This is a genomic window from Micromonospora sp. NPDC047812 (assembly GCF_040704175.1).
Lineage (GTDB): Bacteria > Actinomycetota > Actinomycetes > Mycobacteriales > Micromonosporaceae > Micromonospora.
Window position 1 is genome coordinate 114,697 of record NZ_JBEYRY010000001.1, and the last position, 57,671, is coordinate 172,367.

Consider the following 57,671-nt stretch of genomic DNA (forward strand, 5'->3'; position numbering starts at 1 on the left):
GAAGCAGTGAAGTCTTGGCCCCGTCGTCTAGCGGCCCAGGACGCCGCCCTCTCAAGGCGGTAGCGCCGGTTCGAATCCGGTCGGGGCTACATCTCGAACGGCCCGTCCCACCCCGGTGGGACGGGCCGTTTCGCATCCCGCCCTCCCCCCACCCCACCTTCGAGCGGTGATCATGAGGTTGGCGGCGAAGATGATCTCTAACCCTGCCGCCAACCTCATGATCACCGACGCGAGTCGTCCGGGCCGGGCTGACGGGGGCGGGCCGGGTGTCCGGGCCGAGGCCGGCTGTCCGGGCTGCCCAGGCCGGCGGTCGCCCCTGGCGCCGTGGCGCTTTGAATCGGGCGATCAAGAAGTTTGCGTCCAGATTCGGCACCGGACCAGACGCAAACTTCTTGATCATTCGACAGTTCCGCGCCGGCCTGGACAGCCAGGTGCCGGTGCATCCGGGCGGGTCGCCGGGGCCCGGCAGGAACGGGTCGGGCCGGGGCCGGGTCGGGCCGGGATGGCGTAGGCAGTGGGGTCAGAGGCCGGAGAGGCGTTGGCCGGCTCGGACCACGGCCATCGCGTGGCGTTCGCCGGGGCGGCGTCCGAGGCGCTCGATGGGGCCGGAGATGCTGATCGCGGCGATGACCCGACCGGTGCGGTCGCGGATCGGCGCCGAGACGCTCGCCACACCGGCCTCGCGCTCGGCGACGCTCTGCGCCCAGCCCCGGCGGCGTACCTCGGCCAGGGTGCGGCCGGTGAACTTCGATCGGGGCAGCAGCGGCATCACCGCCTCCGGCGGCTCCCAGGCGAGCAGGATCTGCGCCGCGGAGCCCGCCGTCATCGGCAGCACCGAGCCGACCGGCACGGTGTCCCGCAGGCCGCTGGCCCGCTCGGCGGCGGCCACGCAGATGCGCTCGTCGGCGCGGCGCAGGTAGAGCTGGGCGCTTTCGCCCGTCGCGTCCCGTAGCGCCGCCAGCAGCGGCTCCGCCGCCGTCAGGAGCACGTCCGGCGCGGCGTTGGCGAGCTCGCCCAGGCGCGGGCCGGGACGCCAGCGCCCCTGGGTGTCCCGGACCAGCATCCGGTGGATCTCCAGCGCCTGCGCCAGCCGGTGCGCGGTGGCCCGGGGCAGCTTGGTGCGTTCAACGAGTTCGGCCAGGCTGGCGCCGTCGACGCAGGCGGCCAGGATGACCACCGCCTTGTCGAGAACGCCGACACCGCTCATACTGTGTCCCACAAGCCGAAACTTACCTCCCAGAATTTAGGATGTCCAGATGGTGGGAGTCACTACTACCGAGCCGAGGACCCTGGCCGAGAAGGTCTGGGACGCGCACGTCGTGCGGTCCGCCGAGGGCGAGCCCGATCTGCTCTTCATCGACCTGCACCTGCTGCACGAGGTGACGAGCCCGCAGGCCTTCGACGGGCTGCGCCTCGCCGGGCGCCGGGTGCGCCGCACCGACCTCACGCTCGCGACGGAGGACCACAACACCCCGACGGGGTACGCCGACCCGTCGTTCCAGCAGCGGCGCGGCGACCTGCTCACCATCGCCGACCCCACCTCGCGTACGCAGATCGAGACGCTGCGCCGCAACTGCGCCGAGTTCGGTGTGCGGCTGCACCCGCTGGGCGACGAGAACCAGGGCATCGTGCACGTCATCGGCCCGCAGCTCGGCGTCACCCAGCCCGGCATGACCATCGTCTGCGGGGATTCGCACACCGCCACCCACGGCGCGTTCGGCGCGCTCGCGTTCGGCATCGGCACGAGTGAGGTCGAACACGTGCTGGCCACCCAGACGCTGCCGCAGAGCCGGCCGAAGACGATGGCGGTGAACGTGACGGGGCGGCTCGCCCCCGGGGTCACCGCCAAGGACCTGGTGCTCGCGCTGATCGCCCAGGTGGGTACGGGCGGCGGCCGTGGGCACATCGTCGAGTACCGCGGCGAGGCGATCCGGTCGCTGTCCATGGAGGGGCGGATGACGATCGCCAACATGTCCATCGAGTGGGGCGCCAAGGCCGGCATGATCGCGCCGGACGAGACCACCTTCGCGTACCTGAAGGGGCGGCCGAACGCCCCCAAGGGCGCCGACTGGGACGCGGCGGTCGCCTGGTGGCGGACCCTGCCCACGGACGAGGGCGCGACCTTCGACGCCGACGTGACCCTGGACGCCGGCGCGGTCACCCCGTTCGTGACCTGGGGCACCAACCCGGGCCAGGGCGCGCCGCTGGGCGCGGTGGTGCCCACGCCCGAGGAGTTCGTCACCGAGGCCGAGCGGACCGCCGCCCGGCGCGCGCTGGAGTACATGGACCTGCGTCCCGGCACCCCGCTGCGGGACCTCGCGGTCGACGTGGTCTTCGTCGGCTCCTGCACCAACGGCCGGCTGGAGGACCTCCGGGCCGCCGCCGACGTGCTGCGCGGGCACCGGGTCGCCGAGGGGGTGCGGATGCTGGTCGTGCCGGGTTCCGCCGCCGTCCGCGAGGCGGCCGAGGCGGAAGGGCTGGACAAGGTCTTCAGCGACGCCGGCGCCGAGTGGCGCTTCGCCGGCTGCTCCATGTGTCTGGGGATGAACCCGGACACGCTCTCGCCGGGCCAGCGCTCCGCCTCCACCTCCAACCGCAACTTCGAGGGCCGCCAGGGCCGGGGCGGACGCACCCACCTGGTCTCCCCGCCGGTCGCCGCCGCCACCGCCGTGGCGGGCCGGCTGGCCGCTCCCGCCGACCTGTAGAAGGGCACCCAGATGGAGAGGTTCACCACCCACACGGGCACCGCCGTGCCGCTGCGGCGCTCCAATGTGGACACCGATCAGATCATCCCCGCCGTGTACCTCAAGCGGGTGACCCGGACCGGTTTCGCGGACGGCTTGTTCAGCGCCTGGCGTGAGGACCCGGAATTCGTGCTCAACGATCCCGTCCATTCCGGTGCGTCGATTCTTGTGACCGGTCCGGAGTTCGGCACCGGCTCCTCCCGCGAGCACGCCGTCTGGGCGCTGCGCGACTGGGGCTTCCGTGCCGTGATCGCACCCCGCTTCGGCGACATCTTCCGGGGCAACGCCCTCAAGGAGGGTCTGCTCCCGGTCGAGCTGGAATTGAAGGCGATCGAGCAGATCTGGGACGTGGTGGAGGTCGACCCGACCACCCCGGTCACCGTGGACCTGACCGCCCGCGAGGTGCGGGTCGGCGAGGCCACCTGGTCGTTCCCGATGGACGACTTCAGCCGTTGGCGGCTGCTGGAGGGCTTGGACGACATTGGACTCACCCTCCGCCACGAGTCGGAGATCAGCGCCTTCGAGGCCACCCGGCCGCCGTTCCTGCCCTCGGTCGCATAGCCGTACGCCCGATCCCACAGCGGTTTCCGTCCCCGCCGGCCTCACCGGTGGGGGCGAATCCGTTGCGACACAAGGGCTTTTTTCGACCGAATGTTTGTGTCCCGGCAGCACAGGGCATACCGTGCGCGCAGAATGGCTCGCGTCGAGTCAGTTGCACAATCGGGAGGAAGTCGTGAACAAGGCCGAGCTCATCGAGGCGCTCGCCGTTCGCCTGGGGGACCGGAAGACGGCGACGGCCGCGCTCGACGCGGTCCTCGCTGAGGTCCAGGCGGCGGTCACCAAGGGCGAGAAGGTGGCGATCACCGGATTCGGAGCTTTCGAAAAGCGCGTCCGGGGCGCCCGAACAGCGCGCAACCCGCGGACCGGCGAGGCGGTGAAGGTCAAGAAGACATCCGTCCCGACCTTCCGGCCCGGCGCCGGATTCAAGGAGATGGTGGCCAGCGGCAAGGTGCCGAAGGCCACGGCGGCGGCGAAGAAGACCACGGCGGCCGCCGCCAAGACCACGTCCGCCGCCAAGACCACCGCGGCGGCCAAGACGACGGGTGCCAAGGCCACCGGGGCGAAGGCCACCGGGGCCAAGGCCACCGGGGCCAAGGCGGCGGGCGCGAAGGCCACCGGGGCCAAGGCGGCGGGCGCGAAGGCGACCGGGGCCAAGGCGACCGCGGCGGCCAAGAAGGCCCCCGCGGCGAAGGCGACCAAGACCACCGCGGCGAAGAAGGCCGCGACCACCAAGGCCGCCCCGGCGAAGAAGACCACCGCGGCGACCAAGGCCACGGCGGCGAAGAAGACCGCCGCGACGGCGAGCAAGAGCGCGGCGGCGAAGAAGGCGCCGGCGAAGAAGGCGCCGGCCAAGAAGGCCGCGACCAAGCGCTGAACCCAGCGGTACGGCAAGGGCGTCCACCGATGGTGGGCGCCCTTCGCCGTGTCCACCCCCACCCGTTGACCCCGACCGTGCACCGCCCGCAGAATCGCCGCACCCCTTCCGGTCGGCGAAAGGCAGCCCGGTGCGCTACCGCCACCTCACCACCGTCACCCTCGCCCTGGGCGTCGTGCTCCTGGTCGACGTGCTGCGCGTCTTCCTGCCGGCGGTCATCACGATCTTCGGTCAGGCCGCCTCGACCCCCGCCGAACTGCTGGGGGCGTTCGCGTTCGGCTGGTTCCTGCTCGCCCTGGCCGCGCCCGCGCTGATCCGTCGGGTGGGCGCCCGCCCCGTCACGCTCGTCGCCGCGGTGCTGCTGGTCGTGGCGCGGCTCGCCGTCAACGGCCAGCCGGGCGGGCGGCTCCAGCTCTGGCTCGCCACGGCCGGGCTGCTCGCCGGGCTGGTCTGGCTCGCCGGTGTCGCCGCCGGAACCGACCGCCCCGTACCCGGGCTGGCGCTCGGGCTGGCGGTCGGGGCCGTCCTGCACACGGTGCTGGACACGTACCGCTCGGCGTTCTTCGGGGACTGGCCGGCGTGGCTGGCGGCCGTCGGGGTCGCGGGCCTCTTCCTCGCGGGGCAGGCACGGCCCGCGCCGCCGGCCGGCGCGGGCGGCGTACGGAGCTGGCTGCTGGCCGGGCCGGCGCTGCTGCTCGCCGGCATGGTGGCGCTCTCCCCGGCGGTCGCCCGGACGGCGGCGTCGTACCAGTTCGGTCTGCTGCGCTCGGATCCCGCCGACGAGGTGGGCGTGGCCACGGTGCCGTTGTTCGGCCCCGCCCCGCTCGCCGTGGCGGTCGGCGGGTTCCTGCTCGCCGCGCTGGCCCCGCCCCGCCGGGGCGCCTGGCGGTGGCTCGGGCCGGCGGCCCTGGTCGGTGGGGCCGTCCTCGTCGCCCTCGGCCGCGGGGAACTGCTGCTGCCGGCCGTCCTGCTCACCGCCGTCGGTCTCGGCGCGTGCCTGGCGTCGGCCGGCGCGGCCGACGGACGGGGCAACGCCGACGGAGCCCGGACCCAGGTCTCCGACGGCGCCGGGCAGGACCCGGCCCGGGCGGCCAGCGGCGGGCAGGACGCGACCCGGGCGGACGACGGTGGACAGGACCCGGCCCGGGCGGCCGGTGGCGGCCAGGACACGGCCCGGGCGGACGACGGCGGGCCGGGCCCGGCCCGGGCGGCCGGGCGACGCGGGTACGCCGCCGTCGCCGGGATGCTCGTCTTCGCCGTCGCGGCGGTGGTCTACTACTCCGCCTACGACCTCGGCCACCCCAACGCCGGGGTGCCGGTGGCGGTGGCGGTGCTGGTCGCCGCCGTCGCGCTGGCGACCCGGCCCACCCCGGGGCCGGTCCGGTCGCCGCTGCCGCCGGTGTGGACGGCCGCCTCGGCCGCCGTACTGACGCTGCTGGCCGCGGTCGCGAGCGACGAACTGCTGTCCGCGAGCAACCGGGACGGGCCGCCGGAGACGGTGCGGGTGGCGGCGTACAACGTCCGGATGGGCTTCGGGATGGACGGCCGCTTCGACCCGGACGCGCTGGCGCGGGCCGTCGCCGGGGCCGACGTCGTGGCCCTCAGCGAGGTGGACCGGGGCTGGCTGCTCAACGGCGGCCACGACACGCTCGACCTGCTGGCGGAGCGGTTGGACATGCCGTACGTCTTCGCGCCGGCCGCCGACCCGCTCTGGGGCGACGCCGTGCTGAGCCGGTGGCCGCTGGACGCGGCGCGGACCCGGCCGCTGCCGGCGGTCGGCGCGCCCACCGGGGCGCAGGCCCTCGGCGTCACGGTCGATCTCGGCGCGGGCGTCCGTCTCGCGGTGGTCGCGACCCACCTGCAACCGCCGCCCGGCGAGGACCCGGTGGTCCAGGCCCGCGCGGTCGCCGACTTCGCCGTGCGGTACGCGGCCGGCCGGCCCCTGGTGGTCGCCGGCGACCTGAACACCGAACCGGGCGACGCGGCGTTCGCCGAGTTCGCCCGGGCCGGTCTGGTCGACGCGCTGGCCGCCGCCCGCCCGCTGCCGACCAGCCCGGCGGACGCCCCGCGCCAGCAGATCGACCACGTCTTCGTCACGCCCGACCTGGCCGCCGGCGACGCGGCGGCCCCGCGCGGGACGGCCAGCGACCACCTGCCGGTCGCGGTGACGCTGACCCTGCCGCCGGCCTGACCCGTCGCCACCGGGACGGCCGGGCATGTGCCGCAGCCGTTCGATGGCCCGGTCCCGCGCCCCCGTGGCCGACAGGGACGCCCCGGCCCTGCGGTCGCGCGGTCAGAGGCGGTCGCCGGCGAGCAGGCGGTCACCGGCGAAGGAGAGCAGCCAGCCGCCGCCCTTCGGGGTGGTGAAGTCGCCCGGCCGCCCGCTGAGCCGGGCCAGGGCGCCCGGGATCACCTTGCCCTGGCTGCACACCCCCACCGGCTCGCCGGTGGCCGCCAGCGCGGCCAGGCGGGCGGCGGCGGCCAGCGCGCACTCGTCGGGCTGCTGGCCCGGGCGCGGCTCGTCCAGGTCGCCGTCGACCTCGATCGGCAGGTCGAGCAGCGCCGCCGCCGGGTCGAGGGTCTGTACGCAGCGGCGGGCCGAGGCCGACAGCAGGCGTACCGGGCGGACCAGCGCCACCAGCGGGGCGAGCGCGTGGGCCTGTGCCCAGCCCCGGGCGTCGAGCGGCCGGCCGGTGTCCGGGCCCGACCAGGTGGCCCGCTTGCCGGCGTGGGCGTGCCGGACCAGCGCCACCGTCGCGGTGACCGTCGGCAGGGCCGCGAACGCGGCCAGCACCTCGGCGTCGTGCGGGTAGCTGACCAGCCGGATCGCCTCGTCCACGCCGAGCCAGCGCACGTCGTCGACCTCGGTGGCCGGCTGGAAGCCGCCGGTGGCCGCCGCCCGCATCGACCAGTAGTCGACCACCTTCGGGCGGCCCTCGCTGCGGTAGCGCACGGTGGGCAGCCGCACCTGCGGCACCGCCCGGACGTCGGTCTCCTCGGCCACCTCCCGCACGGCGGCGCGCAGCGGATGCTCGCCCGGCTCCAGCTTGCCCTTGGGCAGCGACCAGTCGCCGTAGCGGGGCCGGTGCACGAGGCAGACCAGCAACTCGCCGCCCGGCACGGCGTCCGTGTTCCCCGTGGCCGGCCCCTCGACCGGCCCGGGGTCGTCGGCGGGGCGCCACACCACACCGCCCGCCGCCCGGATCGGGGGCGTGGCGTCGGGGAACCCGACCGACCGGCCCCGGCCGGGGCCGGCCGCGTCCCGCTCATCCAGCATCAGGTCAGCCTATGCGGGTACCGGTCAGCCCGCCGTGCCACCGACGCGACGCAGCAGCAACTCCTGGAGATGGACCCGAGGTTCCTCCGCCGTGCCGGTACGCCGGCTCCAGGTGCCGTCCGCCGCCAGCTCGAACGCGTCCACGTCGGGGCTCATCGCGGCGGTCAGCACGTGGTCCAGCTCGGCCCGGGCGACGGGGTCGCTCACCCGCACCAGCGCCTCGACCCGGCGGTCCAGGTTGCGGTGCATGAGGTCCGCCGAGCCCATCCAGAACTCGGCGTCGCCGTTGTTGCCGAACCGGAAGATCCGGGAGTGCTCCAGGAACCGGCCCAGGATCGAGCGGACCCGGATGTTCTCCGACAGGCCGGGCACCCCCGGCCGCAGCGTGCACATGCCCCGGATCACCAGGTCCACGTGGACGCCGGCCCGGGAGGCCCGGTAGAGCGCGTCCGTGATCTCCTCGTCGACCAGCGAGTTCACCTTGATCTGCACGAGCCCGGGCATGCCCAGCCGCACGTGTGCGATCTCCCGCTCGATCCGTTCGATCAGGCCGCGGCGGATGCCCTGCGGCGCCACCAGCAGCCGGCGGTACGCGGTCTGCCGGCTGTAGCCGGTGAGGACGTTGAACAGGTCGGTCAGGTCGGCCCCGATCTCCGGGTCGGCGGTGAGCATGCCGAAGTCCTCGTAGAGCCGGGCGGTCTTCGGGTGGTAGTTGCCGGTGCCGATGTGGCAGTAGCGGCGGATCTGGTTGCCCTCCTGGCGTACCACCAGGGCGGTCTTGCAGTGCGTCTTGAGCCCGACCAGGCCGTAGACGACGTGGCAGCCGGCGCGTTCCAGCTTGCGCGCCCAGCCGATGTTGGCCACCTCGTCGAAGCGCGCCTTCAGCTCGACCAGCACCACCACCTGCTTGCCGGCGGCCGCCGCGTCGACGAGCGCGTCTACGATCGGGGAGTCGCCGCTGGTGCGGTAGAGGGTCTGCTTGATGGCCAGCACGTCCGGGTCCGCGGCGGCCTGCTCGATGAAGCGCTGCACGCTGGTGGCGAACGAGTGGTACGGGTGGTGCACCAGGATGTCGCCGTCGCGCAGGGTCGCGAAGACGCTGCGCGGCACCTCGCCCTCGGTGAGGCGGGGATGGGTGGCCGGCACGAACGGCGGATCCTTCAGGTCCGGCCGGTCGGCCTCGTCGTAGAGCTGCCAGAGCGCGGAGAGGTCGAGCAGGCCGGGCACCCGCAGCACCTCCTGGTCGTGCATGTCCAACTCGCGCACGAGCAGCTCCAGCACGTGGTCGGAGATCGAGGCGGCCACCTCCAGCCGGACGGGCGGGCCGAACCGGCGCCGGGCCAGCTCCCGTTCCAGGGCCTGGAGCAGGTCCTCGTCGCGGTCCTCGTCGACCTCCACCTCGGCGTTGCGGGTGACCCGGAACAGGTGGCACTCGACCACCTGCATGCCGGAGAAGAGCTGTCCCAGGTGCACCGAGATCAGGTCCTCCACCGGCAGCACCCGTACGCCCGGCAGGCCGCGGTGCACCCGGACGAAGCGGGGCACGTTGTTCGGCACCTTCACCCGGGCGAAGAACTCCGAGCCGCCGTCCGGGTCGCGCACCGCCACCGCCAGGTTGAGCGACCGCCCCGAGATGTACGGGAAGGGGTGCGCCGGGTCCACCGCCAGCGGGGTCAGCACCGGGAAGATCTGCTCCCGGAAGTACGCGCGCAGCCGCTCCCGTTCGGGGTCGTCCAGTTCGGCCCAGCGCAGGATCCGGATGTCCTCGGCGGCCAGCTTCGGCAGCACCTCGTCGGTGAAGCAGGCCGAGTGCCGGGCCACCAGCGTCGCGGCCTTCCCGGCGACCAGCTCCAGCTGGGTGCGCAGCGGCATCCGGTCCCCGCCGCGTACCGGCAGGCCGGCCTGGAGGCGGCGCTTCAGCCCGGCGACGCGCACCATGTAGAACTCGTCGAGGTTGCTGGCGAAGATGGCCAGGAACTTGGCCCGCTCCAGCAGCGGCGTGCGCGGGTCCTCCGCGAGCGCCAGCACCCGGGCGTTGAAGTCGAGCCAGGAGAGCTCCCGGTTGAGGAAACGGTCCTCCGGCAGCGGCTCCGCCGCGGGGGGCTCGTCCCCGAGGTCGGGCGCGGGCGGCGTCGCCGCCGCTTCGGCGGGCGGGCCGGGCGTCGGGTCCAGCACCTCCTCCAGGCCGGCGGAGGCGCTCGCCGCGTCGGTCCCGGCGGCGTCCGGCGCGGAGCCTCCGGCGGCTGCGTCGGCGTGGAACCGGCCGTCGGCGCCCCGGGACCGGGTGCCGTTGCGGGGTGTGGCCGGGTCGGTGGACGGTCGGTTGGCGGGGTGCTTGCGAGGGGTGCTCACCCGCCCATAATCACCCGGATGCGGTTAACGCAAAATGAACTTCGACCAGCCGCTCAGGCCATCGTCGGCAATGTCACCCGGACCACCGCGCCGGTGGCGTCGGTCTCGACGCGCAGCCGCTGGCCGAGGCGGAGCAGCCGCAGGCCGGAGGCGTCGAACGCCCGGGCCGGGAAGGCCAGCTCGGTGCCGTCGTCGAGGAGCAGCGTCCCGCTGCGGGTCGCCGCGTCGTAGGTGGCCACCGTGCCCTGCATGCCCCGCACGCTACACGCCCCTCAGGCCGGGCAGCCGGCGGCGGCCAACGCGGCCGTGCGGGGCCCCAGCCCGAGCCGGGCCGCCGCCGCCAGGTCGTCGGCGGTGTCGACGTCCCGACGCAGGCTCGGCCAGTCCCCGGTGAGGGCGAGCGCCCCGCTCGCGGCGTGCGCGTCGGCCGAGCCGGCCCCGAAGCGGGGATCCAGGGCCACGCCCGGCGGCGCGGCCAGCAGCACGGTGCCCTGGCCGGGGGCGTCGGCCACGTACCGGCGTACGCCCGGGGGCGCGGCCTGCGCCGCCCGCAGCGCCGCCGCCAGCTCGACCGGGCGCAGCGCGGGTAGGTCGGCGGTGAGCCCGGCCACCCAGCCGCCGCCCGCGGCCGACGCGCCGTGCCGGAAGGCGGCGTTCAGCCCGGCGCCGGGGGCGTCGGGCAGCGTCCGGGCGCCCGCGCGGCGGGCGGCCTCGGCCACCCGGGCGTCGTCGGTGACGACCAGCACCCCGGCCACCGCCGGGCAGGCCCGCACGGCGGCGACCGTGTCGGCGGCCAGGGCCAGCGCAAGTTCCTCGTGCGGTACGCCCGGCAGCGCCCCCCGCAGCCGGCTCTTCGCGGCGGCGAGGCGCTTCACGGGCACCACCACGGTCCACCTCGGCTGACTCACACCGCCATCCTGCCAGCCGTACGGCGGTACCCTCTCTGGCCGGACCCGGGTCGAGCAGGCATGATTTCCGCTGCGGGCGTCACCGGGTGCGGATCCGGTGCGGGGCGGGGCGGCACGAGGAGGCGCGGGTGACACGGCGGAGGCTGGGGTTCTGGCAATGGTTCGCCGTGGTGCTGGTCAAGCCGGTGATGACCGTCTGGACCCGGCGCACCTGGCGCGGCATGGAGCACCTGCGTCGCGACGGCGGCGTGATCATCGTGCCGAACCACATCTCGCACGCCGACCCGCTCGTCGCGGCGCACTTCGTCTACGACTCCGGCCGCTGGCCGCAGTTCCTCGGCAAGGCCAGCGTGTTCCGGGTCCCGGTGATCGGTTGGATCCTGCACCGGTGCCGGCAGATCCCGGTCGAGCGGAACACGGTGGACGCGGTGCGGTCGCTGGAGCACCTCGTCGCCGCGCTCGACCAGGGCGGCGCCGTGGTGATCTACCCGGAGGGCACCATCACCCGCGACCCGGAGCTGTGGCCGATGAAGGGCAAGACCGGCGCCGCCCGGCTCGCGCTCGCCACCGGGGCGCCGGTCGTCCCGGTCGTCATGTGGGGCCCCGAGCGGATCTTCGACCCGCGCCGGTCCCGACTGAACCCGCGCCCCCGGATCCCGGTGACCGTGGTCGCCGGGCCGCCCGTCGACCTGGGCCGGTGGGCCGGGGCGACCCCGACGAAGGCCGTCCTCGAGGAGATGACCGACACCATCATGCTGCGCCTTCGTGACATGCTCACCGAGATCCGGGGCGGCACCCCGCCACCACTGTGGGAACGGACGGCCCGCCCTGCCGGCGAGCGGCGGCGGCCGGGGGCGGCGGCGTGAGCGGGCACGTCGCGGTCCTGGGTGCCGGCTCGTGGGGCACCGCGTTCGCCAAGATCCTCGCCGACGCCGGTCGGGACGTCACCGTCTGGGCCCGCCGGCAGGCGGTCGCCGACACGATCCGCGCCGAGCGGCGCAACCCGGAGTACCTGCCGGACGTGCTGCTGCCGTCCCGGGTCACGGCGACCGGGGACGCGGCCGAGGCGATCACCGGGGCGGAGGTGGTGGTGCTGGCCGTGCCGTCGCAGACGCTGCGCGGCAACCTGGCCGAGTGGACCGCGCACCTGCACCCGGACGCCACCCTCGTGTCGCTGATGAAGGGCATCGAGCTCGGCACCACCAGGCGGATGAGCGAGGTGATCGTGGAGACCGCCGGGGTGGCGGCGGACCGGGTGGTGGTGGTCTCCGGCCCCAACCTGGCCCCGGAGATCGCCGCCGAGCAGCCCGCCGCGACCGTGGTCGCCTGCACCGACGCCGACCGGGCGACGCTGGTGCAGCGCTCGATCACCACGCCCTACTTCCGCCCGTACACCAACGACGACGTCATCGGCTGCGAGCTGGGTGGCGCGGTGAAGAACGTGATCGCCCTGGCGTACGGCATCGCCGTGGCGATGGGCTTCGGCGACAACACCCGGGCCATGCTCGTCACCCGGGGACTGGCCGAGACGGCCCGGCTCGGGGTGGCCCTGGGCGCCGACCCGCTCACCTTCGCCGGCCTGGCGGGGATGGGCGACCTCGTCGCGTCCTGCTCGTCACCGCTGGCCCGTAACCGCACCTTCGGCGAGCACCTGGGCCGGGGCGCGACCCTGGAGGAGGCCCGCGTCGCCACCCGGCAGACCGCCGAGGGCGTCAAGAGCGCGCTGGCCCTGCGCGACCTGGCCCGGGCGCACGCGGTGGAGATGCCGATCACCGAGCAGGTCGAGCTGGTCTGCCACGAGGGCATGGACCCGCGCCTCGCCGTCGAGGCGCTGATGAGCCGCACCACCAAGCCGGAGTGAGCGACATGCCCGAGCACCAGGACGGCACCCGCTGCGTCCGCGCCGGCCTGCCCGAGCCGGCTCCCGGCCAGCCGTTCCTGCCCGGGCCGGTGTTCGCCGCGCCGTACCACCTGGACCCGTGGGCGGGGCCGGCGGCGGCGCCCGACGGCTACGGCCGGCCGGACAACCCCACCCGGCGGCTGCTGGAGGCGGCGGTCGGGGAGCTGGAGGGGGGCGACTGCCGGGTCTTCGCCAGCGGGCAGGCCGCGATCACCGGGCTGCTGCTGACGGTGCTGAGGCCGGGGGACACCGTGGTGCTCCCGTCGGACGGGTACTTCGCCGTCCGGGCTTTCGCCGCCGACACGCTGGAGGGCATCGGCGTACGGGTGCTCCTCGCCCCGACCGCCGGCCCGCACCCGGCCTTCGACGGCGTACGCCTGGTGCTGCTGGAGACCCCGGCCAACCCGGGCCTGGACGTCGCCGACGTGGCGGCGTTGGCCGCCCGGGCGCACGCCGCCGGCGCCCTGGTCGCGGTCGACAACACCACGGCGACGCCGCTCGGGCAGCGCCCGCTCGACCTGGGCGCCGACGTCGTGGTGGCCTCCGGCACGAAGGCCCTCACCGGGCACTCCGACCTGCTGCTCGGCTACGTCGCGACCCGCTCGGCCGAGCTGCGGGACGCGGTCACCGCCTGGCGGAACCTCACCGGGGCGGTGCCGGGCGCGTTCGACGCCTGGCTCGCGCACCGGTCGCTGGCCACCCTGGACCTGCGGCTGGCCCGGCAGACCGCGAACGCGCAGGCCCTCGCCGAGCTGCTCGCGGGGCGCGACGACGTGACCGGGCTGCGCTGGCCCGGGCTGCCCGGCGACCCGGCCCACGCGGTGGCGTCGGTCCAGATGCGACGGGTCCCCGGGGTGCTCTGCTTCGACCTCGGCGACGCCGGGCGGGTGGCGCGGTTCCTCGACGCGGCCCGGCTGGTGGCCGCGGCCACCTCCTTCGGCGGCCTGCACACCACCGCCGACCGGCGGGCCCAGTGGGGCGACGACACCCCGCCCGGCTTCGTCCGGCTCTCCTGCGGGGTCGAGGACGCCGTCGACCTGGTCGCCGACGTGGCCGCCGCGCTGGACGCGAGCCGCGGCGCGTGACGGTCGTTCCGTTCCGCCCCGACCGGCCCGCCCTCGTGCACCGGCTGCGCGCCGCCGGCTGCGTCTACGCCGAGGACGAGGCCGAACTGCTGATCGCCGCCGCCGACTCGGCCGAGGCGCTGGCCGGCCTGGTGGACCGCCGGGTCGCCGGGCTGCCGTTGGAGCACGTGCTCGGCTGGGCCGAGTTCTGCGGCGAGCGGATCGCCGTCGACCCGGGTGTGTTCGTGCCGCGTGCGCGTACCGCCCTGTTGGTCGACGCCGCCGTCGCGGTGACCGACCCGGCGGCGGCCGTGGTGGACCTGTGCTGCGGCTCCGGCGCCACCACGGTGGCGCTGGCCCGCCGGCTCGCGCCGCGCTGGCTGGCCGCCGCCGACCTGGACCCCGCCGCCGTGGCCTGCGCGCGGCGCAACCTCGACCCGCTGGCCGTGCCGGTCTTCCAGGGCGACCTGTACGACCCGCTGCCGGCGCGCTGGCGGGGCCGGCTGGACCTGGTGCTGGCCAACGCCCCGTACGTGCCGACGGCGGCGGTGGCGCTGATGCCGCCGGAGGCCCGGCTGCACGAGGCGCCGGTGGCCCTCGACGGCGGGTCGGACGGGCTGGCGGTGCTGCGGCGGGTCGCCGAGGGTGCGACGCGCTGGCTGGCCCCGGGCGGGCACCTGGTGGTGGAGGCGGGGGAGACGCAGGTGGACGCCCTGCTGGCGGCGCTGACGGCCGTGGGACTGCACCCGTGGGTGACCCGGGACGAGGACCGGGACGCCACCGCCGTCACGGCCCGCCGCCCGGGCTGACCCGCAACGCCGCCCCGCGCCCGGCCGCCATCCCGCGCCGCCCGTCACCCGACCCCCACCGCGACCCGGCCGCCACCGTCGCCCCGGCGTCGGCTGCGCGGCCTGGCCGGGGCGGGGAAGGGGAACTAGCCTCACGGCAGGCGTGGCGGCGGAAGGCGGGTTGTCGTGGGTGGTGCGGACGTGCCGGTGGTCGTCGGGCTGGACAACGGGGGCACCAGCAACAACGCCACGGTGCTCACCGTGGACGGCCGGTTCCTCGTGGACGGTCTGGTGGAGAACCCGAGCGAGGTGCGCGCCGGCCCGGCGGCGGCGATCGAGGCGCTGGCCCGCGCGTTCGACGGGGTGCTGGCGCTGACCGGGGTGCCCCGCGCGGCGGTGCGCGCGGTCGGGCTGGACACGCCGGGCCCGGCGAGCGCCACCGGCGTGATCTCCTCCCGCGGGTCGACCAACTTCTCCCAGCCGGCCTGGCGCGGCTACGACGTGCGTACCGCGCTGGAACGGCGGCTCGGGCTGCCGGTGGTCTACCACAACGACGGGAACGCCGCCGCGCTCTACGCCCACCACGCGCACTTCGGCGCGGAGGCGATGCGCCGCTCGTCGGTGTCGGCCATCGTCGGCACGGGGCTGGGCGGCGGTGTGGTCGAGGCGGGCCGGGTGGTCGCCGGGGCGGCCGGGATGGCCGGCGAACTGGGTCACGTGCACATCCCGCTGACCGGGCTGCTCGCGCAAGACCAGCCGGTGCCCACGTGCGCCTGCGGCTTCGCCGGGGACGCGGAGAGCGTCGCCTCGCTGACCGCCATCGGGCGGAACCTGCTGCCGTACTGGCTGGGTCGGTTTCCCGACCACCCGCTGGCCGTCGAGCCGCCGGAGCGGGCGGCGAAGCTGGTCCGGGGCTACGGGGAGCGCGGCGACGCGTTGGCCCGGAAGGTGTTCACCCAGCAGGCGATGGCGCTGGGTCGACTCTTCACCGTGGCGGCCAACTTCACCGATCCGCACGCGTACTTCGTCGGGGGCGGGGTGGTGGAGGCAGCCCCGCAGTTCCGGGACTGGTTCCTCGCGACCGTGCGCGAGCACACCGTGCTGCGCGAGGAGCAGGCCGCGTCGGCCACCTTCGCCCTGGTGCCCGAGCGGGACATGGCCGGTGCCCGGGGGGTGGCCATCGCGGCGCTGGAGGCGTTGCGCGCCGGCCCCGCGCCGCGCCCGGTGGTCGCGGGCTGACCCGTCGCTCTCCGCCGCGCAGACCGTCCACCGCCCCTGCCCGGGCAGACGAAGGGCCGCAAGCCCGCCTCGGCCGCCACCCAGGACCGCAAGCACGCACCCGCGGCCGGCACGACGGTGGACCCGCGGCCGGCGCGACTGCCGGGCGGCGGCACCGACCCCCGCCGGGCGGCGGCCCCACCGGCTCCCAACGGTGGGACCGCCGCCGGCGAGGCACCGGCGCGACAGGGTCAGCGGGCGCGCCGGCGCCTCCGGAGGGGGAGGTCAGTGCCCGGGCGGCGCCCCGACGAAGGCGGCCCAGGCGGCCGGCGGGAAGAGCAGCGCGGGGCCGGACGGGTCCTTGGAGTCGCGGACGGCGACCGTGCCCGGGACCACCGCCATCTCCACGCACGCCCCCTCGTCGCCGCTGCGGCTGCTCTTGCGCCACCGCGCCACGGCCAGCGCCGCGCTGATCGTCGGTGTCATGGTCCTACCGTCCCTTCAGGAGTTGGAGGAGCTGGTCGCGGCTGTCCGCCGGGCTGAGCGCGACGGTCCGCAGATGCTCCATGATCTTGGTGCAGGTACGCAGGTCGCCCGGTCGGTCGAGGACCATCTGTCCGGCCACCGTCTCCACCGAGGCGATGATCGGATCCTCCGGGTCTGCGAACTCCAGGATGTGCAGCGAGCCCCGGGTGCCCCGGTGGTAGCCGGCGGCGAGCGGGATCACCTGGACCGTGATGTTGGGCAGCTCGCCCATCTTGACCAGATGGTGCAGTTGCGACTCCATCACCGACCGGTCGCCGACGGGCCGCAGCAGCGCGCCCTCGTCGATGATGGCGTCCAGGATCGGCGGCTGGTCACTGATGAGCCGCTGCTGCCGGTCGAGCCGGAACTGGACCCGCTGCTCCACCTCGTCGTCGCGGAGGGTGTGCGGGCCGCCGCGCATCACGCCCCGGACGTAGTCGGCGGTCTGCAACAGTCCCGGCACGACGGAGGGCTCGAAGTTGGCGATGCCGGTGGCCTCGGCCTCCAGCGCGATGAAGTCGATGGTGCGCCGGTCCAGCAGGTGCGAGTACGACACCCACCAGCCGGGCTTGCGGGCGTCCTTGGCGAGCTGCACGGCGGCGGCGACCTCGTCCGCGCCGACCCCGTAGAGGGTGAGCAGGGCGCGCACGGTGGCGGGACTGACCAGCGTCTGCGCGTTCTCGTAGCGGGACAGGGTGCTGCGGGTGCTGCTGATCTCGTCCGCCGCCGCCTCCAGCGTGAGGCCGGCGGCTTCCCGGTGGGTGCGCAGCGCGATGCCCAGTCGCCGGGCACGGGCGGTCTTCGGAGCCATGCATCGATCGTCGCACATCTTCCCGGGAAGGTGTAGATGAGAGAACGTCGATGAGAGTTGCATTCATGGCTGTGGACATGTCAATCTGTCATCGCGTCCTCACCGCCGGTTGTCGTGGCGACGGTGGTGGTGAGTGACCGGAGGGGATGGGGCGCGCGGCGATCGGGTTTCTCCCCCGTACCCGATCGCCGCGTGCCATCCCCCGTGGCCCGCCAGCCGGAAGGGACTCGACGTGCGTACTGCCCGACAGGCCCGCACCGACCGCCCCGGCGGGCACCGATGACGCGGTTCCTGGTGGTCCTCACCGACGTGCGACCGGCCGAGGGCGCCGGCCGCGACGAACGCAACTGTCCCGAGCGCCGCCGTCAGGTGGTCGGGGCGAGCAGCCGGGAGGCGGCGGACCGGATCGCGGGCGCGTTCATGGCGCTGGGCATGGTGCGGGCCGGCCGGCAACGGGTGAAGGTGATCGCCATCGGCCGGCGGCACGCGCGCGGCTGACGCCGCCGGGGGCGGTGCGGTCGCCGGAGGCGGCCCCGCCGGGTGGAAGGGCCGCCCGGCAGGAGGCCCGGCCCGGCGGGAGGCGCGGCCCGGCGCCCCGCCGGGCCGTCCGGCGTCGAACGCGTCGAGCAGCGCGGGCGGCCCGCGTCAGAGCATCTTGCGCCGCTTCAGGTAGGCGACCAGGTCGTCGTAGACGCCCCCCTCGTTGGCGAACATCGCCACGTTGCGGGCGGTGGCCATCCACGGCTTCGTCGACGGCCGGACCTCCTTGACCGCCCGCTCCAGGTCCCGGTGCTCGATCATCCGCACCTCGCCGGTGCGTACCGAGTCGGCCATCGCGAACTCGGCGGCCGTCTCGCAGAGGTGGGCCAGGTCGGCGCCCGAGTAGTCCTCGGTGGCCGCGACGATCTTCCGCAGGTCGATCCCCGCGATCGGCCGCTCCCGCAGGTGGTACTCCAGGATGGAGCGGCGCGCCTCCGCGTCCGGCGGCAGCACCAGCACCACCCGGTCGAGCCGCCCGGGCCGGCGCAGCGCCGGGTCGACGTCCCACGGGGTGTTGGTGGCGGCCAGCACGAAGACCCCCTCGTTGCTGCCCTCCATCCCGTCCAGCTCCGCCAGCAGCTGGTTGCCCAGCGTCCGCATCGAACTGGAGCCGACCTGCGAGCGCTTGTGCCCCAGCGCGTCGACCTCGTCCAGGAAGAGCACGCACGGCGCGTTGCGGCGGGCCGCCTGGAACAGCTCGTGCAGGTTGCGCTCCGAGTTGCCCATCCACATGTCCAGCACGTCGACGATGGAGAGCGAGATGAACTTCGCGCCCATCTCCCCGGCGACCGCGCGGGCCAGGAACGTCTTGCCGCAGCCGGGCGGGCCGTAGAGCATCAGGCCGCCACGGAGGCTCTTGCCGTACATCCTGCGCAGTTCCGGGTTGCGCAGCGGGCCGAGGAAGGCCAGCTCCAGCCGCTCCTTGACCGCCGACATGCCGCCCACGTCGGCCAGCCGGATGCCGGAGGCCTCCACGTCGTACACCCGGTCGGAATCGCCGGCGACCGGCTCTGGCTCGTCGCCGGCGCGGGCGAACCGTGGCGGCACGACGTCGGCCAGTTCCTGCTCGTAGGCGGCGAGGGGATCGTGGTCGGCGGTCGCGGCGGAACCGCCGGGCCCGGCCGGCGCCGGGCGCTGCGCCGGCGGTCGCGGGTCCGCTGGGGGCGGCGTCGGCGGCGGGGGTACGGAGCCGCCCAGCGCCCGCTGCATCAGCACCTGCGCCTGGCCGTTGCCCGGATCCCGGGCGAGGGCCTGCCCGACCTGCGCGATCGCCTCCCCGGCCCGGCCGGCGTCCAGCAGCAGCGCGGCCAGGTGCAGGCGCAGCGGCAGGTCGTCGGGGCGGGCGTCCAGGGCCGCCGTCAGGGACTCGATGAGGGGATCAGCGCTCATAGGACGTGCAGCGTAGTGGGCGCCCGGTGCCGTCACCGCCCCGTACGGGCGATTACGGAACGTATATCCTTTGTTGACCGAATGCCCCGGCGCTTCGGCTGTCCCCGGGTATCGGCAACCGGCGCCCGCCACGCACAGTAAGGTCAACCGGGTGAGCGCCACGACCGGAGCAGTCGCGTACGAAGAGGTGACGCAGTGACCACCCCAGGCAGGACCCGCGTGGCGATCGTGTTCGGCGGCCGCAGCCCGGAGCACGGCATCTCCTGCGTCAGCGCCGGCAGCGTCCTCGGCGCCCTCGACCCGGACGAGTTCGAGGTGGTGCCGGTGGGCATCACCCGGGCCGGCCAGTGGGTGCTGACCAGCGGCGACCCCGGCCAGTTGGCGATCAACGCGCGCCGGCTGCCGGAGATCACGGCCGAGTCCGGCACCGACATCGTGCTGCGCGCCGACCCGACCGGCAACGGGCTCATGGTGCTCGACCCCACCGAGGGTCCCCGGGCTCTCGCCGACGTCGACGTGGTCTTTCCGGTGCTGCACGGCGCCTACGGCGAGGACGGCACCATCCAGGGCATGCTGGAGATGGCCGGCATCCCCTACGTCGGGGCGAACGTCTTCGCCTCCGCCGCGGCCATGGACAAGGAGTTCACCAAGAAGCTCTGCGCCGCCGAGGGCATCCCGGTGGGCCCGTACGCGGTGCTGCGCAACGGGATGACGCTGAGCGAGGCGGACAAGGAGCGACTCGGCCTGCCGGTCTTCGTGAAGCCGTCCCGGGCCGGTTCGTCGTTCGGCATCAGCAAGGTCGACGACTGGGCGGACCTGGACGCGGCGGTCGCCACCGCCCGCGGCATCGACCCGAAGGTGCTGATCGAGGGCGCGATCGTGGGCCGCGAGATCGAGTGCGGCGTGCTGGAGGGCGAGGCCGGCGGCGCGCCGGAGGCGTCCGTGCTCGCCGAGGTGCGGGTGGTCGGCGACTACGACTTCTACGACTTCGAGGCGAAGTACATCGACTCCGAGTCCGCCTGCGAGTACGACATCCCCGCCGGCCTGCCGGAGCGGGTGACCCGGCAGATCCAGGAGTACGCGGTCCGCGCCTTCACCGCGCTCGACTGCGCCGGGCTGGCCCGGGTCGACTTCTTCGTCACCCCGGAGCTGGACGTCTACCTCAACGAGATCAACACCATGCCCGGCTTCACCCCGACGTCGATGTTCCCGCGGATGTGGGCGGCGTCCGGGCTGGAGTACCCGAAGCTGGTCAACCGCCTCATCCGCACCGCGCTGCACCGCGGCGTCGGCCTGCACTGAGCCGCTCGCGCGGGAAGGGGCACCCCGATCGGCGCCGGCCCGGTGCGCTGGGCGCCTTCCCGGCGGCCCGGTGCAACGGGAGGACGCCCCTCCCGGCCCCTGCCCGCGTACGCGGGCAGGGGCGGGCAAGGTGTCAGGCGCGGCAGCCGCTCGGGGTGTCGGCGACGGAGGGCACCGAGGCCACGATCGTGTCCGAGACGGGGGCCACCCACTGCAACCCCTGCCCGTAGAAGTGCGGCACGCGGACCGTGACGGCGGTCTCCCGGTCCATGGTGGTGAGCACGGTGGCGTCGCGTTCCTCGCTGGCGTACCAGCAGACCCGGTTGACCGTCCAGACGTGGTCGGTGTCGCCGACGGCCGGCTTGGCCCCGCCGCAGGCGACGGTGACCGCCGGGTCGCCGTACGCGGCGTTCTGTTCCGGGCCGGCCGTGACCGGGCGCTGGGGGAGGTCGTTGACCGTGGGCGGCAACTGCGAGAGCAGGGCCCGGCAGACCGTGGCGGGCCGTTCGGCCAGCGCCGGCGCGGCCATCTCGACCGGGGCGGTGGAGCGCGGGCCGGCGCTGGTGGCGGTCGCGCTCGGCGTGGCGGCCGGCTCGGCCCGCTCGTCGGGGGAGAGTTGGGCGAACGCGAGCCCGCCCACCAGCACGGTGACCGGCAGCGCGACCAGTGTCGCGATCAGCGCGGCGCCGCGGGTCGTGCGGTCGCGGACCGGCCGGTCGGGGGCCACCTCGTCCGGCTGGGCGGAATCGGTCACGGGAGAGTCAGTGATCTTGTCCACTTACAGGCGCACCACCGAACACGTGAGGGTGCGGGTGATGCCGGGCACCATCTGCACGTTGCTGACGATGAGTTTGCCGAGCTCGTCGACGGTGTTCGCCTCGGTGAGCACGACCACGTCGTACGGCCCGGTGACGGCGTCGACGCGCACCACGCCGGCAAGGTCCGAGATGAGACCGGCCACGTCACGCGCCCGGCCGACCTCGGTCTGGATGAGGATGTACGCCTGTACCACGACTCGACCTCCGTCCGTCGCCGCTCTGGAGCGGCCCGAAGGGAGAAAGTACCTTACGGACCAGGTCTGATCCCTATCGGTGGTCAAGGAGAAGCGGTGAGCGAGCAGGACGGCGGAGGGCCGGCATGAGTGTCGCGGGGGTCGGCGAGTTCGGCCTGATCGACCGGGTGACCGCCCGGTTGTCGTACGGATCGACCGTTCTGCTCGGTCCCGGGGACGACGCGGCGGTGGTGGCCGCCCCGGACGCCCGGGTCGTGGCCTCGACCGACGTGCTGGTGGAGGGGCGGCACTTCCGGCGGGACTGGTCCGGCGCGCGTGACGTCGGCCACCGGGCGGCGGCGGCCAACCTGGCCGACATCGCCGCGATGGGGGCGCAGCCGACCGCGCTGCTGGTCGCGCTCTGCATGCCGCCCGAGCTGGCGCCCGGGTGGGCCGAGGAACTGGCCGACGGGCTCGCCGCCGAGGCGGCGAAGGTCGGCGCGAGCGTGGTGGGCGGGGACATGTCGGCCAGCCCGACGTTGACGATCGCGGTCACCGCCCTCGGCGACCTCGGCGGCCGGCCGCCGGTGACGCGTTCCGGCGCGCGGCCCGGGGACGTGCTGGCCCTGGCCGGCCGCACCGGGTACGCGGCGGCCGGGCTGACCGTGCTCTCCCGGGGCTTCCGCACGCCCCGGCTGCTGGTCGAGGCGTACCGGCGGCCCGAGGTGCCCTACCCGGCGGGACCGCACGCCGCCCGGCTCGGCGCCACCGCCATGATCGACGTGTCGGACGGGCTGCTCGCCGACCTCGGGCACGTGGCGAAGGCCAGCGGGGTCGCCGTGGACGTGCGCCGGGACGCCTTCGAGGTGCCCCGGCAGATGCGCGACGCCGCCCAGGCGCTCGGCGTCGACCCGTACTCCTGGCTCCTCGCCGGGGGCGACGACCACGCGTTGGCCGCGACCTTCCCGTCGGCGGTGGCGCTGCCTGCCGACTGGCGCCCGATCGGGCGGGTGACGGCGGGCTCGGGCGTCACGGTCGACGGGCGGCCGTACGACGGACCCGCCGGCTGGGACCACTTCCGGTAAGGGCTGATCAGCGTCGTACCCTTTACTCCGTGAGTGAGATCGAGATTCGGGTCGAGCGCTTCGACTCGCCGGTGGCGCAGCGGCTGATCCGCGCCGCGCTGGCCGACCTCGGCGCCCGGTACGGCGGCAGCGGCGACGAGACCCCGGTCGACCCGGGCGAGTTCGAGCCGCCCGCCGGGGCCTTCCTCGTCGCCCACCTCGGCGGCGAGCCGGTCGGCTGCGGCGGCTGGCGCAGCCACGGTGACGAGGGCGACACCGCCGAGCTGAAGCGGATGTACACCGCGCCGGCGGCCCGGGGCCGGGGCGTGGCCCGGGCGGTGCTGGCGGCCGTGGAGCGGTCGGCCCGGGAGCACGGGCGCAAGCGGATCGTCCTGGAGTGCGGCGACAAGCAGCCCGAGGCCGTCGCCATGTACACGGCGGCCGGCTACGAGCGCATCCCGAACTTCGGCTACTACCGGGACGCCCCGGGCTGCATCTCCTTCGCCCGCACGCTCTGATCCGTCCCGCGCCGGGGCCCGTCCGGGCTCCCGGCGCGGCCCACTTCGACCGGGCCGCGCCGCGCGCGGAGGGGCGTCGGGCGGCCCACCGCCGGAGTGTCGTCGTGCTGGCGTTGTCGGCCGTGGCCGCCGGGACGACGGACGCTCACCCCGGTGCCCGGGCCGGTCGCCGGGCCCGGCAACGAGCCGCGGACCGCGTCGCCCGGACACGACAGAGCCGGCGGGCCGCAACGGCCCGCCGGCAATGACGAGTGTGAAGGGTGGGGCCTACCGCGTCAGGCGCGGGTGACCTTGCCAGCCTTGATGCAGGAGGTGCAGACCTGCATCTTCTTGGTGTTGCCGCCACCGGCCGGGGTACGCACCGACTGGATGTTCGGGTTCCAGCGGCGGTTGGTCCGCCGGTGCGAGTGGGACACGTTGTGGCCGAAGCCCGGTCCCTTGCCACAGACGTCGCACACGCTAGCCACGGGATACTCCTGGGATTGAAACGTTCATGGGGTCGCCGCCAGGCGCAGCCCGGGCAACCTGGCCAGGTTACCCGATGACCCGGGGCCCGACCAACCGGCCCCGGACGCCGGCCCGAGGTGGGGGCCGTCGCCGCGCGACGCGTCCCGGTCGCCCGGTCCGCACCCGTCCCCGCGTCATCGCCGCACGTGGGGACACGCCACGAGGATAGTGGGTGCGCGTGGCCGCCGGACACGCCGTGGCGGTCGCGGCGACCCCGGCGCGTGTCGGTGCCCGCCAGTAGGCTTCTCGCCGTGCTGGACACCCTCGACGCCGCCGCGGTCCGCCGTTGGTGCGCGGGCGGTCTGGTCGCGCTCAAGCGTCACCAGGGCGAGATCGACGACCTGAACGTCTACCCGGTGCCCGACGGCGACACCGGCACCAACATGGTGCTCACCCTCACCTCCGCCCAGCAGGCGCTCGCGATGGACCTCGGCACCCTCCCGGAGGACGGGTCCACCGCGCACGGGCACGCGTTGCGGCTGATGGCCCGGGGCGCGCTGCTGGGCGCGCGGGGCAACTCGGGGGTGATCCTGTCGCAGATCCTGCGCGGCTTCGCCGACGCCGTCGCCGCCGCACCCGCCGTGCGGGGGCGCGAGCTGGCCACCGCCCTGCGCGACGGCACCGCCGCCGCCTACGCCGCGGTCGCCCGCCCGGTCGAGGGCACGCTGCTCAGCGTCGTCGCCGCGGCGGCGCACGCCGCCGAGCGGGCCGACAGCGACGACCTGCGGGCGGTCGCCCGGGCGGCGGCGGGCGGGGCGGCGCACGCGTTGGCGCGCACCCCCGAGCAGCTTCCGGCGCTGGCCCGGGCCGGCGTGGTGGACGCCGGCGGCCGGGGCCTGTGCCTGCTGCTCGACGCCCTGGCCGAGGTCGTGACCGGCGAGAGCCCCGATCGGCCCGCGCCCGCGTCGCGCCCGGCCCGTCCGCCGGCCACCGCCGTGCGCGAGACCGGTTCCGAGGAGTACGCGTACGAGGTGCAGTTCCTGCTCGACGCCGGGCCGGAGGCGGTGGCCCGGCTGCGCACCGAGCTGGCGGCCCTGGGCGACTCGCTGGTGGTCGTCGGCGACGGGAGCGCCGGCGCGGGCACCTGGAACGTGCACGTGCACGTCAACGACGTGGGCGCGGCGATCGAGGCGGGCGTGGTGGCCGGCCGGCCGCACCGCATCTCGGTGACCCGCTTCGCCGACCAGGCCGCACCGGTGTCGCCTCCCGTGGCGGCGGGCGGGCGGGCCGCCGTGGTGGTGGCCGCCGGCGCGGGCATCGCCGAGCTGTTCGCCGGCGAGGGCGCGACGGTGGTGCCCGGCAACCCGTCGATCGGCGAGCTGCTGGACGCGATCCGCGTCACCGGGGCGGCCCGCGTGGTAGTGCTGCCCAACGACCCCGACACGCAGGCGGTGGCGAGCGCCGCCGCCCGGGAGGCGCACGGGCTCGGCCTCAAGGTCAGCGTGGTGCCGACCCGCTCGCCCGTGCAGGCGCTGGCCGCCCTCGCGGTGCGCGACCCGGGGCGGCGCTTCGAGGACGACGTGATCGCGATGGCCGAGGCGGCCGGTGCCTGCCGCTACGCCGAGGTCTGCTACGCCCGCCGCGAGGCGCTGACCGTCGCCGGCCCCTGCCGTCCCGGCGACGTGCTGGCGCTGGTCGAGGGGGAGGTGCACCTGATCGGGTCCGATCTGACCGACACCTGCGCCGCCGTGGTCGACCGGATGCTCGGCGGCGGCGGCGAGCTGGTGACGCTGCTCTCGGGGGCGGACGCCCCCGACGGGCTGACCGACGCGGTCCGCGAGCACGTCGGGCGGCGCTGGCCGTTCGTCGAGGTGCAGGCGTACCCGGGCGGGCAGCCGCACTATCCGCTCCTGGTGGGGGTCGAATGACGTCCGAGCCGGCCACGATGGACACGCCGCTGAAGAAGCTGGTCGGCGAGAAGACCGCGAAGGCCCTCGCCGGTCACCTCGACCTGCACACCGCCGGCGACCTGGTCTACCACTTCCCGCGCCGCTACGACGAGCGCGGCGAGCACACCGACATCCGCGCGCTCGACGTCGGCGAGCAGGTCACCGTGCTGGCCCAGGTGCAGCGCACCGCCGTACGCCCGATGCGCCAGCGCCGGGGCAACCTGCTGGAGGTGACCGTCGGCGACGGCTCGGGCGGCACCCTGACCCTGACCTTCTTCGGCAACCAGGCCTGGCGGGAGCGGGAGCTGCGCCCGGGCCGGTGGGGCCTGTTCGCCGGCAAGGTCACCGAGTTCCGGGGCAAGCGGCAGCTCAACGGCCCGGAGTACGTCCTGCTCGGCGAGGGCGGCGACGGCGAGGCGGCGGTCAACGAGGAGATCGAGGAGTTCGCCGGCGCGCTGATCCCGGTCTACCCGGCCGCCGCGGCGGTGCCCACCTGGGTCATCGCCCGCTGCGTCCGGGTGGTGCTGGACACCTTCACCGCGCCGGAGGACCCGCTGCCCACCGCCCTGCGGGCGAGCCGCAAGCTGGGCGGCATCGGCACGGCGCTGCGCGAGATCCACCGGCCGTCCAGCAAGGAGGCGCTCTACCGGGCGCGGCACCGGCTCAAGTGGGACGAGGCGTTCGCCGTGCAGCTCACCCTGGTGCAGCGCAAGCACCGGGCCGCCGCCTCGCCCGCCCGGCCCCGCCCGGCGAAGCCCGGCGGCCTGCTCGACGCCTTCGACGCCCGGCTGCCCTACGAGCTGACGCCCGGCCAGCGCGACGTGGGCGTGGAGATCGCGGCGGACCTGGCGACGGCCCACCCGATGCACCGGCTGCTCCAGGGCGAGGTCGGCTCCGGCAAGACGGTGGTCGCGCTGCGCGCGATGCTCCAGGTGGTCGACGCGGGCGGGCAGGCCGCGCTGCTGGCCCCGACCGAGGTGCTCGCCGCGCAGCACCACCGGGGCATCCTCGACCTGCTCGGGCCGCTCGGGCGGGCCGGCGAGCTGGGCGCGGCCGACGACGCCACCAGGGTCGAGCTGGTCACCGGCTCGCTGGGCGCGGCGGCCCGCCGGCGCGCGCTGGCCGAGGTCGCCAGCGGCGCCGCCGGCATCGTGCTCGGCACCCACGCCCTGCTCTACGAGGGCGTCGACTTCGCCGACCTCGGCCTGGTGGTGGTCGACGAGCAGCACCGCTTCGGCGTCGAGCAGCGCGACGCGCTGCGCGCCAAGGCCGAGCAGCCGCCGCACGTGCTGGTGATGACGGCCACCCCGATCCCGCGCACGGTGGCGATGACCGTCTACGGCGACCTGGAGACCTCCACCCTCTCCCAGCTGCCGCAGGGCCGCTCGCCGATCGCCTCGCACGTGGTGCCGGCCGCCGAGAAGCCGGCCTTCCTGGACCGGGCCTGGCGCCGGGTGCGCGAGGAGGTGGCGGCCGGGCACCAGGCGTACGTCGTCTGCCCGCGTATCGGCGACGGCCCGGCGAGCGAGGAGGAGCCGCCGCCGGAGGACGACAACGGGCGGCGGCCGCCGATGGCGGTCACCGAGGTGGCGCCGCTGCTTGCCGAGGGGCCGTTGCACGGCCTGCGCATCGGCGTGCTGCACGGCCGGCTGCCGGCCGACGAGAAGGACGCGGTGATGCGCTCCTTCGCCGCCGGCGACCTCGACGTGCTGGTCGCCACGACCGTGGTCGAGGTGGGCGTCAACGTGCCGAACGCGACCGTGATGATCGTGCTCGACGCCGACCGGTTCGGCGTCTCCCAGCTGCACCAACTGCGCGGCCGGGTCGGGCGGGGTTCCGCCCCGGGCCTCTGCCTGCTGGTCACCGAGGCGCTGGAGGGCACGCCCGCGCGGGAGCGGCTCGACGCGGTGGCCTCCACGACCGACGGGTTCAAGCTCGCCGAGCTGGATCTCGAGCAGCGCCGGGAGGGCGACGTGCTGGGCGCGGCCCAGTCGGGGCGTCGTTCGCACCTGCGGCTGCTCTCGCTGCTGCGCGACGCCGACCTGATCCGCGACGCCCGGGCCGAGGCGATCGCCCTGGTCGAGGAGGACCCGGAGCTGGCCCGGCATCCGGCGCTGGCCGCGTCGGTGGCCGCCCTGGTCGACGAGGAACGCGCGGAATACCTGGAGAAGGGCTGACGCCGGGCCGACCACCACCGTGGCCCGACCGCCACCGGCGCCACCGGCCTCGCTGGTCGCCAGCGGTCCGCGCTGGCTGCCACCGGTCCGCGCTGGCCGTCACCGGCCGCGCCGGCCGCCACCGGTCCACGCCGGCTGCCAGCGATGGACGGCGGACGTCAGCGATCGACGGCGGCACCGCAACGGGTGAGGGCGCGCCGACCGTGCGGTCGGCGCGCCCTCACGGGTCAGCTCGGTCCGGCTCAGGCGGTGAAGCGCACCCGACGCCGGCGGGCGACGACGAACAGCACCGCGCCCAGGGCGAGCAGGGCGACCGCGCCGGCGGCGATGCCGCCGGCCGCCGCGCCGGTGACCGGGAGGCCGCCGCCCTCGCCGCCCTCGTCGCAGCCGCCCTTGGGGGCGGTCCACGCGATCGGCTTCGCCGACTCCAGGTCACCGGTGAAGACGACGCTGAGCCCCTCGGCGGCCGGGAACGTCACGGTCTTCGTGGTGCCCGGCGCGAAGGTCACGGTCTTCGGCTCGCCGGTGCTCGGGGTGAAGGTCGAGGTGAGGCTGATGCCGTCTTCCGGGTTGGCCACCTTGAGGATCAGCTCCTCGCAGGTGGTGGCGTGGGAGATCGTCGGCTTGCCGACCTCGGGCTGCTGGCAGTCCTCGGGCTGCTCCCAGCCGCCCTGCCAGGTCTGCATGCCCTCGGCCGCGACGGTGATCTCCTTGGCCTGCGCCTCGGTCAGCTCGAGCTTCTCGAACTTGCCCGCCGCCACGGTCACCTTCTCGGCGAGCTCGCCGCTGCCCGTGACCGCGAAGACCGCCGCCACGTTGCCCCGGTTGACCAGGGTGAGCGTCGCGCTGCCGGTGCAGTCGTACGTGGCCTCGACGGCGGGCTCGGCCACGCAGGTGCCCTCGCCGCCGTTGTACCAGGCGGCCGGGCCCTCGGAGCGGGCGCCGATGCCGGCGGGGCTGCCGACCTTGCGGTTGTCGTAGCGCTTGCCGCCCTCGACCAGCGGGTCGATGACCTCGCTGCCGAAGACGAAGTCGACCTGGGTGAAGCAGGTCGGTACGGCGACCTTGAACTCCAGCTTGGCGACGGTGCCGATCTCGCCGTCCGGCACCGGGGCGAACGCCTTGACGGACTTGTCGAACAGGTACTGCGGCACGGCGAACCTCGCCGACGGCGCCACGTAGGACACCAGCGCGAAGTCCTGCTTCTCGCCCTCGCAGAGCGGGCCGTTGGTCAGCGTGATCGACGCCTCGCCCTTGGCCCCGTCGAACGTGTGCGTGTAGCGCGCGTCGGCGGCGCTGACGCAGGTCGGCTCCTGGGGAGTGGACGACCGGGTCGGCAGGGGGGTGGAGGCGGTCGCGCTCGCCGAGGCCGAGGGCGACGGGTTGGTGGCGATCGCCGGCGACGAGACCGCGAGCGCCGTGACGAGACCGGCCAGGGCGGCGGCTGCCACGGCGAGCGGTCGCCGCGGCGACAGCGGGGGACGGATCACGCGTACTCCCGGGGTGTGAGGAAGCGTCGGAGGAGCGGCGCGGAAGGGAGCGGTCGGGCGGCTCGACCGAGCGCGCGCGACGACGCGGACGCCCCCTCGCGCCGTGGGGCCGGCGGGCCACCCGCCGGCACCGGCAGACCCTAGCGAGGTCGCCGCGCGCGGCACAACGCTTAGCGAAGACCGAGGATGTTGTTATGAATGCGAGATCATCGATATACGCAGGGTGGTCGCCAGGGTCGGTCGGAGGCACGCACCGTGTCGACGCCGGCCGCCTCCGCGTCGCGTAGCGTCGTGCGCATGAGCAGGAGGAGACGGTGACCCGGATCGTGGCCGGGACCCTCGGCGGGCGCCGGCTCGCCGCGCCGCCCGGCGCGGGCACCCGGCCCACGTCGGACCGGGTCCGCGAGGCGCTGTTCAGCGCCGTGCAGGCCGAGGTCGACCTGGCCGGCGCCCGCTTCGCCGACCTCTACGCCGGGTCCGGCGCGGTCGGTCTGGAGGCCCTCTCCCGGGGCGCCGCGCACGTGCTGCTGGTGGAGTCCGACCCCCGGGCGGCCCGGGTGATCCGGGAGAACGTGGCGACGCTGCGTGCCGCCCCGGCCGCCCGGCTGGTCACCGGGAGGGTCGCCACGGTGCTGGCGGCCGGCCCGGACGGCGACCCGTACGACGTGGTCTTCGCCGACCCGCCCTACGCGGTGCCGGACGCGGAGATCACCGCGATGCTCGCCGCGCTGGTCGAGGGCGGCTGGCTGGCCCCGGAGGCACTGGTGGTGGTGGAGCGGTCCAGCCGCACCGGCCCGGTCGGGTGGGTGGAGGGCGTCACCGGCGAGCGCAGCCGCCGGTACGGCGAGACGACCCTTTGGTACGGTCGCCGATCATGAGACGTGCGGTGTGTCCCGGCTCGTTCGATCCGGTCACCAACGGGCACCTCGACATCGTCGGCCGGGCGAGCCGGCTGTTCGACGAGGTGATCGTGGGCGTGCTGGTCAACCAGTCGAAGAGCGGCCTGTTCACCGTCGAGGAGCGGATCGACATGCTCCGCGAGGTGACCGCCTCCTACGACAACGTCCGGGTGGAGTCGTTCCGCGGCCTGCTGGTCGACTTCTGCCGGGCGCAGCAGGCGAGTGTGCTGATCAAGGGCCTGCGGGCGGTCAGCGACTTCGACTACGAGCTGCAGATGGCGCAGATGAACATCGGCCTGGCCGGCGTGGAGACCCTGTTCATGCCGACCAACCCGCTCTACTCGTTCCTCTCCTCCAGCCTGGTCAAGGACGTGGCGAAGTGGGGCGGCGACATCTCCGCCCACGTGCCCGACCGGGTCAGCGCGGAACTGCGGGCCCGCCTTTCCCCGCCGCCGCGCGACTGACCTCCCGCACCCATCCCCCACCCCGCCGGAGCGTGTCCGGCGGGGATCGCGTCGTCGCGCAGCGCGACGCGCCGGGCCGGGGTGAGCGGCGCGGTGTGGTCGGGGCGCGACATGATGTGTGGAGCGGGAAACCGGCCGTAGCCCGCATCATGTAGGTCGGCCCGACGAACGACAGGAGTGAGGTACCGGTGGACCCGCTCGATCGCATCGACGAACTGATCGCCATGGTGGAGCAGGCCCGCTCCGTCCCGATGTCGCGCAACAACTGCATGATCGACCGGGGCGAGTTCATCGCGGCCCTCGACGAGCTGCGCGCCGAACTCCCCGCCGACCTGCGCCGGGCCGCCGCGCTGCTGGAGGAGCGGGACAAGATCATGGAGGCCGGCAAGCGCGAGGCCGACCGGATCATCAGCGAGGGTGAGGCGGAACACGCCCGGCTGGTCTCGGTGAACGAGATCACGGTCTCCGCCGAGCACGAGGGCGCGCGGATCATCGCGGAGGCCCGCGCCGAGGCGCAGCGCCTGCGCGAGGAGGTCGACGACTACGTCGACACCGCGCTGGCCAACTTCGAGCAGTTCCTCACCCGGGCGCTGGCCTCGATAGAGCGCGGCCGGGACAAGATGCACGCGCTGCGTGAGATCGGCACCTTCGGTGGGGAGGAGGCGGAACGCCCGCTACCCTTCTGAGCGGCACCTCACCAGCCGGCAGACGGGGCGGGCGCCGCCCCCGGTTCGACGGTCCGGCGGTCGCCCAGGTAACCTCTTTTGTCGGCCTCTCACCGGCCGGAGTCTGACTATGCCCAAACACACGCCATCGACACTCGACCCCAGGTCGCCGCTGGTCCTCGACACGAGGGAGCTGCCGCGCCGGCCTGGTGCCTTGCGTACGGTCAAGCGGGTGGTGCCGGCACCGGCGGACCTCGGCGGCGAGATGATCGCCGTGCCGGAGGGCGCGGACCTCGACCTCGACCTGAGGTTGGAGTCGGTGTCCGAGGGCGTGCTCGTCTCGGGGACCGTCGCCGGTCCCGTCCGGGGCGAGTGCGGTCGCTGCCTACGCGAGATCGACGACTCGCTGGCCGTGCGGATCCAGGAGCTGTACGCGTACGAGAACAGCACCACGGACACCACGACCGACGAGGACGAGGTGGGCCGGATGCAGGGCGATCTGATCGACCTGGAGCCGGCGCTGCGGGACGCGGTGGTGCTCACGCTGCCGACCAACCCGCTCTGCCGGGAGGACTGCCCAGGCCTGTGCCCCGAATGCGGGGTGCACTTGGACGATCTGCCGGCCGACCACAGTCACGAGCAGATCGACCCGCGTTGGGCGGGCCTGTCGCAACTGAACCGTAAAGAGGAGTAGGAACCGTGGCCGTCCCCAAGCGCAAGATGTCGCGCAGCAACACCCGCGCCCGCCGGGCGAACTGGAAGGCGACCGTGGTCGCGACCGTGGCCTGCCCCCAGTGCAAGTCGGCGAAGCTGCCCCACGCCGCCTGCTCCGTCTGCGGCACCTACAACGGCCGCCAGGTTCTCGAGGTCTGACCTGGACGCCGAGTGACGCCCCCGACCCCTGGTCGGGCGGCGCGCGCACCCTGGCAATCGCCCGGTGCCCCGGCTCCTTCCGACGCCGGCCGGTCCGTTCCGGCCGGCGTTCCGATGGAGCCGGGCACCGCGCGGATCGCCGTTGACCTCCTCGGCGGGGACGACGCTCCCGCCGTCGTGGTTGACGGCGCTCTGCGGGCCGTGCGCGCCGACCCGGACCTGCATCTGCTGCTCGTCGGCCCGGCCGAGGCCGCCGGCGAGGTGATCCGTGCCCTCGATCCGGCGCAGCGCGCCCGGGTCACCGTGCGGCCCGTCCGCGCCGTCGTCGGCATGGCCGACCATCCCGTGGCCGCCCGCGCCGACAGCACCGTCCGCGCGGCGGTGCACGCCGTCCGCGACGGCGTCGCCGACGCGTTCGTCTCCGCCGGGTCCACCGGCGCCACCGTCACCGCCGTCGCGCTCGGCCTCGGCCGCTGGCCGGACGTGCGCCGTCCCGCGCTGGTCGCCACCCTGCCGGCCGTCGCCGGCCCGGTGGTGCTGCTGGACGTCGGCGGCTCGCTGGAGCCGCGCCCGGCCACCCTGGTCCGCCACGCCGTGCTCGGCGCCGCCTACGCGGCGGTGGCGCACGCCGTCGCCGCCCCCCGGGTGGGGCTGCTGTCGGTGGGCACCGAGGCGGGCAAGGGCGACCGCGCCCGCCGCGTCGCCGATCCCGCCCTCGCCGCCGCGTCGCTGCCCTGCGACGGCCGCTACGTCGGCCTCGTCGAGGGGTACGACGTCTCGCTCGGCGCGCGCGCCGATGTGGTGGTCACCGACGGGTTCACCGGTAACGTGCTGCTCAAGGCGATCGAGGGCGCGTACGCGATGGCCGGCGGGCCCCCGTCCGGCGGCGGCGCCCCGCGCGCGGCGGCCCTGCTCGGGGTCGCCGGGACGGTGGTCGTCTGCCACGGCGCCGCCCGCGCCGAGGACGTCGCCGCGGGCATCGCGCTGGCCGCCCATCTCTGGCGACGGCGCGCCACCGACCGGGTCCGCGCGCTGCTCGACGGCGCCGAAACAGGCGACCGCGAGGAACGCACGGACCGCTCCACCGACACCGAGGTACCCACATCATGAGCAACGACAAGCGGCGGCGGGCGTCCGTCGGTCACCTGGAAGCCGCGTTCGGCGTCAGCCTGGATCCGGAGCTGCTGGAGCGCGCGCTGACCCACCGCTCGTACGCGTACGAGAACGGCGGCCTGCCCACCAACGAGCGGCTGGAGTTCCTGGGCGACTCGGTGCTCGGCGTGGTGATCACCACCGCGCTCTTCCACAACCACCCCGACCTGCCCGAGGGGCAGCTCGCCAAGCTGCGGGCCAGCGTGGTCAACATGCGCGCCCTCGCCGACGTCGCCCGGGGCCTCGGCCCGGACGGGCTCGGCGCCTACCTGCTGCTCGGCAAGGGGGAGGAGACCACCGGCGGGCGGGACAAGGCGAGCATCCTCGCCGACACCCTGGAGGCGCTGCTCGGCGCGATCTACCTCCAGTACGGGCTGGACACCGCCGCCATCGTCATCCACCGGCTGTTCGACCCGCTGATGGCCGAGTCGGCCGGCCGGGGCGCGGCCCTGGACTGGAAGACCAGCCTCCAGGAGCTGACCGCGGCGCTCGGGCTCGGCGTCCCCGAGTACCGCATCGAGGGCACCGGGCCGGACCACCTCAAGACGTTCACCGCCTGGGTGGTCGTCGCCGGCAACCGCTACGGCGGGGCCGACGGGCGGAGCAAGAAGGAGGCCGAGCAGCGGGCGGCCGAGGCGGCCTGGCGGACGCTCACCGAGCAGGCGGAGCGGGAGCCGGTCGGGCCGGAGGGCCCGGCGACCGGGAACCCGACGGCGCAGGCCGCCGAGGCGGGCCTGGGCCGTGCCTGAGCTGCCGGAGGTCGAGACGGTCCGGCAGGGGCTGGCCCGCTGGGTCACCGGCCGGCGGATCTCCTCCGTCGAGGTGCGCCACCCCCGCGCGGTACGCCGGCACACGCCCGGCGGCGGGCACTTCGCCGACGTGCTGGCCGACCGGACGGTGCTGGACGTGCGCCGGCGCGGCAAGTACCTGTGGCTGCCGCTGGACAGCGGCGACGCCGTGATCGGGCACCTGGGCATGTCGGGCCAGCTGCTGGTGCAGCCGGCCGACGCCCCCGACGAGACGCACCTGCGGGTCCGGTTCCGCTTCTCCGACGACGGTCCCGAGCTGCGCTTCGTCGACCAGCGCACGTTCGGCGGCCTGTCGGTCTCCGCGGGGGGCGCCGAGCTGCCGGCGGAGATCGCACACATCGCGCGGGACCCGATGGACCCGCAGTTCTCCGACGCGGCGTTCGTCGCCGCGCTGCGCCGGCGGCGTACCGAGGTCAAGCGGGCGCTGCTGGACCAGACGCTGATCTCGGGCGTGGGCAACATCTACGCCGACGAGGCGCTGTGGCGGGCGCGGCTGCACGGCGCCCGCCCCACCGACGCGCTGACCGGCCCGGCCGCGCTGCGGCTGCTGGGGCACGTCCGGGACGTCCTCGGCGAGGCGATCAAGTCCGGCGGCACCAGCTTCGACGCCCTCTACGTCAACGTGAACGGGGAGAGCGGCTACTTCGACCGGGCGCTGAACGTCTACGGCCGGGAGGGGCTGCCGTGCCACCGGTGCGGCGCGCCCGTCCGTCGTGAGGCGTTCATGAACCGTTCGTCGTACAGCTGCCCGCGCTGCCAGCCCCGGCCCCGGGTGTCCCTCCGGGGCTGACCGGGCGGCGTCGCCGTCGGCGGGGACCACGCGGGAAGGCGCCGGTGGTCAGTACGACGGGCAGGGGAGCCGCCACGCGTCGAGCCGGCGTTCCTTGCGGATCGAGGAGAAGCCGTAGCCCACCGTGGTGACGCAGAAGTCCGTCGTCGAGCCGGCGTACTCCACGTGGAACACCGGCTTGCCCGCCTCGACGAACGGCAGCAGCCGGGCGCACTGGTCCAGCCGTACGCACTCCTCGTTGACGGCGAAGTCGAAGTCCGGGGCCAGGGCGGCCACCTGCCCCAGGTCGTTGACCAGGCCGGGGGAGAGGCTCAGCGAGCGGGCCAGCGCGGCCAGCCGGCGGTTAAACCGCAGTTGGTCGTCGAAGCCGAGCGGGAAGCCGGAGCGGTGCGCGTACCCGTCGGCGTCGGCCAGCGCGACCGCCCCGAAGCCCTTGCCCCGGCAGAGCCGGAACCGGTCGGCCAGCACCGGACGCAGCGCGTCCCACTGCCGTACGTCGAGCCAGCGGCCCTGCGGCCGGCGGGACACGGCACCCCGTACGGCGGCCGGGAAGCGGTCCGCGTCCGGGTCGGTCGGCAGGACGGAACCGACGTGCACCTGGCAGACCAGGCGGCGGTCCCGGGAGCGCAGCTCGGCGGTCTGCGCGGCGGTGGTGGCGACCGGGTCGAGCAGGAAGACGTCGGCGTCGACGGTGGGGTCCAGCACGCCGCTGAGCTGCCACTGCCACTGCCACCGGCCCGCCGACGCCGCCGGCCAACTGGTCGGGGCGCCGGGCGCGGTGAGGTCCGGCCGGCAGGCGGCGAGCACGCTCAGCAGCGCGAGCGCGACGCAGGCCGGCAGGGTCCGGCGCAGGCTCCGCCCGACGGCGCGCGTACGCGGCCGGATCCGCATCGGCAGCTCCGCAGGTCGCGGGCGGCGGCACACCGCCCGGAGCGGGTACGCCGCGTCGGCGTACCTCACCCGGTCAAACGAGCGCGGACCCGCCTACGACTCGCGTTCAGCGCGGCGCGGCGAAGACCTGCGTCCAGTACGGCCCGTTGCTGCTGGCGACGCCGACGCCGATCTCGGTGAAGGCGCAGTTCAGGATGTTGGCCCGGTGGCCGGGGCTGTTCATCCAGGCGTCCATGACGGCGGCCGGCGTCTTCTGGTTCCAGGCGACGTTCTCGCCGTAGGTGCGCCAGGAGTAGCCGACCCGGTCCAGCCGGGTCCCGACGTTGCTGCCGTCGCTGCCCGTGTGCGACATGTTCCGGTGGTCGGCCTGGTCCTGGCTGTGCCGCTGGGCGGCGGTCGTCAGCTTGTCGTCGACACTCACCGCGCCACAGCCGGCCTTGGCGCGCTCCGCGTTGACCAGGTCGACCACCTCGCGGGCCTGGCTGCTGGCCCCGCTGCTGACGGGGGCCTTCGTGCCGCCGCCGGCCGGCGCCGTGCTCCGCTCGGCGGTGCGCCGCGAGGCTGCGGTCGTACGCGACGGCGCCGGCGTCGGCCTGGTGGTCTTCGTGGCCGACGGGGTCGGCCTGGCGGTGGTCGGCGCGGTGCTGGGGGTGGCGCTCGGGGTGGGTGGGGCCAGGGCGTCGCCGGGTGCCGACCCGCCGTCCGGCAGCACCGGGGCGGCGGCGACCGTGTCGTCGACGGAGGTGGGGTCGGTCGCCGGGCCGTCGCCGGTCAGCGCGACCGCGCCGACACCGAGGCTCACCACCAGCGTGGCGGCCGCGGCGGCACCGCCGATCACCAGCGGGCGGGGGAACCGGCGGCGGGGACGGTGGCGGCCCTCGGCGGTGGCCGGTGTCGCCGTGGCCGGGGCGGCCCGGAGCGCGGAGAGGTCTACGGGGGCGGTCGGGTCGTCGACCGGCCAGGCACCGGCGGTCCGGTCGGCGGGGAGGTGACGCTCCGCACGGTACGGCCCGTCCACCGGGTGGCCGGATTCGGCGGCCCAGCGGTCGTCCGACCCGGCCTGCCGGCGGTCGCCCGACCCGGCCTGCCAGGTCGCGGTCGGCTCGGTGGACCGCGGCTGCCAGGTCCCGGTCGGCTCGGCGGGCTCGGGCTGCCAGCGGGCAGTCGGCTGGTCGCGGTGCCACTCGTCGTCGGGCCGCTCCGGGTCGTCCCCGAACAGGTAGGCCGACCTCGGCTCCGGACGGTCGGTGAGCCAGGCCGGCGGCTCCTCGCCCAGCGGCTGCTCGCGGCGCCGGGCGGCGCCGTCCGGGTCGTTCGGGTCGGTCCAGCCGTACACGCCTCTGCCTCCAAGGGGTCGGTTGCGGGCCGGGGTGACGCTACGTGGCGGGCGTGAACAGCGGCAACGTGGCTAAGGAAGAGTTAAGGGGAAGCCGGACGGCAGGGTGGGGACTTCCCGGGATCCGAGGCGTAGAGTCAAGGTGTCCGGACAGAGTGTGTCCGCGCCTTGTGGCAGCCCCCCGGCAAGTGGACAGGTCGACGTGGAAATGATCTACGGCCTGCGAGAACTTGACGAAAGAGGGGGTGTCGGCTCAATATGTAGGTGTCGCCAGTCGCGCCCGGTCATGCCCAGAATCGTCTGGGGTGACAGCCGCGTACACATTTGGGCGCGCGTTGGCCGGCCCTTCCGGCAGCGCATATCAAGGAGTCAACATGGCTAAGGCCCTGTACGGCCACGTAGGTGCGGCGCCCGATCGGCGTCTGCTCGACGAGGTCACCCGACTGCGTGCCACGGTTCGGGCTCTGGAGTTCGAGATCACGCGGCTGCGTGCCGAGAACGATCGGCTCGCGGCGGCTGCGGCGGAGGCGGACGATCTGCTCCGTCTGGCCGAGCCCGCGCTGACCTGATCTCCGGATCGCAAAACTGAATCGCATCACGCAAAAGAGCGCGCCGACACTTCTGTGCCGGCGCGCAGCTCTGTCCGCACCTCTTTTCGCCGCACCAATTCCTGATCTTGTGCGGCCGCCGCGACGATTCCCGCGCGGCTCCCGGCCGACGGAAAGGCGCACGGGAGCACCCCGGCCGGTGGACCGGCCCGCGCCACCTCCGACGAGCGCCCGGCGGTCGCCAGGCGGGTCGCGTGCCCGGCGGTTCCCGGTCCCGGGTTAGTCTGCGGGTTCACCCAGGTCCGCGCAGCCGGCGACGGTACGGCGGCCACCGGACGAGGATCGAGAAGGTGCATCTCAAGAGCCTGACGGTGAAGGGCTTCAAGTCCTTCGCCTCCGCGACGACGCTGAAGCTGGAGCCGGGGATCACCTGCGTGGTCGGCCCGAACGGCTCCGGCAAGTCCAACGTCGTCGACGCCATCGCCTGGGTGCTCGGCGAGCAGGGCGCCAAGGCGCTGCGCGGCGGCAAGATGGAGGACGTCATCTTCGCCGGCACCGCCGGCCGCGCCCCGCTGGGCCGGGCCGAGGTGACCCTCACGATCGACAACACCGACGGCGCGCTGCCGATCGAGTACACCGAGGTGTCGATCACCCGCCGGATGTTCCGCTCCGGCGAGAGCGAGTACGAGATCAACGGCGACTCCTGCCGGCTGCTCGACATCCAGGAACTGCTGTCGGACTCCGGCATCGGCCGGGAGATGCACATCATCGTCGGCCAGGGGCGACTCGACGGGATGCTGCACGCCAAGCCGGAGGACCGACGGTCGTTCATCGAGGAGGCGGCCGGCGTCCTCAAGCACCGCAAGCGCAAGGAGAAGGCGCTGCGGAAGCTCGACGCGATGCAGACGAACCTCAACCGGCTCACCGACCTCACCGCCGAGCTGCGCCGCCAGCTCAAGCCGCTGGGCCGGCAGGCGGAGGTGGCCCGCCGCGCCGCCGCCATCCAGGCCAACCTGCGCGACGCCCGGCTGCGGCTGCTCGCCGACGACCTGGCCACCCTGCGGGCCACGCTGGACCGGGAGATCGCCGACGAGACCGCGGTGCGCGAGCGGCGCGAGCAGGTCGAGGCCGAGCACACGGAGGTGCAGGCGCGGCTGGCCGAGCTCGAGGCGGCCCTCGCCGAGGACGCTCCGCTGCTGGCCGCCGCCCAGGACACCTGGTACAAGCTCTCCGCCCTCTCCGAGCGGTTCCGTTCCATCGAGCAGCTCGCCCGGGAACGGCTGCGGCACCTCAGCGCCACCCCCGACGACGAGCGCCCCGGCCGCGACCCCGCGCAGTTGGAGGCCGAGGCCGAGCGGATCCGCGAGCAGGAGGAGGAGCTGCGCGGCGCGCTCACCGACGACCAGATCCGGCTGGCCGAGGCCGTCGAGCACCGCCAGGAGCTGGAACGGCAGCTCGCCGCCGCCGAACGCGAGCTGGTCGCCGCGGCCAAGGCGATCGCCGACCGGCGCGAGGGCCTGGCCCGGCTGACCGGTCAGGTCAACTCCGCCCGCGCCCGGACCACCAGCGCCGGCGAGGAGATCGAGCGGCTCGCCACCGCGCACGCCGACGCGCTGGCCCGGGCCGACCAGGCCCAGGCCGAACTCGACGCGGTCGCCGAGCAGTCCACCGAGGCGGACCGGGACAACGCCGACCTCGACGCCCGGCACGCCGAGGCGGTCGCCGCCCAGGAGCGGGCGCAGGCCACGGTGCGGTCGCTGACCGACGCGGAGCGGGCGGCGGAGAAGGACGCCGCCACCTGGAAGGCCCGGGAGGAGGCGCTCGCCCTCGGCCTGCGCCGCAAGGACGGCGCGGGCGCGCTGCTGGCCCGCGCCGACGAGGTCCCGGGCCTGCTGGGCAGCCTCGCCGGGCTGCTCACCGTCGCACCCGGGCAGGAGGCCGCGCTCGCCGCCGCGCTCGGCGGGCTCGCCGACGCGGTCGCCGTCAGCGGCGTCGACGAGGCGGTCGAGGCCATGCGGCTGCTGAAGATCTCCGACGCCGGCCGGGCCGGCCTGCTGGTCGGCAGCCCCGCCGGGCCGGGCATGGACGGCCCCGCCGACGCGCTGCGGCCGAAGCTGCCCGACGGCGCCCGCTGGGCGCCCGACCTGGTGGAGTGCTCCCCGCAGATCCGCCCGGCGGTGCACCGGGCGCTGCGCGACGTGGTGCTGGTCGACGACCTCGCGGCGGCGGCCGAGGTGGTCGCCGGCAACCCGGAGCTGCGCGCGGTCACCCCGGACGGGGACGTGGTCGGGGCGTACGCGGCGGCCGGCGGGTCGGCCAAGGCGCCCAGCTTCATCGAGGTGCAGGCCGCCGTCGAGGAGGCCCGGTCGAACCGCCTCGCCGCCGAACGCACCGGCGCGGAGCTGCGCGAACAGCTCGTCGACGCCCGCGCCGAGGTGGCCGTCGCCAAGGAGACGGTGCAGCACGCCGCCGCCGCCAAGCGGGAGGCGGAGAGCCACCGCAACGCCGCCGCCCGCCGCCTGGCCGAGCTGGGCGCGGCGGCCCGCTCCGCGAAGGCGGAGACCGACCGGCTCGGCGAGTCCCGGGCCCGCGCGGAGGCGGCCCGGGAGCGGGACCTGCTCACCCTCGCCGAGCTGGAGGAGCGGCTGCGGCTGGCCGAGGAGACCCCCGTCGACGCGGAACCCTCCACGGAGGAACGCGACCAGCTCGCCGCAATGGTGCCGCAGGCGCGGCAGAACGAGATGGAGGTCCGGCTCGCGGTGCGTACCGCCGAGGAGCGGGTCTCCTCGATCGCCGGCCGCGCGGACTCGCTGCGCCGGCAGGCCACCGCCGAGCGGGCCGCGCGGGAGCGCGCGGCGGCGCGGCGCGCGGCGCGCACCCGGGGCGCGGGGATCGCCCGGGCCGTGGCGGGCGGGGCCCGGGAGGCCCTCACCCGGCTGGCCACCTCCATCGCCGCGGCCGAGGAGCACCGCGACGCCGTGGCGCGCGAGCGCGCCGCCCGCGAGGCCGAGCTCCAGGAGGTACGCGGCGCGGCCAAGCGGCTCGGCGCGGAGCTGGAGCGGCTGACCAGCCAGGTGCACCGCGACGAGGTGGCCCGCGCCGAGCAGCGGCTGCGCATCGAGCAACTGGAGGCGAAGGCCGCCGAGGACTTCGGCCTGGACGTGGAGACCCTCGTCGCCGAGTACGGCCCGACCCAGCCCGTCCCGCCGACCCAGGCCGACGTGGCGGCGGCGGAACGCGACGGCCTGCCGGTGCCCGAGCCGGTCCGCTACGAGCGGCCGGTGCAGGAGAAGCGGGCGGCCAAGGCGGAACGGGAACTGGCCCTGCTCGGCAAGGTGAACCCGCTGGCCCTGGAGGAGTTCGCGGCGCTGGAGGAGCGCTACAAGTTCCTCTCCGAGCAGCTGGAGGACCTCAAGGCCACCCGCCGCGACCTGCTCACCGTGGTCAAGGACGTCGACGACCGGATCCTGGAGGTCTTCGCCAGCGCCTTCGAGGACACCGCCCGGGAGTTCCAGCAGGTCTTCACCGTGCTCTTTCCCGGCGGCGAGGGGCGGTTGGTGCTCACCGACCCCGACGACCTGCTCACCACCGGCGTCGAGGTCGAGGCCCGCCCGCCGGGCAAGAAGATCAAGCGGCTGTCGCTGCTCTCCGGCGGCGAGCGTTCGCTGACCGCGGTGGCGATGCTGGTGGCCATCTTCCGGGCCCGGCCCAGCCCGTTCTACATCATGGACGAGGTGGAGGCGGCGCTCGACGACGTCAACCTGGGGCGGCTGATCACGCTGCTGGCCCAGTTGCGGGAGAAGAGCCAGCTCATCGTCATCACGCACCAGAAGCGGACGATGGAGGTCGCCGACGCCCTGTACGGCGTGACCATGCGCAACGGGGTGACCCAGGTGATCAGCCAGCGGCTCAACCGGGCCGACGGAGACGAGCGGCGTGGCCGCGGCGAGGAGAACGAGTAGTGGGTCGGGAACGGGCGACGGCGCTCCTGGTGGACTTCGACGGCGTCCTGCGGCGGTGGGACCCGGCGGTGGCCGCCGGGGTGGAGCGGGAGTACGGCCTGTCCGAGGGCGTACTGACCGAGATCGCCATGCAGTGGGGGCGGCTCCAGCCGGTGCTGACCGGCCGGGTCAGCCACGCAGACTGGATGACCAGCGTGGCCGACGCGCTGGCCGACTCCGTGGGCGGCCCCGAGCGGGCCCGGGCCGCCGTGGAGCAGTGGCAGCGCTACCGGGGCGAGGTGGACCCCGAGGTGCTCGCCTTCGTCCGCGAGGCGCGGGCCGGCGGCATCCGGGTCGGCCTCGGCACGAACGCCACCGACCTGCTCGACGCCGACCTCGCCGCGCTCGAACTGACGGACGAGTTCGACGCGGTGGTCAACTCGTCCAGGATCGGGGTCAACAAGCCGGCGAAGGAGTACTTCCAGGCGGCCTGCGAGGCCCTGGAGACCCCGGCGGCCCGGGTGCTCTTCGTCGACGACGAGGACTGGGCGATCCGGGGCGCCCGCGTCGCCGGCCTGTCGGCGCTGCGCTGGAGCGGCCCGGCCGACCTGCGGTACGCGCGGGCCGCCCTGGCGTACTGACCCGGTCCCGTCCCGCCCGTGGGCTACTCGCCCGTGACGCCGTCGATGCGTTCGCGGATCAGGTCGGCGTGGCCGTTGTGCCGGGCGTACTCCTCGATCATGTGCACGTAGACCCAGCGCAGGTTGAACGTCCGGCGCTTTCCGCCGACCTCGGTGAAGGTCTCGTCCAGCGACCGGCCCGCGGCGGCGGCGCGGGCCAGCGCGACCTCCCGGTGGAAGGTGGCGAAGTCGGCCTCGGCGTCGGCGGCGCTGACGTCGTGGTCGGCGTCCGGATTGTCGGGCGTGAAGTAGGGATAGTCGACCCGCTCACCGGCGAAGTTCTCCCGGAACCACCAGGCCTCCACCTCGGCCAGGTGCCGGACCAGGCCGAGCAGGGTGAGCCCCGAGGGCTCGACGCTCGGCGTCTTCAGCTGTTCGGCGGTCAGCCCGGCGCACTTGAGCAGCAGGGTCTGCCGGTGGAAGTCCAGCCAGCCCTCCAGCATGGTGCGCTCGTCGCCGACATAGGGCTCGGGGGTCCGGGTGATCTCCGGTGCTCGCCAGGTCATGCCGGTCATCCTGGCCGGCACCCCCGACATCCGGCGAGCGGTTATCGGGGCGCCGCGACCACCGGCGGCGTCGGCGCTGGCCCGCCCGTCGCGGGCGGTCCGGCCGGGACCCGGCGAGAGGTTCAGCCGCCGGGGGTGAGGCGCTGCCGCATGACCTCGCGCAGGTGCCCGTCGCTGGTGGTGCCCTCGATGGTCACCTCGGCCGTCCGGCCGGCGTGCACCAGCGTGGCGACCGCGTTGCCGAAGTACGGCCCGGCGAGCCGCTTCCACCGCAGCGGCGGGCGGCGCACCCCGGCGGTGCGGGCCAGCGCCCGGGTGGCCCCGGCCGGCCCCGACGACCAGCCGAGCTTCATCAGCGGGCGCATCCCGGCGGGCACCTGGTTGTGGATGGGCGAGCAGGTGAGCTGGTGCACCGGGGTGACCACGCTCCGGTCGTCGAACCGCGCCCGCGCCACGTACGAGTGGTGCACGTCACCGGAGAGCACGCTGATCGACGCCGGTGGCGCGTACGCCGGGCCGGCCCCGACCCGTTCGCCGGGCTCGCCGGGGGTGCCGCTGCCGATGCGGGCGAAGAGCGCGCCGAGCGCGTCGAACGAGCGGCGGAACGCGGCCCAGTGCTCCAGGTCCAGCCCCCGGCGCAGCTTCTCCGACAGCCGGGCGACCCAGCGCCGCCGGGAGTCGGCCAGCTTCTCGTTCCAGGCCTCCACGTGGTGGATGCCCGGCGGCAGCAGCCAGGGCAGGGAGGCGCCGACCACGAGGTGGTCGTAGACGCCGTGGGCGCGGTCGAGGAACCAGGACCACTCGCCCGGGGGCAGCATCGCCCGCTGGCCCGGCTCCAGCACCCGGCTGCACCGGTTGTCCAGCATGACCAGCCGGGTGCGGCCCAGGTCCAGCGCGTAGCTCCACTGGTACTGCACGGCCCGCCACCGCTCGGTGTCGTGGGCGAGGTCGGCCTCGGTGTCGACCCGCTGCCCGAACTCGCGCAGCACCCCGGTGGCGTCCTCCGCCGTGACGACCTTGGCGTAGACCGGGTCGGCGGCGATCTCGTCGGGGGAGAGGTTGCCCAGGTGCTGGTAGACCCAGTACGAGGCGAGGCCGCTGGCGATCCGCTCCGCCCACCAGGGCTGGTCGCGCATGTCGGCCCGCCAGGGGGCCGAGGTGTTCCAGTCGTCGATGATCTCGTGGTCGTCGAAGATCATCACGCTCGGCACGGTGGAGAACAGCCAGCGGATCTCCGGGTCCCGCCAGGACTCCAGGTAGAGCTTCGTGTACTCGTCGAAGCTGACCACCTGGTCGTCCGGCGCGCCCTTGGGCCGCCGGCGGCGCCGCTTCAGCAGCCGCCGGACCGTGGGGGAGGTCACGTCCGCGTAGACCTGGTCGCCGAGGAGCACCAGCAGGTCGGGCACGCCGGCCGGGTCCGGGTCGGCCATCAGCCGTCGGGCGTACGCGTCGAGGGCGTCCGGGGGCAGCCGCCGGGTGGTGGCGTGCTGGGTGGTCTCGCGGCAGGAGCCGAAGACCAACCGGACCGGCTGGTCGAGGTCGTCGGCCGCCCGGGTGCGGATCACGCTGGGCGGGAACGTGCTCTTCGGCACCGGCCAGGCGACCTCGTCGTCGATCAGCACCTCGTAGGTCGTGGCGCTGTCGGGGGTGAGCCCCTCCACGACGACGAGCGCGTAGTGGTGGTCGTACGCCGAGAAGGTGGGGGCGGTGCCACCGGCGCCGTCGGCGGTGCGGACGGTGACCACCGCGGGCGCGCTGGTCTCGACCCAGATGGTGGCCCTCGTGCCGACCACCCTGCGGAGCAACGGGCCGATGAGCAGGTGTGCCGCGGGCATGGTCGACCTCCAGATGAGCGGACTTCATCTTTACTACCCGGCCGGCGGTCGCATCACTGCTGGCTGTGACCGAGCCTACCGCCGGCTTCCGCGGGCCCGGTCCGGAGCGGTGGCTGGGACAGCTCCGCCGGCATCTGACAGGATTCCGGCATGACCGAATACCTCCTCATCGCGCTCGCCCTGCTCGGCGTGCTGATCCTTGGCGGCATCGGGCTGGTCGTGCCGCGGCTGCGCCGGCGACCGGAGCCGCCGCTGCCCGAGACGGAGGTCGAGACCCGGGCCGAGGAGGACCTGGCCGGCCCGCCGGTGGAGGCGCCGGAGGCCGAACTGTCCACCGGGATCCTGGTGGAACCGCCGGTCGTGGAGGCCCCGGCCCCGGTGCTGGAGGTCCCCGAGCCGACGGCCGGGCGGCTGGTCCGGCTGCGCTCACGGCTGTCCCGCTCGCAGAACGCCTTCGGCAAGGGTCTGCTCGGCCTGCTCAGCCGCGACCACCTCGACGAGGACGCCTGGGAGGAGATCGAGGACAGCCTGATCACCGCCGACGTCGGCATCGACGCCACCCGGGAGATCGTCGACCGGCTGCGCGAGCGGACCCGCGTCCTCGGCACCCGCTCCGCGGGCGAGCTGCGTGCCCTGCTCGCCGCCGAGCTGGTCAACGCGCTCGACCCGACCCTGGACCGGTCGCTGCGGACCGCGCCGAAGGACGGCGTGCCGGCGGTGCTGCTGGTCGTCGGAGTCAACGGCGCGGGCAAGACCACCACCTGCGGCAAGATCGCCCGGGTGCTCGTCGCGGACGGCCGCAGCGTGCTGCTCGGCGCCGCCGACACCTTCCGGGCCGCCGCCGCCGACCAGCTGGAGACCTGGGGCGGGCGGGTCGGCGCGGAGACCGTGCGCGGGCCGGAGGCGGCCGACCCGGCCAGCGTGGCCTTCGACGCCGTCAAGCGGGGCATCGACACCGGCGTCGACACCGTGCTGATCGACACCGCCGGCCGGCTCCAGAACAAGATCGGCCTGATGGACGAGCTGGGCAAGGTCAAGCGGGTCGTGGAGAAGCACGGCCCGATCGACGAGACGCTGCTGATCCTCGACGCCACCACCGGACAGAACGGGCTGGAGCAGGCCCGGGTCTTCACCGAGGTGGTCAACGTGACCGGCGTCGTGCTCAGCAAGCTCGACGGCACCGCCAAGGGCGGCATCGTGATCGCCGTGCAGCGCAAGCTGGGCATCCCGGTCAAGCTGGTCGGGCTCGGCGAGGGCAAGGACGACCTGGCCCCGTTCGACCCCGCCCAGTTCGTCGACGCGCTGCTCGGTACCGAGCCGCTCGCCCGGGACGCGTAACCTCGCAGTGACGACCGACGATCGCGCCTACGCCGGGTGGCGCGACCCCAGCCACCCGTCGCCGCGCCTCGGGAGACCGTACGTGACTTCGCAGGAGATCCCGCTGCACGGCGGGAACGTCAGCACCGTCGTCCGGGTGGGCGACACGGTCCGGCGCAACGCCGGGCCGTGGACGCCCTCCGTGCACGCCCTGCTGCGCCACCTGGAATACGTGGGCTTCACCGGCGCCCCCCGCGCGCTCGGCATGGACGAGCGCAACCGGGAGGTCCTGTCGTACCTGGAGGGGGAGTGCGGGGAATACCCGCTGGCCCCGCACTGGGTCACCGACGAGGCGCTGGTGACCGTCGCCACCATGCTCCGCATGTTCCACGACGCCCAGTACGGCTTCGTTCCGCCGCCCGGGGCGGTGTGGCGCTCGTTCGGCCCGCCGCCGCCGGACACCGAGGTGATCTGCCACCACGACGCCGCCCCGCACAACGTCATCTGGCGGCCCGACGGCACCCTCGGGCTGATCGACTTCGACCTCGCCTCGCCCGGCGCCCGGATCTACGACGTGGCGTACGCGGCCTGGACCTGGGTGCCGATCTTCTCCGACCGGGACTCGATCACGCTCGGCTGGAAGCACCCCGACCGGCCGCGCCGGCTGCGCCTCTTCGCCGACGCGTACGGGCTGATCCCCCGGGACCGGCACCGGCTCATCCGGACCATCCGCAAGCGGATCGTGGACCACGTGGAGGGCATCCGCCGGATGGCCGCCGCCGGTGAGCCGGCCTTCGTCCGGATTGTGCACAAGGGGCACCTGCGCCGGCCGATGCGCGACCTGCGGCTGCTCGACTACGAGCGCAACGCCCTGGAGTACGCGCTGCGCTGAGCGGTCGTGCCGTCGGCCGCGCCGGCCGACGGTGAGGTTCTCTTCACACGTCCGAAACAACCCGTCACCATCCGGAAATCGACGGGTGACGCTGGGGGAAACAGGAGGCGAGCAGGCTTCCGCCCATCCGGCGTACGGGCGACGCTGCCCCGGAAGCCGTGAAGGAGGGAACTTCACCTTTAGGAGGCCAGCGTGCCTGAGGCACCCACGATCGATTCCGGCAACACCGTGTGGTTGCTGGTGTCGACGGCGCTCGTGCTGCTCATGACGCCCGGACTGGCGCTGTTCTACGGCGGCCTCAACCGGTCCAAGGGTGTACTGAACATGATGATGATGAGCTTCTCCGCGATCGGGCTCATCTCTGTCTTGTGGTGGTTCTACGGTTTCAGCATCGCCTTCGGCAGCGATGTCAACGGCCTCTGGGGCGACCCGGGCGCCTATCTCGGCACCAAGACGTTCCTCGCCGAGACCGACCTCTGGGGCGCGACGGCGGAGAACCCGAGCGGCATCGGCGTTCCGCTCTACGTGTTCATGGCCTTCCAGATGGTCTTCGCCGTGATCACCGTCGCGCTGATCAGCGGCGCGGTCTCCGACCGGGCGAAGTTCGCCGGCTGGCTGCTGTTCGCGTTCGGCTGGGCGACGCTGGTCTACTTCCCCGTCGCGCACTGGGTGTGGGGCGGCGGCATCATCGGCGGCGACCTGCACGCGCTCGACTTCGCCGGCGGCACCGCCGTGCACATCAACGCCGGCGCGGCGGCCCTGGCGCTGGCCCTGGTGCTGGGCAAGCGGCTCGGCTGGCCCCGGGAGGGCATGAAGCCGCACAACATCCCGCTCGTCGCGCTCGGCGCCGGGCTGCTCTGGTTCGGCTGGTTCGGCTTCAACGCCGGTTCCGAGCTCACCGTCGACTCGGTCGCCGGCCTGGCCTTCATCAACACCCAGCTCGCCACGGCCGCCGCGGTGCTCGGCTGGATCGTCGTCGAGTGGATCAAAGACAAGAAGCCGACGCTGGTCGGCGCCTCGTCCGGCGCCGTCGCCGGCCTGGTCGCCATCACCCCGGCCTGCGGCTTCGTGGCCCCCTGGGCAGCGGTGCTGCTGGGTCTCGTCGCCGGGGCGGTCTGCGCGCTGGCGATCAGCCTCAAGTACAAGCTCGGCTACGACGACTCGCTCGACGTGGTCGGCGTGCACTTCGTCGGCGGCTGGATCGGCTCGCTCTGGCTCGGCCTCTTCGCCACCAACTCGGTCAACGGCGCGATCACCGACGTGATCGGGGCCTCCGACGGGCTCTTCTACGGCGGCGGGGTGACCCAGCTCGGCCGGCAGGCCCTGGCCGGCCTGATCGTCACCGCCTGGTCCTTCGCGGTGGCCTGGGTGCTCGCCTTCGCCATCGAGAAGACGATCGGCTTCCGCCTGCGGGCGGAGGACGAGGTCGGCGGCATCGACATCGCCGAGCACGCCGAGAGCGGCTACGACCTGTCGCCGGCCGCCGGCAGCGGCGGGGGCAGCGCGTTCGCCATGGCCGGGCTGACCGGCGCCAGGCCGGCGACGGAGCCGGCGGCCGCGCCCACCGCTCCCGCCGAGCCGGCCGCGCCCGCCGGGCCGGCCGCCGAGTCCGCCGCCGAGAAGGTCGCCGGTTAACGTTCCTGGGATGGAGGGGTTGGACATGAAGCTGGTGACCGCGGTCATCAAGCCGTACCAGCTGGACGCGGTGAAGGAGGCCCTGCACGCCCTCGGCGTGGCCGGCCTGACCGTCAGCGAGGTCCAGGGCTACGGGCGGCAGAAGGGGCACACCGAGGTCTACCGGGGTGCCGAGTACACGGTCGAGTTCCTGCCCAAGATCCGGGTGGAGGTGCTCACCGACGAGATGGACGTCGACAAGATCGTGGACGCCGTCGTCGGCGCCGCCCGGACCGGCAAGATCGGCGACGGGAAGGTCTGGGTGACCGCCGTCGAGGAGGTCGTCCGGGTCCGCACCGGCGAGCGCGGCCTCGACGCGCTCTGACCGGCCACCCACCGACATGACCTCGTCGACCAGGAAGAACACGTCGGGACGCGCCGGCGACGGTGCCGCCGTGTTCCTGGTCGACGAGGTCGTCGGCGGCAACGGCGGCGTCGGGGAACCGGCACGGGCCGCGCGGGCCGACGCGTACGACCGGTGGCTGCGCGGGCTGCTGCCGAGGCGGCCCGGGGTGGCGCTGATCGCCGTCGGCGGGCTGGGCCGCCGGCAGTGCGCGCCGCACGGCGACCTCGACCTCGTCCTGCTGCACGCCGGGGTGCCCGGCGTGGACGAACTCGCCGCCTCGGTCTGGTACCCGGTGTGGGACGCCGGACTGCGGCTGGACCACTCCGTACGGACCGTCGCCGAGGCGCTCTCCGTCGCCCAGGACGACGTGAAGGTGGCCCTCGGGCTGCTCGACGCGCGGCTGGTCGCCGGGGACGCCGCGCTCGCGGACACGCTCGTCCGCACCGCCGCCGACCACTGGCGGCGTACCGCCGTGCGGCAGCTCCCGGCGCTCCGCGAGATCACCGCCGCCCGCTGGGCCGCCCACGGCGAGCTGGCCTTCCTGCTGGAGGGCGACCTCAAGGAGGCGGCCGGCGGGCTGCGCGACGTCGGCATCCTGCGGGCGATCGCCACCGCCGGCATCACCGACGCGCTGCGCCCCGCCGTCCGCGCCGCGCACCTGCGGCTGCTGGACACCCGCGACGCGCTGCACCGGCAGGTCGGCCGCCGGGTCGACCGGCTGGTCGCCCAGGAGCGCGACGGGGTCGCCGCGCTGCTCGGGCTTCGGCACCTCCCGCCGGGCGCGGCCGACGTCGCACAGCACCCAGCCGGTGCGGGAGACGTCCCTCAGCCACCGCCGGCCGCGGCCGACGGCTCGCGGCGGGCCGCCACCCCCGGGACCGTCGGCGACGGCGACGCGCTGCTGCGCCGGGTCGCCGGGGACGCCCGGACCGTCAGCCACGCCCTCGACGACGCCTTCCGCGCCGCCGACCGGCTCCGCTCGGGCCGCCGCCGGGGCGCCGACGGGCGTCCGCTACGCCGACCGGTCGCCCGGGACGTCGTCGAGCACGACGGCGAGCTGGTGCTGGCCCGCACCGCGATCGGGGCGCGCCCCGACCCGAGCCTGTCGCTGCGGGTCGCCGCCGCCGCGGCCGTCACCCGGCTGCCGATCGCCCGGGCCACCTGCGAGTGGCTGGCCGCGTACTGCCCGCCGCTGTCGGCGCCGTGGCCGGCCGAGGCGCGGGCCGCGCTGATCACCCTGCTCGGCGCCGGTCCCGGCCTGGTGCCGGCCTGGGAGACCTGCGACCGGTACGGGCTGATCGAGGGCTGGCTGCCCGAGTGGACCCGGCTGCGCAGCCTCCCGCAGCACAACCCCGTGCACCGGTTCACCCTCGACCGGCACCTCGTGCAGACCGCCTACGAGGCCGGCCGGCACACCCGCGACGTGGACCGCCCCGACCTGCTGCTGCTCGGCGCCCTCCTGCACGACGTCGGCAAGGGGCTCCCCGGCGACCACAGCACCGTCGGGGCGCCGCTGGCCGAGGCGGTGGCCGCCCGGATCGGCCTGCCCGCGCCGGAGGTGGCGCTGATCGGCACGCTGGTCCGGCTGCACCTGCTCCTGCCCGACGTGGCCACCCGGCGGGACCTCGCCGACCCGGTCACCATCGCCGGGGTGGCCGAGCGGGTCGGCGACCCGACCACGCTGGACCTGCTGCACGCCCTGGTGCGGGCCGACGCCGCCGCCACCGGGCCGGCCGCCTGGTCGGACTGGAAGGGCCGGCTGGTCGCCGAGCTGGTCACCCGGGTACGGACCGCGCTGGACACGGGCGTGCTGCCCGACCCACCCGCCCCCGATCCGGCCCTGCTGGCGGGGCCGCTGCCGGTCGTACACCTGACGGGGGAGCGGGTGGCCGTGGCCGCGGCGGACCGGCGCGGCCTGCTCGCGACGGTGGCCGGCTGCCTGGCGCTGCACCGGCTGGAGGTGCTCTCCGCCGACGCCTCCACCGTCGACGGCCGGGCCCTGGTCGAGTGCCGGGTGCAGCCCCGGTACGGGCTCGCGCCCGACCCGATCGCCCTCGGCGCCGACCTGCGCCGCGCGGTGAACGGCGACGTCTCGGTCACCCAGCGGCTGCGCGGCCGGGCGCTCGCGGCGCGGTCCGGCGGGGCCGCGCCACGGGTGGTCTGGCACCGCGAGGCGGCCACCGACGCCGTGCTGCTGGAGTTGCGCGCCGCCGACGCGGCGGGCCTGCTCTACCGGGTCGCCTGTGCCCTCGACGAGGCCGGCGCCCAGGTGCGGGCGGCCCGCATCTCGACGCTGGGCGGGGACGTGGTCGACGCCTTCTACCTCGTCGGCGGCTGGCCGGACGACGCCACCCGGGCCCGCCTGGAGGCGGCGGTGCTGGCCGCGGTGTGAGGAGGTGCCTCCTGCCGGTCCGCCGACCTCGGCGTGCGCGGGCACAGCCGGCGCCGTTCCGCGCCCCGGCTGTGCCCGGCCCGGAGCGGCCCCGCGGCCCGGCCGGCTACCCTAGCGGTGGCCGGACACCTCGCCCGGTCGCCGATGTGCCCGCCGGAACACTGACAAACGGGATGTTCGCGTGTTTGACACCTTGAGTGACCGCCTGTCCGGGATCTTCACCAAGCTCCGCGGCAAGGGTCGGCTCACCGACGCCGACATCGACGCCACCGCGCGCGAGATCCGCCTCGCGCTGCTGGAGGCGGACGTCGCGCTGCCGGTGGTCAAGGGCTTCATCGCCAACGTCAAGGAGCGGGCGCGCGGCGCCGAGGTCTCCCAGGCGCTCAACCCGGCGCAGCAGATCATCAAGATCGTCAACGAGGAGCTGATCAACGTCCTCGGCGGCGAGGGGCGGCGGCTCCAGTTCGCCAAGCAGCCGCCGACGGTGATCATGCTCGCCGGCCTCCAGGGTTCCGGTAAGACCACCCTCGCCGGCAAGCTGGCCCGCTGGCTCAAGGCCCAGGGCCACCAGCCGCTGCTGGTCGCCGCCGACCTCCAGCGCCCCAACGCCGTCGGGCAGCTCCAGGTGCTCGGTGGCCGCGCCGGCGTCGAGGTGTACGCCCCCGAGCCCGGCAACGGCACCGGCGACCCGGTGCAGGTGGCCCGCGCCTCGATCGAGCACGCGAAGCGGGCCGCCCGGGACATCGTCATCGTCGACACCGCCGGCCGGCTCGGCATCGACGCCGAGATGATGCAGCAGGCCGCCGACATCCGCGACGCGGTCGACCCGGACGAGGTCATCTTCGTCATCGACGCCATGGTCGGCCAGGACGCGGTACGCACCGCCGAGGCGTTCCGCGACGGCGTGGGCATCACCGGCGTGGTCCTCTCCAAGCTCGACGGCGACGCCCGCGGTGGCGCCGCGCTGTCGGTGCGGGAGGTCACCGGGCAGCCGATCCTCTTCGCCTCCACCGGCGAGAAGCTGGAGGACTTCGACGTCTTCCACCCCGACCGGATGGCCAGCCGGATCCTCGGCATGGGCGACGTCCTCACTCTGATCGAGCAGGCCGAGCAGGCCTTCGACACCGATCAGAAGGAGAAGATGACCGCCAAGCTGATGGGCGGCGAGCAGTTCACCCTGGAGGACTTCCTCGACCAGCTCATCGCGGTCCGGCGGATGGGTCCCATCGCCAACGTGCTGGCCATGATGCCGGGCATGGGGCAGATGAAGGACCAGCTCGCCGAGGTCGACGACAAGCACTTCGACCGGGTCACCGCGATCATCCGGTCGATGACCCCCGCCGAGCGCACCAACCCGAAGATCATCAACGGCTCGCGCCGGGCCCGCATCGCCAACGGCTCCGGCGTCACGGTGATGGACGTCAACCAGCTGCTCAACCGCTTCGCCGACGCGCAGAAGATGATGAAGCAGATGGGCGGCATGATGGGCCTGCCGGGCGGCGGCCGGCGCAAGGCGACCAAGTCGCCGAAGAACAAGCGCAAGGGCACCAAGGGCGGCAACCGGCCGCGCGCCGGGGCGGGCGCCGGGATGCCGGGCGGTTTCCCGGGCGGCATGCCGCAGCTCCCGCCGGGCATGGACCCGAACGACCTGGCCGCCGGCCAGGGCCTCCCGCCGGGCTTCAAGCTGCCGAAGATCGACTTCAACAAGCTCGGCAAGGGCGGCGACGGCCGGCCCCGCTGAGGCGAGTCGGTGGCGGGGTGACATGACCTCGCCCAGGGTGATGTCGCCCCTGGTCTCCGTCGACCTGCCCGCGCTGACGGCGCGGCGGGCCGGGCGGCGCGACCGCGCCGGGGGCTGAGCGCCCCGCGATCCACACGTGCGGGGCCCGGCCGGTGACGGCCGGGCCCCGCTTCTCGTGCGACCGTCAGGACAGCAGGTCCGGCCGGTCGGTGACACGCAGCGCGTTCACGATCGGCGCGCCGTAGCCCTTGTGCGTCACGAACCGCACGTTGAGCTGGCCGTCGACCACCCGCACCGGGTACGTCCGGCTCAGCGCGGCGTAGCTGCCCACCTCACCGGCGACGTCCAGAGACGGCAGCACCTCCTGGCCCTCGATCAGCACGTCGAAGACCCGCCGGTCCGGGTCCTGCCGCTTCACCTCGGCGAAGTCCAGCTCCACCGTGTAGTGGCCGTCCGCGAGGCCGTCGACGCGGTACTCGTACATCCCCTCCCGCTGGCTGGCGAAGCGGGCCGGGTCGTTGGTGCCGGTGATCGGGGTGCTGGTCGTCCGGCGGCTGGAGGTGCCGAGGTAGCCGGCGCCGCCGGCGGTCCAGGCCCGGTCCGGCGACCAGGTCTGGCCCTCGACGTCGGCCCGGGCCGACGTCGCGCCGGCGTCGATCGCCAGGGTGCTGCGCGGCACCACCAGGGTGACCGGGACGTCCAGGACGGGCTGGCGCCCGCTGGCCGAGGAGATCCGCAGCTTGGCCTGGTGGAAGCTGCCGGGGGCCAGGCCGGCGGTGCTGGTCGCCACGCCGACGGTGTGCCGGCCGCCGCTGCCCAGGGTGACGGTGGCACCCGACAGGCCGAGCCAGCTGACGTCCTGCGGCATGCCGTCGGAGTTCAGCTCGGTGACCGTGACGTCGGTGCCGAGCACCCCCGTGTTGCTCAGGGTGATCTGCCGGCTCCGGGTCTGCTCGGCCCCCGAGACGACGGTCAGCTCGCTCGTCGGGGTGCCGACGCGTGCGGTACGCAGCGCCGCCGGACGGGCCTCGGCCGCGCCGGCCTGCACCACCACCGAGCCCGACGCCGCCTCGTAGTGCTGCTTGTCGATGGTGAACCCGACCGTGCCGGCGGGGGCCTGGATCAGGTACGTGCCGTCGGCCTCCGTGGTCTGGGTGGCCGTCGCGTCGCCCACCCGGGCGGTCACGGTGGCTCCGGCGACCGGGCGCCCGTCGTTGGCGTCGGTGACCACGCCGGAAAGCACCCCGCTGCGGGTGGTGCGGAACGTGATCGCCGTGCCGTCGGCGACCGCCGGGGCGTTGTACGAGTACTCGAAGCCGACGGTGCCGTCGACGTTCTCCAGCCCGATCGACGCGCCGGTGCCGGTCTCCGCGCCGTCGCCGTCGATGTCGGCGTACCGGTAGGTGATCGAGCCGTCCTCACCGATGGCGGCGCTGAAGGTCAGCCGCATCGACCGGTCGGCGAAGATCGACACGTTGCGCCACTCCACCACGAACGTACGGCGCGGCGCGGCGCCCGTGACGGCCGTGTAGACCCCCGAGTCCTCCTCCACGTAGAGGTCGTCCCAGAACGGGAAGAGCGCGAGGTCGGGGTTTGTGGTGTTCGGCAGGGCGGTGTTGAGACGGCTGGTCGACGAGGTGCCGAAGCCGAGGACGCCGTTGGTGCTCACCCACGCCTGCCGGTAGGAGTTGCCGTAGAGCGGGACCCGGAAGGGCAGCGTGACGGGGACGGACTTGTTGTCACCGGTCAGCGTCTCCAGCAGCTGGGTGCCGGCGACGAACGAGCCGCCGGCCGGGCCGCAGGCGTACCCGAAGGAGTCGACCCGGTCGGGCAGGGTGACGTCCAGGACGGTGTCCGCGCCGACCTGCGCCGGCCTGGTCACCTCGTCCGAGCAGCGGTACGTGTGCGCGAAGCGGACGTCGTACGTGCCGTGCGGCACCGTCACCCGGTAGCGGCCGTCGGCGTCGGCGGTGGCGGTGAGCGGGGTGCCGAGGACGGCGACGGTGGCGCCGCCGGCCGTGCCGTTCGAGGTGCGCACCGTGCCGCTGAGCGTGGCCGAGGGGGCCGCGTCGAGGGCGACGTCCGCGTCGGCCGTCTGGTTCTCGGTGATCGTCACCGAGGCCGTCGCCGTGGTGTAGCCGAACTTGCTCACCGAGACCGTGTAGCCGCCCACCATCAGCCGGTCGAGCGCGTACGAGCCGTCGGCGCCGGTGCTGGTGACGCGGGTCATCGGGCCGGTGACCGTCACGTCCGCCCCGGCCAGCGGGGTGCCGCCGGAGCTGACCTGACCGCCCAGCGCGCCGAGGGCGCCCCGGGGGGTGGCGTCGACCGCCGCGTACGCGTCGAGCCGGCCCTCGCCGAAGACGTTGTTGTCGTCGACGGTGCCGCCGCAGGTGAGCGCGTCGACGTCGACGGCGGTGTCGTCGAGGATGCGCTTGGTCTCGGCGACGTCACCCTGCAGGGCCGGCGAGGCCGACCACATCAGGGCCACGGTCGCCGCGGTGTGCGGGGAGGCCATCGACGTGCCGCTGAGCGCCGAGTAGCCGCCCGGCACCGAGGAGCGGACGTTGGCGCCCGGCGCGGCGATGTTCGGCTTGATGTCGCCGTTCTCGCCGGTGCCCCGGCTGGAGAAGCTGGCGATCGCGTTGTTCACGTCGAACGCGCCGGAGCTGTAGCTGATCGTGTACGACCCGGGGCTGCCCGAGGTGTTGCAGCTCGGGCCGCTGTTGCCGTTGGAGAAGGCCGGGAAGATGCCGGCGGCCACCCACGACGAGACGATCTCGGTGTACCACGGGTCGTACGCGCTGGAGCCCCAGGAGTTGTTCACGACGTCCGGGGCGAGGTCGGGGCGCGGGTTGGCGCCGTCGAGGTCGGTGGGGGCGACGATCCACTGGCCGGAGGCGAGCAGCGACGCCCGCGAGCAGCTACTGGTCTCGCAGCCCTTGGCGGCGATCCACCGGGCGCCCGGGGCCACGCCGATCACGTTGGCGCCGTCGGAGCCGACCATCGTGCCCATGGTGTGCGTGCCGTGGTTGTTGTTGTCGCACGGGGCGTCGGTGGGGCAGACGTCGGCCGGGTCGAACCAGTTGTAGTTGTGGTCGAGGGTGCCGTCACCGTTGCGTCCCCGGTAGCTGGCCGCCACGGCGGGGTGGGTGACGTCGACGCCGCTGTCGATGTTGGCGACCACGATGCCCTCGCCGCGTACGTCCAGCTCGTTCCAGACCCGCGGCGCGTTGATCCGGTCGATGTTCCACTCGGTGGCGTTGGTGGTGGGGACGGTCTCGCCGGGCAGCGGCTTCGGGATCTCGACCGGGTCGTCGGCGAGGATCTCGGCGACGTCGGTGCGCACGGCGAGGTCACCGAGCAACTCGGCGTCGCCGGTCACCCTGATCGCGTTGACCAGCCAGAACGGGGTGAACTCCGCGCCCTCGCGAGTGAGCATGGCGCGCAGGCCGGCCTGGCTGCGCTCGGCGTGGGCGGTCTTGGCGCGGTGCACGTGGGCGGCCTTCTCCGTCTTGCCGCGCAGGCTGGCCGCGCCGGACAGGTCGGCCTTGCTGTCCAGGAAGACCCAGTAGCTGGCCCTGCCCTCGCGGGCGAGCCGGGTGGCGACCTTCCTGTCGACCTTCGCGGCCACCGCCCGGCCCTTCGTGTCGGCGGAGTCCGGTGCGGCGGCGGCCGGCGCCGCGGCGCCGATCGGCAGGGTGAGGCCGACCGCCAGGCCGACCGCGGCCATTCGCCATCGTCGTGGTGACACTGTCCCGACGCTCCTTTTGGGGTGAGGCGACACTGTGGACGCCCGGTGTCCGGGCGCCTGGGAGCATCCTGGTGACGAAGGATCTCTTCATCAAGACATGCGTAAATAAAGAAATCTGTCAATCGACTGTTCGTGCCGCCCGGTGATGGCGGAGCTACGCAGTGGAGTCGAGGTCGGCCGCGCCGCGCGGGGGCCGGGCGCGGCCGGCGGAGCGGCGCGTCCGCTGCACCCGGGCGCCCCCGGCCCGCGCGGGGCGGGAAGAATGGCCGCGGACCGCCCCCTTTCGCGCAGACGGAGGACGCATGGCCTGGCACGTACGCGGCGTGGTGCTGCCCGACGACGAGGTCCGTGACCTGTGGCTGGTCGGCGACCGGGTGACCTTCACCCCGGTCCCCGGCGCGGAGACCATCGCCGACGGCGGCTTCGTGCTGCCCGGCCTGATCGACGCGCACTGCCACATCGGCATCGCCCGGGGCGGGGCGCCGATCACCTCGCTCGACCAGGCCCGCGAGCTGGCCCGTACCGACCGGGACGCCGGGGTCCTCGCGATCCGCGACGCCGGGTCGCCGTACCCGTACCCGGAACTCGACGACGAGCCCGACCTGCCGCGACTGGCCCGGGCGGGCCGGCACGTCGCACCGCCGAAGCGCTACCTGCGCGACATCGGCGTCGAGGTCGGCGCGGCGGAGGTGGCGGCGACGGTGGCGGCGCAGGCGCGCGCCGGCAACGGCTGGGTGAAGCTGGTCGGCGACTGGATCGACCGGGGTGTCGGCGACCTCGCCCCGGCGTGGGACGCCGACACCATGACCGCCGCCGTGCGGGCCGCGCACGCCGCCGGGGTGCGCGCCGCCGTGCACACCTTCTCCGAGTCGGCCGTCGAGATCATGGTGCGCGCCGGGGTGGACTCGGTGGAGCACGGCACGGGGCTGAGCCTGGACCTGATCGACGAGATGGCCCGGCGGGGCACCGCCCTCATCCCCACGATGATCAACATTCGGACCTTCGGCGGGATCGCCGAGCAGGCGCGGGCCAAGTTCCCCGGCTACGCCGACCACATGCTCGCCCTGCGCGACCGCTTCCCCGAGGTGGTGCGCTCGGCGTACGAGGCCGGGGTCCCGATCTACGTCGGCACCGACGCGGGCGGCGGCATCGACCACGGCCTCGCCGCGGAGGAGATGCTGCTGCTGCACGAGCAGGCCGGCATGTCCACCACCGACGTGCTCGCCGCCGCGTCCTGGCGGGCCCGCGAGTGGCTCGGCTTCCCCGGGCTGGTCGAG

Annotated in this window: 50 protein-coding genes and 1 tRNA gene (1 of these 51 running past the window's edge); 34 read left to right on the plus strand and 17 right to left on the minus strand. The window is 74.7% G+C overall.

What is annotated here, in order from left to right; translation table 11 throughout:
• The first annotated feature begins 16 nt into the window (after positions 1-16).
• Positions 17-89: transfer RNA gene (locus tag AB0883_RS00510), tRNA-Glu, on the plus strand.
• Between the two features lie 431 nt (positions 90-520).
• On the opposite strand, the gene AB0883_RS00515 is transcribed toward AB0883_RS00510, so the two are convergent.
• Positions 521-1,207 (minus strand): IclR family transcriptional regulator, encoded by a 687-nt coding sequence (locus AB0883_RS00515; RefSeq protein WP_013284529.1) that lies wholly within the window; start codon positions 1,205-1,207, stop codon positions 521-523.
• Between the two features lie 49 nt (positions 1,208-1,256).
• Between AB0883_RS00515 and leuC the strand changes: the two genes are divergently transcribed.
• The 4 genes from leuC (at position 1,257) to AB0883_RS00535 (ending at position 6,370) form a co-directional block, all read left to right on the plus strand.
• Positions 1,257-2,705 (plus strand): 3-isopropylmalate dehydratase large subunit, encoded by a 1,449-nt coding sequence (leuC, locus tag AB0883_RS00520; RefSeq protein ID WP_366638299.1) that lies wholly within the window; start codon positions 1,257-1,259, stop codon positions 2,703-2,705.
• A gap of 12 nt (positions 2,706-2,717) precedes the next feature.
• Positions 2,718-3,305 (plus strand): 3-isopropylmalate dehydratase small subunit, encoded by a 588-nt coding sequence (gene leuD, locus AB0883_RS00525; RefSeq protein ID WP_366638300.1) that lies wholly within the window; start codon positions 2,718-2,720, stop codon positions 3,303-3,305.
• 172 nt (positions 3,306-3,477) lie between these two features.
• The gene (locus tag AB0883_RS00530; protein ID WP_366638302.1) at positions 3,478-4,179 is read left to right on the plus strand and encodes an HU family DNA-binding protein; all 702 of its coding nucleotides are present in this window, start codon (positions 3,478-3,480) and stop codon (positions 4,177-4,179) included.
• A 130-nt stretch (positions 4,180-4,309) separates the two neighbouring features.
• Positions 4,310-6,370: an endonuclease/exonuclease/phosphatase family protein gene (locus AB0883_RS00535; RefSeq protein ID WP_366638304.1), complete on the plus strand. Its 2,061-nt coding sequence runs from the start codon at positions 4,310-4,312 to the stop codon at positions 6,368-6,370.
• 102 nt (positions 6,371-6,472) lie between these two features.
• Here the strand turns inward: AB0883_RS00535 and AB0883_RS00540 are convergent, their stop codons facing one another.
• From AB0883_RS00540 to cofC, 4 genes are read right to left on the minus strand one after another with little or no spacing between them, the layout of a single operon-like run.
• A complete protein-coding gene (locus AB0883_RS00540) occupies positions 6,473-7,456 on the minus strand; it encodes an NUDIX hydrolase (protein WP_366638306.1) in 984 nt (327 codons plus the stop codon).
• 24 nt (positions 7,457-7,480) lie between these two features.
• Positions 7,481-9,808: an RNA degradosome polyphosphate kinase gene (locus AB0883_RS00545; protein WP_366638308.1), complete on the minus strand. Its 2,328-nt coding sequence runs from the start codon at positions 9,806-9,808 to the stop codon at positions 7,481-7,483.
• 53 nt (positions 9,809-9,861) lie between these two features.
• The gene (locus AB0883_RS00550; RefSeq protein WP_233600006.1) at positions 9,862-10,059 is read right to left on the minus strand and encodes a cold-shock protein; all 198 of its coding nucleotides are present in this window, start codon (positions 10,057-10,059) and stop codon (positions 9,862-9,864) included.
• 21 nt (positions 10,060-10,080) lie between these two features.
• The gene (gene cofC / locus AB0883_RS00555; protein ID WP_366638310.1) at positions 10,081-10,716 is read right to left on the minus strand and encodes a 2-phospho-L-lactate guanylyltransferase; all 636 of its coding nucleotides are present in this window, start codon (positions 10,714-10,716) and stop codon (positions 10,081-10,083) included.
• 128 nt (positions 10,717-10,844) lie between these two features.
• Between cofC and AB0883_RS00560 the strand changes: the two genes are divergently transcribed.
• The 5 genes from AB0883_RS00560 (at position 10,845) to AB0883_RS00580 (ending at position 15,707) form a co-directional block, all read left to right on the plus strand.
• Positions 10,845-11,582, plus strand: a complete 738-nt coding sequence (locus tag AB0883_RS00560; protein ID WP_366638312.1) for a lysophospholipid acyltransferase family protein — start codon at positions 10,845-10,847, stop codon at positions 11,580-11,582.
• Entirely contained in the window at positions 11,579-12,577 is a 999-nt protein-coding gene (locus tag AB0883_RS00565) for an NAD(P)H-dependent glycerol-3-phosphate dehydrogenase (protein WP_121398994.1), read from the plus strand. The genes AB0883_RS00560 and AB0883_RS00565 overlap by 4 nt, the downstream gene beginning before the upstream one ends.
• A gap of 5 nt (positions 12,578-12,582) precedes the next feature.
• Positions 12,583-13,701: a cystathionine gamma-lyase gene (locus tag AB0883_RS00570; RefSeq protein ID WP_366640198.1), complete on the plus strand. Its 1,119-nt coding sequence runs from the start codon at positions 12,583-12,585 to the stop codon at positions 13,699-13,701.
• On the plus strand, positions 13,698-14,489 hold the full coding sequence (locus tag AB0883_RS00575) for a putative protein N(5)-glutamine methyltransferase (protein ID WP_366638314.1): 792 nt from the start codon (positions 13,698-13,700) through the stop codon (positions 14,487-14,489). The genes AB0883_RS00570 and AB0883_RS00575 overlap by 4 nt, the downstream gene beginning before the upstream one ends.
• 165 nt (positions 14,490-14,654) lie before the next feature.
• Complete coding sequence (locus AB0883_RS00580) at positions 14,655-15,707, plus strand: ROK family protein (protein WP_366638316.1); 1,053 nt, start codon at positions 14,655-14,657, stop codon at positions 15,705-15,707.
• A 264-nt stretch (positions 15,708-15,971) separates the two neighbouring features.
• Here AB0883_RS00580 and AB0883_RS00585 read toward each other — a convergent pair whose 3' ends face one another.
• Both AB0883_RS00585 and AB0883_RS00590 read right to left on the minus strand, forming a co-directional pair.
• A complete protein-coding gene (locus tag AB0883_RS00585; RefSeq protein ID WP_121396135.1) occupies positions 15,972-16,172 on the minus strand; it encodes a DUF397 domain-containing protein in 201 nt (66 codons plus the stop codon).
• A gap of 4 nt (positions 16,173-16,176) precedes the next feature.
• Positions 16,177-17,022: a helix-turn-helix transcriptional regulator gene (locus AB0883_RS00590; protein WP_121396134.1), complete on the minus strand. Its 846-nt coding sequence runs from the start codon at positions 17,020-17,022 to the stop codon at positions 16,177-16,179.
• 279 nt (positions 17,023-17,301) lie between these two features.
• Here AB0883_RS00590 and AB0883_RS00595 point away from each other — a divergent pair, with 279 nt between their 5' ends.
• Complete coding sequence (locus AB0883_RS00595) at positions 17,302-17,520, plus strand: hypothetical protein (protein WP_121396133.1); 219 nt, start codon at positions 17,302-17,304, stop codon at positions 17,518-17,520.
• 147 nt (positions 17,521-17,667) lie between these two features.
• Here AB0883_RS00595 and AB0883_RS00600 read toward each other — a convergent pair whose 3' ends face one another.
• Positions 17,668-18,951 carry an ATP-binding protein gene (locus tag AB0883_RS00600; protein ID WP_366638318.1) on the minus strand — a complete coding sequence of 428 codons (1,284 nt, stop codon included), beginning with the start codon at positions 18,949-18,951 and terminating at the stop codon, positions 17,668-17,670.
• 195 nt (positions 18,952-19,146) lie between these two features.
• Between AB0883_RS00600 and AB0883_RS00605 the strand changes: the two genes are divergently transcribed.
• Positions 19,147-20,253 (plus strand): D-alanine--D-alanine ligase family protein, encoded by a 1,107-nt coding sequence (locus tag AB0883_RS00605; protein WP_366638320.1) that lies wholly within the window; start codon positions 19,147-19,149, stop codon positions 20,251-20,253.
• A gap of 133 nt (positions 20,254-20,386) precedes the next feature.
• Here the strand turns inward: AB0883_RS00605 and AB0883_RS00610 are convergent, their stop codons facing one another.
• On the minus strand, positions 20,387-21,031 hold the full coding sequence (locus tag AB0883_RS00610; RefSeq protein ID WP_366638322.1) for a DUF3515 family protein: 645 nt from the start codon (positions 21,029-21,031) through the stop codon (positions 20,387-20,389).
• On the minus strand, positions 21,032-21,265 hold the full coding sequence (locus AB0883_RS00615) for an Lrp/AsnC ligand binding domain-containing protein (protein ID WP_091621086.1): 234 nt from the start codon (positions 21,263-21,265) through the stop codon (positions 21,032-21,034).
• 125 nt (positions 21,266-21,390) lie between these two features.
• On the opposite strand from AB0883_RS00615, the gene AB0883_RS00620 reads away from it, so the two are divergent.
• Entirely contained in the window at positions 21,391-22,329 is a 939-nt protein-coding gene (locus AB0883_RS00620; protein WP_121396129.1) for a thiamine-phosphate kinase, read from the plus strand.
• Positions 22,330-22,358: 29 nt separating this feature from the next.
• Positions 22,359-22,826 carry a GNAT family N-acetyltransferase gene (locus tag AB0883_RS00625; RefSeq protein WP_366638324.1) on the plus strand — a complete coding sequence of 156 codons (468 nt, stop codon included), beginning with the start codon at positions 22,359-22,361 and terminating at the stop codon, positions 22,824-22,826.
• Between the two features lie 275 nt (positions 22,827-23,101).
• Here the strand turns inward: AB0883_RS00625 and rpmB are convergent, their stop codons facing one another.
• Positions 23,102-23,293, minus strand: coding sequence for a 50S ribosomal protein L28 (rpmB, locus tag AB0883_RS00630; protein ID WP_088963534.1), 192 nt, complete (start codon positions 23,291-23,293; stop codon positions 23,102-23,104).
• 291 nt (positions 23,294-23,584) lie between these two features.
• Between rpmB and AB0883_RS00635 the strand changes: the two genes are divergently transcribed.
• Both AB0883_RS00635 and recG read left to right on the plus strand, forming a co-directional pair.
• Positions 23,585-25,201, plus strand: coding sequence for a DAK2 domain-containing protein (locus tag AB0883_RS00635; protein WP_366638326.1), 1,617 nt, complete (start codon positions 23,585-23,587; stop codon positions 25,199-25,201).
• The gene (gene recG, locus AB0883_RS00640; protein ID WP_366638328.1) at positions 25,198-27,399 is read left to right on the plus strand and encodes an ATP-dependent DNA helicase RecG; all 2,202 of its coding nucleotides are present in this window, start codon (positions 25,198-25,200) and stop codon (positions 27,397-27,399) included. Before AB0883_RS00635 ends, recG begins: the two co-directional genes overlap by 4 nt.
• Positions 27,400-27,641: 242 nt before the next feature.
• On the opposite strand, the gene AB0883_RS00645 is transcribed toward recG, so the two are convergent.
• Complete coding sequence (locus tag AB0883_RS00645; RefSeq protein WP_366638330.1) at positions 27,642-28,889, minus strand: cell wall anchor protein; 1,248 nt, start codon at positions 28,887-28,889, stop codon at positions 27,642-27,644.
• A 314-nt stretch (positions 28,890-29,203) separates the two neighbouring features.
• Here AB0883_RS00645 and rsmD point away from each other — a divergent pair, with 314 nt between their 5' ends.
• The 8 genes from rsmD to mutM all read left to right on the plus strand — a co-directional run bounded on the left by rsmD (position 29,204) and on the right by mutM (position 34,541).
• On the plus strand, positions 29,204-29,767 hold the full coding sequence (gene rsmD / locus AB0883_RS00650) for a 16S rRNA (guanine(966)-N(2))-methyltransferase RsmD (protein WP_366638332.1): 564 nt from the start codon (positions 29,204-29,206) through the stop codon (positions 29,765-29,767).
• On the plus strand, positions 29,764-30,252 hold the full coding sequence (coaD, locus tag AB0883_RS00655; RefSeq protein WP_366638334.1) for a pantetheine-phosphate adenylyltransferase: 489 nt from the start codon (positions 29,764-29,766) through the stop codon (positions 30,250-30,252). Before rsmD ends, coaD begins: the two co-directional genes overlap by 4 nt.
• Positions 30,253-30,440: 188 nt before the next feature.
• Entirely contained in the window at positions 30,441-30,938 is a 498-nt protein-coding gene (locus AB0883_RS00660; protein ID WP_366638336.1) for a hypothetical protein, read from the plus strand.
• 109 nt (positions 30,939-31,047) lie between these two features.
• Positions 31,048-31,611: a DUF177 domain-containing protein gene (locus AB0883_RS00665; RefSeq protein ID WP_366638338.1), complete on the plus strand. Its 564-nt coding sequence runs from the start codon at positions 31,048-31,050 to the stop codon at positions 31,609-31,611.
• Between the two features lie 5 nt (positions 31,612-31,616).
• On the plus strand, positions 31,617-31,790 hold the full coding sequence (gene rpmF, locus AB0883_RS00670; RefSeq protein ID WP_018786309.1) for a 50S ribosomal protein L32: 174 nt from the start codon (positions 31,617-31,619) through the stop codon (positions 31,788-31,790).
• A gap of 114 nt (positions 31,791-31,904) precedes the next feature.
• Positions 31,905-32,900: a phosphate acyltransferase PlsX gene (locus tag AB0883_RS00675; RefSeq protein ID WP_366638340.1), complete on the plus strand. Its 996-nt coding sequence runs from the start codon at positions 31,905-31,907 to the stop codon at positions 32,898-32,900.
• Positions 32,897-33,691, plus strand: a complete 795-nt coding sequence (rnc, locus tag AB0883_RS00680; protein WP_366638341.1) for a ribonuclease III — start codon at positions 32,897-32,899, stop codon at positions 33,689-33,691. Before AB0883_RS00675 ends, rnc begins: the two co-directional genes overlap by 4 nt.
• Positions 33,684-34,541, plus strand: a complete 858-nt coding sequence (gene mutM / locus AB0883_RS00685) for a bifunctional DNA-formamidopyrimidine glycosylase/DNA-(apurinic or apyrimidinic site) lyase (RefSeq protein WP_366638343.1) — start codon at positions 33,684-33,686, stop codon at positions 34,539-34,541. The genes rnc and mutM overlap by 8 nt, the downstream gene beginning before the upstream one ends.
• A 48-nt stretch (positions 34,542-34,589) precedes the next feature.
• Here the strand turns inward: mutM and AB0883_RS00690 are convergent, their stop codons facing one another.
• Both AB0883_RS00690 and AB0883_RS00695 read right to left on the minus strand, forming a co-directional pair.
• A complete protein-coding gene (locus tag AB0883_RS00690) occupies positions 34,590-35,432 on the minus strand; it encodes an endo alpha-1,4 polygalactosaminidase (protein WP_366638344.1) in 843 nt (280 codons plus the stop codon).
• A gap of 106 nt (positions 35,433-35,538) precedes the next feature.
• Positions 35,539-36,768 carry a CAP domain-containing protein gene (locus AB0883_RS00695; RefSeq protein WP_366638346.1) on the minus strand — a complete coding sequence of 410 codons (1,230 nt, stop codon included), beginning with the start codon at positions 36,766-36,768 and terminating at the stop codon, positions 35,539-35,541.
• 374 nt (positions 36,769-37,142) lie between these two features.
• Here AB0883_RS00695 and AB0883_RS00700 point away from each other — a divergent pair, with 374 nt between their 5' ends.
• From AB0883_RS00700 to AB0883_RS00710, 3 genes are all read left to right on the plus strand, one after another.
• Positions 37,143-37,337: a hypothetical protein gene (locus tag AB0883_RS00700; protein WP_091096806.1), complete on the plus strand. Its 195-nt coding sequence runs from the start codon at positions 37,143-37,145 to the stop codon at positions 37,335-37,337.
• Between the two features lie 329 nt (positions 37,338-37,666).
• Complete coding sequence (gene smc, locus AB0883_RS00705; RefSeq protein WP_366638348.1) at positions 37,667-41,278, plus strand: chromosome segregation protein SMC; 3,612 nt, start codon at positions 37,667-37,669, stop codon at positions 41,276-41,278.
• The gene (locus AB0883_RS00710; protein ID WP_366638350.1) at positions 41,278-41,898 is read left to right on the plus strand and encodes an HAD-IA family hydrolase; all 621 of its coding nucleotides are present in this window, start codon (positions 41,278-41,280) and stop codon (positions 41,896-41,898) included. The genes smc and AB0883_RS00710 overlap by 1 nt, the downstream gene beginning before the upstream one ends.
• 23 nt (positions 41,899-41,921) lie before the next feature.
• Here AB0883_RS00710 and AB0883_RS00715 read toward each other — a convergent pair whose 3' ends face one another.
• Entirely contained in the window at positions 41,922-42,443 is a 522-nt protein-coding gene (locus tag AB0883_RS00715) for a DinB family protein (protein WP_366638352.1), read from the minus strand.
• A gap of 122 nt (positions 42,444-42,565) precedes the next feature.
• Positions 42,566-44,278 carry an alkaline phosphatase D family protein gene (locus AB0883_RS00720; RefSeq protein WP_366638354.1) on the minus strand — a complete coding sequence of 571 codons (1,713 nt, stop codon included), beginning with the start codon at positions 44,276-44,278 and terminating at the stop codon, positions 42,566-42,568.
• 150 nt (positions 44,279-44,428) lie between these two features.
• Between AB0883_RS00720 and ftsY the strand changes: the two genes are divergently transcribed.
• From ftsY to ffh, 6 genes are all read left to right on the plus strand, one after another.
• Positions 44,429-45,616 carry a signal recognition particle-docking protein FtsY gene (ftsY, locus tag AB0883_RS00725; RefSeq protein ID WP_357662357.1) on the plus strand — a complete coding sequence of 396 codons (1,188 nt, stop codon included), beginning with the start codon at positions 44,429-44,431 and terminating at the stop codon, positions 45,614-45,616.
• Between the two features lie 7 nt (positions 45,617-45,623).
• Entirely contained in the window at positions 45,624-46,487 is an 864-nt protein-coding gene (locus AB0883_RS00730; protein ID WP_172896564.1) for an aminoglycoside phosphotransferase family protein, read from the plus strand.
• Between the two features lie 192 nt (positions 46,488-46,679).
• Positions 46,680-48,122, plus strand: coding sequence for an ammonium transporter (locus AB0883_RS00735; RefSeq protein ID WP_366638356.1), 1,443 nt, complete (start codon positions 46,680-46,682; stop codon positions 48,120-48,122).
• A gap of 25 nt (positions 48,123-48,147) precedes the next feature.
• Positions 48,148-48,486, plus strand: coding sequence for a P-II family nitrogen regulator (locus AB0883_RS00740; protein ID WP_172896701.1), 339 nt, complete (start codon positions 48,148-48,150; stop codon positions 48,484-48,486).
• A 16-nt stretch (positions 48,487-48,502) separates the two neighbouring features.
• On the plus strand, positions 48,503-50,899 hold the full coding sequence (locus AB0883_RS00745) for a [protein-PII] uridylyltransferase (RefSeq protein WP_366638357.1): 2,397 nt from the start codon (positions 48,503-48,505) through the stop codon (positions 50,897-50,899).
• Positions 50,900-51,080: 181 nt separating this feature from the next.
• Positions 51,081-52,640, plus strand: coding sequence for a signal recognition particle protein (gene ffh / locus AB0883_RS00750; protein ID WP_366638358.1), 1,560 nt, complete (start codon positions 51,081-51,083; stop codon positions 52,638-52,640).
• Between the two features lie 184 nt (positions 52,641-52,824).
• Here the strand turns inward: ffh and AB0883_RS00755 are convergent, their stop codons facing one another.
• The gene (locus AB0883_RS00755; protein ID WP_366638360.1) at positions 52,825-56,373 is read right to left on the minus strand and encodes a S8 family serine peptidase; all 3,549 of its coding nucleotides are present in this window, start codon (positions 56,371-56,373) and stop codon (positions 52,825-52,827) included.
• 323 nt (positions 56,374-56,696) lie between these two features.
• Here AB0883_RS00755 and AB0883_RS00760 point away from each other — a divergent pair, with 323 nt between their 5' ends.
• Positions 56,697-57,671: the 5' portion of an amidohydrolase family protein gene (locus AB0883_RS00760; protein WP_366638361.1), read on the plus strand. It continues 105 nt past the right edge of the window; only the first 975 of its 1,080 coding nucleotides appear in the window; its start codon is at positions 56,697-56,699; its stop codon lies beyond the right edge, outside the window.

Bases quoted from the DNA above. Each gene is read 5' to 3' on its own strand.
- AB0883_RS00515 (WP_013284529.1), bottom strand. From the start codon at position 1,207: ATGAGCGGTGTCGGCGTTCTCGACAAGGCGGTGGTCATCCTGGCCGCC.
- leuC (WP_366638299.1), top strand. From the start codon at position 1,257: ATGGTGGGAGTCACTACTACCGAGCCGAGGACCCTGGCCGAGAAGGTC.
- leuD (WP_366638300.1), top strand. From the start codon at position 2,718: ATGGAGAGGTTCACCACCCACACGGGCACCGCCGTGCCGCTGCGGCGC.
- AB0883_RS00540 (WP_366638306.1), bottom strand. From the start codon at position 7,456: ATGCTGGATGAGCGGGACGCGGCCGGCCCCGGCCGGGGCCGGTCGGTC.
- AB0883_RS00550 (WP_233600006.1), bottom strand. From the start codon at position 10,059: ATGCAGGGCACGGTGGCCACCTACGACGCGGCGACCCGCAGCGGGACG.
- AB0883_RS00570 (WP_366640198.1), top strand. From the start codon at position 12,583: ATGCCCGAGCACCAGGACGGCACCCGCTGCGTCCGCGCCGGCCTGCCC.
- AB0883_RS00585 (WP_121396135.1), bottom strand. From the start codon at position 16,172: ATGACACCGACGATCAGCGCGGCGCTGGCCGTGGCGCGGTGGCGCAAG.
- AB0883_RS00590 (WP_121396134.1), bottom strand. From the start codon at position 17,022: ATGGCTCCGAAGACCGCCCGTGCCCGGCGACTGGGCATCGCGCTGCGC.
- AB0883_RS00595 (WP_121396133.1), top strand. From the start codon at position 17,302: ATGACGCGGTTCCTGGTGGTCCTCACCGACGTGCGACCGGCCGAGGGC.
- AB0883_RS00600 (WP_366638318.1), bottom strand. From the start codon at position 18,951: ATGAGCGCTGATCCCCTCATCGAGTCCCTGACGGCGGCCCTGGACGCC.
- AB0883_RS00620 (WP_121396129.1), top strand. From the start codon at position 21,391: ATGAGTGTCGCGGGGGTCGGCGAGTTCGGCCTGATCGACCGGGTGACC.
- recG (WP_366638328.1), top strand. From the start codon at position 25,198: ATGACGTCCGAGCCGGCCACGATGGACACGCCGCTGAAGAAGCTGGTC.
- coaD (WP_366638334.1), top strand. From the start codon at position 29,764: ATGAGACGTGCGGTGTGTCCCGGCTCGTTCGATCCGGTCACCAACGGG.
- AB0883_RS00665 (WP_366638338.1), top strand. From the start codon at position 31,048: ATGCCCAAACACACGCCATCGACACTCGACCCCAGGTCGCCGCTGGTC.
- AB0883_RS00675 (WP_366638340.1), top strand. From the start codon at position 31,905: ATGGAGCCGGGCACCGCGCGGATCGCCGTTGACCTCCTCGGCGGGGAC.
- rnc (WP_366638341.1), top strand. From the start codon at position 32,897: ATGAGCAACGACAAGCGGCGGCGGGCGTCCGTCGGTCACCTGGAAGCC.
- AB0883_RS00690 (WP_366638344.1), bottom strand. From the start codon at position 35,432: ATGCGGATCCGGCCGCGTACGCGCGCCGTCGGGCGGAGCCTGCGCCGG.
- AB0883_RS00700 (WP_091096806.1), top strand. From the start codon at position 37,143: ATGGCTAAGGCCCTGTACGGCCACGTAGGTGCGGCGCCCGATCGGCGT.
- AB0883_RS00715 (WP_366638352.1), bottom strand. From the start codon at position 42,443: ATGACCTGGCGAGCACCGGAGATCACCCGGACCCCCGAGCCCTATGTC.
- AB0883_RS00720 (WP_366638354.1), bottom strand. From the start codon at position 44,278: ATGCCCGCGGCACACCTGCTCATCGGCCCGTTGCTCCGCAGGGTGGTC.
- ftsY (WP_357662357.1), top strand. From the start codon at position 44,429: ATGACCGAATACCTCCTCATCGCGCTCGCCCTGCTCGGCGTGCTGATC.
- AB0883_RS00740 (WP_172896701.1), top strand. From the start codon at position 48,148: ATGAAGCTGGTGACCGCGGTCATCAAGCCGTACCAGCTGGACGCGGTG.
- AB0883_RS00745 (WP_366638357.1), top strand. From the start codon at position 48,503: ATGACCTCGTCGACCAGGAAGAACACGTCGGGACGCGCCGGCGACGGT.
- AB0883_RS00755 (WP_366638360.1), bottom strand. From the start codon at position 56,373: ATGGCCGCGGTCGGCCTGGCGGTCGGCCTCACCCTGCCGATCGGCGCC.